48 protein-coding genes (1 of these 48 only partly in view) are annotated in these 56,043 nt (G+C 69.0%); 17 read left to right on the forward strand and 31 right to left on the reverse strand.

Features of this window, described 5'->3' with window-relative positions; all coding sequences use genetic code 11:
* Positions 1–126: 126 nt before the first annotated feature.
* Both AC07Y4_RS15875 and AC07Y4_RS15880 read right to left on the reverse strand, forming a co-directional pair.
* Positions 127–1,200 carry an ABC transporter ATP-binding protein gene (locus AC07Y4_RS15875; RefSeq protein ID WP_070060031.1) on the reverse strand — a complete coding sequence of 358 codons (1,074 nt, stop codon included), beginning with the start codon at positions 1,198–1,200 and terminating at the stop codon, positions 127–129.
* A gap of 22 nt (positions 1,201–1,222) precedes the next feature.
* Positions 1,223–2,257, reverse strand: coding sequence for a putative 2-aminoethylphosphonate ABC transporter substrate-binding protein (locus tag AC07Y4_RS15880; RefSeq protein ID WP_487848023.1), 1,035 nt, complete (start codon positions 2,255–2,257; stop codon positions 1,223–1,225).
* Positions 2,258–2,462: 205 nt separating this feature from the next.
* On the opposite strand from AC07Y4_RS15880, the gene AC07Y4_RS15885 reads away from it, so the two are divergent.
* Positions 2,463–3,023 (forward strand): phosphonate degradation HD-domain oxygenase, encoded by a 561-nt coding sequence (locus AC07Y4_RS15885; protein WP_095948257.1) that lies wholly within the window; start codon positions 2,463–2,465, stop codon positions 3,021–3,023.
* Between the two features lie 113 nt (positions 3,024–3,136).
* Positions 3,137–4,948 (forward strand): ABC transporter ATP-binding protein/permease, encoded by a 1,812-nt coding sequence (locus AC07Y4_RS15890; protein ID WP_487848024.1) that lies wholly within the window; start codon positions 3,137–3,139, stop codon positions 4,946–4,948.
* Here AC07Y4_RS15890 and queC read toward each other — a convergent pair.
* The 3 genes from queC to AC07Y4_RS15905 all read right to left on the reverse strand — a co-directional run bounded on the left by queC (position 4,930) and on the right by AC07Y4_RS15905 (position 8,491).
* Positions 4,930–5,634, reverse strand: coding sequence for a 7-cyano-7-deazaguanine synthase QueC (gene queC / locus AC07Y4_RS15895; protein ID WP_062481313.1), 705 nt, complete (start codon positions 5,632–5,634; stop codon positions 4,930–4,932). The genes AC07Y4_RS15890 and queC overlap by 19 nt on opposite strands.
* Before the next feature lie 86 nt (positions 5,635–5,720).
* Positions 5,721–6,203 carry a cyanophycin metabolism-associated DUF1854 family protein gene (locus AC07Y4_RS15900; protein WP_095743688.1) on the reverse strand — a complete coding sequence of 161 codons (483 nt, stop codon included), beginning with the start codon at positions 6,201–6,203 and terminating at the stop codon, positions 5,721–5,723.
* Complete coding sequence (locus tag AC07Y4_RS15905; protein ID WP_487848025.1) at positions 6,203–8,491, reverse strand: cyanophycin metabolism-associated ABC transporter; 2,289 nt, start codon at positions 8,489–8,491, stop codon at positions 6,203–6,205. The genes AC07Y4_RS15900 and AC07Y4_RS15905 overlap by 1 nt, the downstream gene beginning before the upstream one ends.
* A 139-nt stretch (positions 8,492–8,630) precedes the next feature.
* Here AC07Y4_RS15905 and AC07Y4_RS15910 point away from each other — a divergent pair, with 139 nt between their 5' ends.
* From AC07Y4_RS15910 to AC07Y4_RS15930, 5 genes are all read left to right on the forward strand, one after another.
* Positions 8,631–10,874 carry a cyanophycin synthetase gene (locus AC07Y4_RS15910; RefSeq protein ID WP_235944232.1) on the forward strand — a complete coding sequence of 748 codons (2,244 nt, stop codon included), beginning with the start codon at positions 8,631–8,633 and terminating at the stop codon, positions 10,872–10,874.
* A gap of 87 nt (positions 10,875–10,961) precedes the next feature.
* Positions 10,962–13,529 (forward strand): cyanophycin synthetase, encoded by a 2,568-nt coding sequence (gene cphA / locus AC07Y4_RS15915; protein ID WP_487848026.1) that lies wholly within the window; start codon positions 10,962–10,964, stop codon positions 13,527–13,529.
* Positions 13,530–13,736: 207 nt separating this feature from the next.
* The gene (locus AC07Y4_RS15920) at positions 13,737–14,153 is read left to right on the forward strand and encodes a hypothetical protein (RefSeq protein WP_062481303.1); all 417 of its coding nucleotides are present in this window, start codon (positions 13,737–13,739) and stop codon (positions 14,151–14,153) included.
* Between the two features lie 47 nt (positions 14,154–14,200).
* Positions 14,201–14,692, forward strand: coding sequence for a hypothetical protein (locus AC07Y4_RS15925; RefSeq protein WP_070060037.1), 492 nt, complete (start codon positions 14,201–14,203; stop codon positions 14,690–14,692).
* Between the two features lie 148 nt (positions 14,693–14,840).
* On the forward strand, positions 14,841–15,110 hold the full coding sequence (locus AC07Y4_RS15930; RefSeq protein ID WP_062480564.1) for a hypothetical protein: 270 nt from the start codon (positions 14,841–14,843) through the stop codon (positions 15,108–15,110).
* Positions 15,111–15,158: 48 nt separating this feature from the next.
* Here the strand turns inward: AC07Y4_RS15930 and AC07Y4_RS15935 are convergent, their stop codons facing one another.
* The 10 genes from AC07Y4_RS15935 to AC07Y4_RS15980 are packed head-to-tail and all read right to left on the reverse strand — an operon-like array spanning position 15,159 to position 27,699.
* A complete protein-coding gene (locus AC07Y4_RS15935) occupies positions 15,159–16,076 on the reverse strand; it encodes a dihydrodipicolinate synthase family protein (RefSeq protein WP_487848027.1) in 918 nt (305 codons plus the stop codon).
* 9 nt (positions 16,077–16,085) lie between these two features.
* On the reverse strand, positions 16,086–17,822 hold the full coding sequence (locus AC07Y4_RS15940) for an IlvD/Edd family dehydratase (protein WP_487848028.1): 1,737 nt from the start codon (positions 17,820–17,822) through the stop codon (positions 16,086–16,088).
* Between the two features lie 10 nt (positions 17,823–17,832).
* Positions 17,833–18,855: a galactofuranose ABC transporter, permease protein YjfF gene (gene yjfF / locus AC07Y4_RS15945; protein WP_487848029.1), complete on the reverse strand. Its 1,023-nt coding sequence runs from the start codon at positions 18,853–18,855 to the stop codon at positions 17,833–17,835.
* Complete coding sequence (locus AC07Y4_RS15950; RefSeq protein ID WP_487848030.1) at positions 18,852–19,886, reverse strand: ABC transporter permease; 1,035 nt, start codon at positions 19,884–19,886, stop codon at positions 18,852–18,854. Before AC07Y4_RS15950 ends, yjfF begins: the two co-directional genes overlap by 4 nt.
* On the reverse strand, positions 19,883–21,403 hold the full coding sequence (locus AC07Y4_RS15955; RefSeq protein WP_487848031.1) for a sugar ABC transporter ATP-binding protein: 1,521 nt from the start codon (positions 21,401–21,403) through the stop codon (positions 19,883–19,885). Before AC07Y4_RS15955 ends, AC07Y4_RS15950 begins: the two co-directional genes overlap by 4 nt.
* Before the next feature lie 4 nt (positions 21,404–21,407).
* Positions 21,408–22,613 (reverse strand): multiple monosaccharide ABC transporter permease, encoded by a 1,206-nt coding sequence (gene mmsB / locus AC07Y4_RS15960; protein WP_487848032.1) that lies wholly within the window; start codon positions 22,611–22,613, stop codon positions 21,408–21,410.
* The gene (mmsA, locus tag AC07Y4_RS15965; protein ID WP_487848138.1) at positions 22,600–24,126 is read right to left on the reverse strand and encodes a multiple monosaccharide ABC transporter ATP-binding protein; all 1,527 of its coding nucleotides are present in this window, start codon (positions 24,124–24,126) and stop codon (positions 22,600–22,602) included. Before mmsA ends, mmsB begins: the two co-directional genes overlap by 14 nt.
* A gap of 32 nt (positions 24,127–24,158) precedes the next feature.
* The gene (gene chvE / locus AC07Y4_RS15970) at positions 24,159–25,229 is read right to left on the reverse strand and encodes a multiple monosaccharide ABC transporter substrate-binding protein (protein WP_487848033.1); all 1,071 of its coding nucleotides are present in this window, start codon (positions 25,227–25,229) and stop codon (positions 24,159–24,161) included.
* 12 nt (positions 25,230–25,241) lie between these two features.
* Entirely contained in the window at positions 25,242–26,207 is a 966-nt protein-coding gene (locus tag AC07Y4_RS15975) for an ABC transporter substrate-binding protein (RefSeq protein ID WP_062480580.1), read from the reverse strand.
* Positions 26,208–26,244: 37 nt separating this feature from the next.
* Positions 26,245–27,699 carry an aldehyde dehydrogenase family protein gene (locus tag AC07Y4_RS15980; protein ID WP_062480581.1) on the reverse strand — a complete coding sequence of 485 codons (1,455 nt, stop codon included), beginning with the start codon at positions 27,697–27,699 and terminating at the stop codon, positions 26,245–26,247.
* Positions 27,700–27,846: 147 nt separating this feature from the next.
* Between AC07Y4_RS15980 and AC07Y4_RS15985 the strand changes: the two genes are divergently transcribed.
* Positions 27,847–28,806, forward strand: a complete 960-nt coding sequence (locus AC07Y4_RS15985; RefSeq protein ID WP_062480583.1) for a LysR family transcriptional regulator — start codon at positions 27,847–27,849, stop codon at positions 28,804–28,806.
* Here AC07Y4_RS15985 and AC07Y4_RS15990 read toward each other — a convergent pair whose 3' ends face one another.
* A complete protein-coding gene (locus tag AC07Y4_RS15990; RefSeq protein ID WP_159273930.1) occupies positions 28,807–29,607 on the reverse strand; it encodes an SDR family NAD(P)-dependent oxidoreductase in 801 nt (266 codons plus the stop codon).
* 108 nt (positions 29,608–29,715) lie between these two features.
* Here AC07Y4_RS15990 and AC07Y4_RS15995 point away from each other — a divergent pair, with 108 nt between their 5' ends.
* A complete protein-coding gene (locus AC07Y4_RS15995; protein ID WP_159273929.1) occupies positions 29,716–30,660 on the forward strand; it encodes an SMP-30/gluconolactonase/LRE family protein in 945 nt (314 codons plus the stop codon).
* On the opposite strand, the gene AC07Y4_RS16000 is transcribed toward AC07Y4_RS15995, so the two are convergent.
* Positions 30,657–31,562 carry a LysR family transcriptional regulator gene (locus AC07Y4_RS16000; RefSeq protein ID WP_159273928.1) on the reverse strand — a complete coding sequence of 302 codons (906 nt, stop codon included), beginning with the start codon at positions 31,560–31,562 and terminating at the stop codon, positions 30,657–30,659. The genes AC07Y4_RS15995 and AC07Y4_RS16000 overlap by 4 nt on opposite strands.
* Positions 31,563–31,795: 233 nt before the next feature.
* On the opposite strand from AC07Y4_RS16000, the gene AC07Y4_RS16005 reads away from it, so the two are divergent.
* Entirely contained in the window at positions 31,796–32,041 is a 246-nt protein-coding gene (locus AC07Y4_RS16005; protein WP_487848034.1) for a DUF2798 domain-containing protein, read from the forward strand.
* A gap of 7 nt (positions 32,042–32,048) precedes the next feature.
* On the opposite strand, the gene AC07Y4_RS16010 is transcribed toward AC07Y4_RS16005, so the two are convergent.
* The 4 genes from AC07Y4_RS16010 to AC07Y4_RS16025 all read right to left on the reverse strand — a co-directional run bounded on the left by AC07Y4_RS16010 (position 32,049) and on the right by AC07Y4_RS16025 (position 39,792).
* Positions 32,049–33,101, reverse strand: a complete 1,053-nt coding sequence (locus AC07Y4_RS16010) for an aldose epimerase family protein (protein ID WP_487848035.1) — start codon at positions 33,099–33,101, stop codon at positions 32,049–32,051.
* On the reverse strand, positions 33,098–34,048 hold the full coding sequence (locus tag AC07Y4_RS16015) for an alpha/beta hydrolase family protein (RefSeq protein WP_487848036.1): 951 nt from the start codon (positions 34,046–34,048) through the stop codon (positions 33,098–33,100). The genes AC07Y4_RS16010 and AC07Y4_RS16015 overlap by 4 nt, the downstream gene beginning before the upstream one ends.
* On the reverse strand, positions 34,045–38,832 hold the full coding sequence (locus AC07Y4_RS16020; RefSeq protein WP_487848037.1) for a CapA family protein: 4,788 nt from the start codon (positions 38,830–38,832) through the stop codon (positions 34,045–34,047). The genes AC07Y4_RS16015 and AC07Y4_RS16020 overlap by 4 nt, the downstream gene beginning before the upstream one ends.
* A gap of 81 nt (positions 38,833–38,913) precedes the next feature.
* A complete protein-coding gene (locus AC07Y4_RS16025) occupies positions 38,914–39,792 on the reverse strand; it encodes a LysR family transcriptional regulator (protein WP_487848038.1) in 879 nt (292 codons plus the stop codon).
* A gap of 143 nt (positions 39,793–39,935) precedes the next feature.
* Between AC07Y4_RS16025 and AC07Y4_RS16030 the strand changes: the two genes are divergently transcribed.
* The gene (locus tag AC07Y4_RS16030) at positions 39,936–40,910 is read left to right on the forward strand and encodes a DMT family transporter (RefSeq protein WP_495274823.1); all 975 of its coding nucleotides are present in this window, start codon (positions 39,936–39,938) and stop codon (positions 40,908–40,910) included.
* A 7-nt stretch (positions 40,911–40,917) separates the two neighbouring features.
* Here the strand turns inward: AC07Y4_RS16030 and AC07Y4_RS16035 are convergent, their stop codons facing one another.
* From AC07Y4_RS16035 to AC07Y4_RS16045, 3 genes are read right to left on the reverse strand one after another with little or no spacing between them, the layout of a single operon-like run.
* Positions 40,918–41,301, reverse strand: coding sequence for a PaaI family thioesterase (locus tag AC07Y4_RS16035; RefSeq protein ID WP_307695542.1), 384 nt, complete (start codon positions 41,299–41,301; stop codon positions 40,918–40,920).
* A gap of 46 nt (positions 41,302–41,347) precedes the next feature.
* Complete coding sequence (locus AC07Y4_RS16040) at positions 41,348–41,887, reverse strand: GNAT family N-acetyltransferase (protein ID WP_062482412.1); 540 nt, start codon at positions 41,885–41,887, stop codon at positions 41,348–41,350.
* The gene (locus tag AC07Y4_RS16045) at positions 41,884–42,486 is read right to left on the reverse strand and encodes a helix-turn-helix domain-containing protein (RefSeq protein ID WP_487848040.1); all 603 of its coding nucleotides are present in this window, start codon (positions 42,484–42,486) and stop codon (positions 41,884–41,886) included. The genes AC07Y4_RS16040 and AC07Y4_RS16045 overlap by 4 nt, the downstream gene beginning before the upstream one ends.
* Before the next feature lie 159 nt (positions 42,487–42,645).
* On the opposite strand from AC07Y4_RS16045, the gene putA reads away from it, so the two are divergent.
* Complete coding sequence (gene putA, locus AC07Y4_RS16050; RefSeq protein ID WP_495274824.1) at positions 42,646–46,386, forward strand: trifunctional transcriptional regulator/proline dehydrogenase/L-glutamate gamma-semialdehyde dehydrogenase; 3,741 nt, start codon at positions 42,646–42,648, stop codon at positions 46,384–46,386.
* Between the two features lie 6 nt (positions 46,387–46,392).
* On the opposite strand, the gene AC07Y4_RS16055 is transcribed toward putA, so the two are convergent.
* A complete protein-coding gene (locus AC07Y4_RS16055) occupies positions 46,393–46,785 on the reverse strand; it encodes a carboxymuconolactone decarboxylase family protein (protein WP_062481171.1) in 393 nt (130 codons plus the stop codon).
* A 166-nt stretch (positions 46,786–46,951) separates the two neighbouring features.
* Between AC07Y4_RS16055 and AC07Y4_RS16060 the strand changes: the two genes are divergently transcribed.
* Both AC07Y4_RS16060 and AC07Y4_RS16065 read left to right on the forward strand, forming a co-directional pair.
* On the forward strand, positions 46,952–48,421 hold the full coding sequence (locus AC07Y4_RS16060) for a YadA family autotransporter adhesin (protein ID WP_487848042.1): 1,470 nt from the start codon (positions 46,952–46,954) through the stop codon (positions 48,419–48,421).
* A 53-nt stretch (positions 48,422–48,474) separates the two neighbouring features.
* A complete protein-coding gene (locus AC07Y4_RS16065; RefSeq protein ID WP_487848043.1) occupies positions 48,475–48,882 on the forward strand; it encodes an outer membrane protein assembly factor BamE in 408 nt (135 codons plus the stop codon).
* Here AC07Y4_RS16065 and AC07Y4_RS16070 read toward each other — a convergent pair whose 3' ends face one another.
* Positions 48,883–49,314, reverse strand: coding sequence for a YbaN family protein (locus tag AC07Y4_RS16070; protein ID WP_487848044.1), 432 nt, complete (start codon positions 49,312–49,314; stop codon positions 48,883–48,885).
* A 118-nt stretch (positions 49,315–49,432) separates the two neighbouring features.
* On the opposite strand from AC07Y4_RS16070, the gene AC07Y4_RS16075 reads away from it, so the two are divergent.
* Entirely contained in the window at positions 49,433–49,945 is a 513-nt protein-coding gene (locus tag AC07Y4_RS16075; RefSeq protein WP_447741205.1) for a bacteriohemerythrin, read from the forward strand.
* A 32-nt stretch (positions 49,946–49,977) separates the two neighbouring features.
* Here the strand turns inward: AC07Y4_RS16075 and AC07Y4_RS16080 are convergent, their stop codons facing one another.
* The 5 genes from AC07Y4_RS16080 to AC07Y4_RS16100 form a co-directional block, all read right to left on the reverse strand.
* A complete protein-coding gene (locus AC07Y4_RS16080; protein WP_487848045.1) occupies positions 49,978–51,489 on the reverse strand; it encodes a tripartite tricarboxylate transporter permease in 1,512 nt (503 codons plus the stop codon).
* Between the two features lie 33 nt (positions 51,490–51,522).
* Entirely contained in the window at positions 51,523–52,011 is a 489-nt protein-coding gene (locus AC07Y4_RS16085; RefSeq protein WP_062481184.1) for a tripartite tricarboxylate transporter TctB family protein, read from the reverse strand.
* Between the two features lie 138 nt (positions 52,012–52,149).
* Positions 52,150–53,523, reverse strand: a complete 1,374-nt coding sequence (locus tag AC07Y4_RS16090) for a sensor histidine kinase (protein WP_487848046.1) — start codon at positions 53,521–53,523, stop codon at positions 52,150–52,152.
* On the reverse strand, positions 53,520–54,203 hold the full coding sequence (locus tag AC07Y4_RS16095; protein ID WP_062481198.1) for a response regulator transcription factor: 684 nt from the start codon (positions 54,201–54,203) through the stop codon (positions 53,520–53,522). The genes AC07Y4_RS16090 and AC07Y4_RS16095 overlap by 4 nt, the downstream gene beginning before the upstream one ends.
* A gap of 234 nt (positions 54,204–54,437) precedes the next feature.
* Positions 54,438–54,683, reverse strand: a complete 246-nt coding sequence (locus AC07Y4_RS16100) for a hypothetical protein (protein WP_495274825.1) — start codon at positions 54,681–54,683, stop codon at positions 54,438–54,440.
* Between the two features lie 456 nt (positions 54,684–55,139).
* On the opposite strand from AC07Y4_RS16100, the gene AC07Y4_RS16105 reads away from it, so the two are divergent.
* Both AC07Y4_RS16105 and AC07Y4_RS16110 read left to right on the forward strand, forming a co-directional pair.
* On the forward strand, positions 55,140–55,661 hold the full coding sequence (locus tag AC07Y4_RS16105) for a hypothetical protein (RefSeq protein ID WP_487848048.1): 522 nt from the start codon (positions 55,140–55,142) through the stop codon (positions 55,659–55,661).
* A gap of 3 nt (positions 55,662–55,664) precedes the next feature.
* A protein-coding gene (locus tag AC07Y4_RS16110) for a DUF1266 domain-containing protein (RefSeq protein ID WP_487848049.1) crosses the window boundary here: on the forward strand, positions 55,665–56,043 show its beginning. Its footprint extends 428 nt past the window's final position; only the first 379 of its 807 coding nucleotides appear in the window; the start codon lies at positions 55,665–55,667; its stop codon lies beyond the right edge, outside the window.

The following is a 56,043-nucleotide window of genomic DNA, read 5'->3' on the forward strand; positions in this document are numbered from 1 at the left end:
CGCAGCGAAATCAAGGAGGAGCCCGAAGGGCGGGGGACATTCGCGGAGCAAGGTACCCCGTCGGCGGGAGCGCGCCCCGAAGGACTGCGCACCACGCGACGAGAACCCCGCACACGCGACGTCATTTCATTGCGCCAGAACCGACAGCGCGTTCAAGGGAAGCTGGATGTGCACCATGCTGCTGGGCACCAGCGGCTCTTCGCCGCCGCTGCGCGCATCGGCGGGCAGCTCGGCCTCGATCTCGATGCCCAGCGGCTCGCAGGCCAGGCGGGCCGAGGTGCGGTTGCCGAAGAACTCGGTGTCGAGCAGGCGTGCGGCGAAGCTGTTGGTGCCGAGCTCGGAACCGAAGCGCTTCACCACCACATGCTCGGGGCGGATGCCCACGGTGGCCTGCGAGCCGACGCTGAGACTGCCGGGCGCGCAGAACAGTTCGCTGTCGCGCACGCGCACCTTGCCGTCGGCCAGCACGGTGGCGGGCAGCATGTTCATGCGGCCCACGAAGCCCGCCACGAAGCGGGTGCGCGGCTTGCGGTACAGCTCGTCGGGCGTTCCGGCCTGCTCGATGCGGCCGTTGTGCATCAGCACCACGCGGTCGGCCATCGAGAGGGCTTCTTCCTGGTCGTGCGTGACCATGATGGTGACGATGCCCAGGCGCTTTTGCAGCGCGCGGATTTCGCTGCGCAGCGTGGCGCGCACCTGCGCGTCGAGCGCGGAGAGCGGCTCGTCGAGCAGCAGCAGGCGCGGGTTGGGCGCCAAAGCGCGCGCCAGCGCGATGCGCTGCTGCTGGCCGCCCGAGAGCTGCACGGGGTACTTGTCGGCATGCGCGGTGAGGCCGACGAGGTCGAGCATCTCGCGCGAGCGCTTGGCCATCTCGCGCGCCAAGGCACCCGTGGGGTGCAGGCCGTAGGCGATGTTCTGCGCGGCCGTCAGGTTGGGGAACAGCGCATACGACTGGAACACCACGCCGAAGCCGCGCGCCGCGGGCGGCAGGCCCGCGATGTCCTGGCCGCCGAGCAGGATCTGCCCGCTGTCGGCGCGCTCGATGCCGCACACGATGCGCAGCAGCGTGGTCTTGCCGCAGCCCGAAGGACCGAGCAGGCAGACGAACTCGCCGGGCTCGATGTCCAGGTCGATGCCGTCGAGCACGCGCGTGGCGCCAAAGGACTTGCCGATGCCGCGAAGAGAAAGAAAGCTGGTCATGTGCGGCTACCCGAAACCCAGGTCACATTGGCTTTTTCTCGGCCTTGGCGTCGTAGCGCTTCGACCATTCCGTCAGGATGCGGTCGCGGTTCGCGGCAGCCCAGTTGAAGTCGTTCTTGGCGAGCAGCTTCTCGACGTCGCCCGGCACGAACTCGAGCTTTTCCTGGATGCCCGGCAGCGCGAGCACGGCGAAGTTCTTCGCGTACAGCTCGTTGGCCTGCTTCGTCACGGCCCAGTCGGCCAGGGCCTTGGCGGCGTCCTGCTTCTTGCTGGTCTTCATGATGCCGGTGGCTTCCATGTCCCAGCCCAGGCCTTCCTTGGGCAGCACGATGTCGATGGGGGCGCCGTCGCGCTTGGTCTTGTTGGCGCGGTATTCGAACGACATGCCGAGCGCGAACTCGCCGGCGCCGGCCTGGCGGCAGGGCTTGCTGCCCGACAGGCTGTACACGCCGATGTTCTGGTGCAGCGCGTCCATGTACTTCCAGGCCTTGTCCTCGCCCATCATCTGGATCCAGCCCGACACCATGAGGTAGCCGGTGCCCGAGGCGGCCGGGTTGGGCATGGTGATCTGGCCCTTGTAGACCGGGTTGGTCAGGTCGGCCCAGCTGGTGGGCTTGGGCAGGTTCTTCTTCGTGGCTTCGGCGGTGTTGAAGCAGATGGCCGACGACCACACGTCCATGCCGACCCACTTGGGCGGGTTGGCGGTGTCGCGCATGGTGGGCTTGATGGCGTCCAGGCCCTTGGGGGCGTAGGGCTGGAGCATGCCTTCCTTGTCCAGCAGCATCAGCGAGGTGGCGGCCAGGCCCCACACCACGTCGGCCTGCGGGTTGGCCTTTTCGGCCAGCAGCTTGGCGGTGACGATGCCGGTGGAGTCGCGCACGAACTTCAGCTCGATGTTGGGGTTCTCCTTTTCGAAGGCGGCCTTGTAGGCCTGCACCTGGTCGGCCTCGAGCGCGGTGTAGACCAGCAGCTCGGTGCGGCCCTGGGCCGAGGCGGCGAAGGCCAGCGAGAACAGGGCAGCGGGCAAGACGGCCCAACGGAGATGACGACGCAGCATGGGAGATCCCTCGGTGTAAGAACAGGCGGTGTACGCAAAAAGAAAACACGGCCGGGGCCGTGAACGCAGCGATGCTCGCAGCGCTATGTGACAAAGGTTTGTCACACGGCCGTACCCGCGCCGCGGCGTTTGCACTTTCGTCACACGGCTGTCATCGAGCGACGCGAGCCTGTACAGGCTGTCGCACCCGTTCTTTTGCAATCCCATGACACTCGACCTCGCCGAGATCGCTCGCCTGTTCGCCGAACGTGGCGCGCTGGCGTACGCGGGCGAGCCGGTGTCGCAGCTCGAACACGCGTTGCAATGCGCCTGGCTGGCCGAACAGGCCGGCGCCGGCGACACGCTCGTGACGGCCGCATTGCTGCACGACCTGGGGCACCTGCTGATCGCCGAGCACCAGACGCTGTCGCTCTCGCCCACCGAACTGGGCATTGACGACCGCCACCAGTACATCGCGCTGCCGCTGCTGCGCGGCGCCTTCGACGTGGCGGTGCGCGAGCCGATCCGCCTGCATGTGGACGCCAAGCGCTACCTGTGCGCGACGCGCCCGGGCTACGTGTCGATGCTCTCGCCCGATTCGGTGCGCAGCCTGGCGCTGCAGGGCGGCGTGATGGACGACGAGGCGGCGCAGCGCTTTGCGGGCCTGCCGTGGTCGGGCGACGCGGTGCGGCTGCGGCTGTGGGACGAAGCGGCCAAGGCCGAGGGGCTGCGAACGCCGCCGCTGGCGCATTTCCTGGCGACGGCGGCGCGCGTGATGCTGCGCTGAGGGCTGGCGGGGCGAAGGGACGGCGGGCCGACTTTCAGCCCCGTTTAAGAAACATTTGTCTACGATGGTTTCCTCACGAGGTCCGGCGCCCCTGCGCCTGCGAGGAAATCCGCATGTCATCTGCTCCATCTCCCACCATCGCGGCGCGTGCCGGCGCGTTCGTCCAGGTCCTGCGCCGCGTGCTGCGGCTCGCGGCGCCCTACTTCAGTTCGGACGAAGAAAAATGGCGGGCGCGTCTCATGTTCGCGGGCATCGTGGCGCTGAACCTGGCGTATGTGTACGCGCTGGTGCTCTTCAACCAGTGGTACGGGCGCTTCTATGACGGGCTGCAGAACAAGGACGCGGTGGTCTTCTGGCGCGAGATCCGCGTGTTCGCCTGGCTGGCCTTCTTCAACATCGCGATCCAGGTGGCGAAGTTCTACCTGACGCAGCTGCTGCAGCTGCGCTGGCGCTCCTGGATGACCCGCCACTACCTCGGCCGCTGGATGGCCGACCGCACCTTTTATCACCTGGAGCTGGCGCGCTACGCCCAGGCCGACGGCGTCACGCCCGACAACCCCGACCAGCGCATCCAGGAGGACATGCAGATGTTCACCAATGCCACGATGGTGCTGTCGATGGATTTGCTGAACGCGGTGGTCACGCTGCTGAGCTTCATCGGCATCCTGTGGGGCCTGTCGGGCACCTTCGACCTGTCGCTGGGCGGCAGCACCTACCAGGTCGCCGGCTCGATGGTGTGGCTGGCGCTGGTCTACTGCGTGGTCGGCACGGTCATCACGCATTTCATCGGCCGGCCGCTGATCGGCCTGAACTTCCGCCAGCAGCGCTTCGAGGCCGACTTCCGCCACCACCTGGTGCGCGTGCGCGAGTACAGCGAAGCGATCGCACTCGACCACGGCGAAACAGTGGAGCGTGGCCAGCTCGACACGCGCTTCGGCGCGGTGCTGCGCAACTACCTGCAGCTGATCAAGAAACGGAAGAACCTGGTCACCTTCACCGCGATGTTCGGTCAGGCCTCGCTGATCTTCCCGTTCCTCGTGTCAGCGCCGCGCTTCTTCAGCGGCGCCATTCAGCTGGGTGCCCTCATGCAGATTTCCTCGGCCTTCGACAAGGTGCAGGAATCGCTGAGCTGGTTCGTCGAAAACTACGACAAGGTGGCCGTCTGGCGCGCCACCACCGACCGCCTGATCAGCTTCGACGACGCGATGCGCGCCCACGCCACGCGCGAAGACGCCTTGCAGCGCGAAGAAGGCGCCGCCGCGCTGGGCACCAGCGACCTCACGCTCGCGCTGCCCAACGGCACGCAGCTGCTGGCCGGTGCCGCGCTGGCGGTGCGTCCCGGCGACAGTGTGCTGCTGCAAGGACCCTCGGGCAGCGGAAAGTCGACGCTGTTCCGCGCTTTCGCGGGCATCTGGCCGTTTGCGCGCGGCAAGGTGCAAGCCCCGGCCGACGCGGTCTTCATGCCGCAGCGCCCCTACCTGCCCGACGGCAAGCTGCGCGAGGCGCTGACCTACCCGCACCCGGCCGCCGGCTTCAGCGACGACCAGCTGCGCCAGGCCCTGGCCGATGCGCTGCTGCCCGACCTGGTGAACCGGCTCGACGACAGCGACGCCTGGAGCCAGAAGCTCTCGGGCGGCGAGCAGCAGCGGCTGGCCATCGCGCGGGTGCTGCTGAAGAAGCCGGCGTGGCTCTTCGCCGATGAAGTGACCAGCGCGCTCGATGCACCGGCCGAAGCCGTGCTCTACCGGCGGCTGGCCGACACGGTGCGCGCGGGCGGCGGTGCGATGGTGTCGATTGCGCACCGGCCGGCGGTGGGCGATTTCCATGGCCAGCGGTGGACGCTGGTGCCACAGGACGAAAGCGCAGCCGGCGGCGCGCGCTACCGGCTCGATACCTCTACAGCGGCTCAGGCCGCAGCGACGTAACGCTCCCAGCCCTTCTTGCGCAGATCGCAGGCCGGGCATTCGCCGCAGCCGTAGCCCCAGGCCTGGCGGTGTTCGCGGTCGCCGAGGTAGCAGGTGTGGGTTTCTTCCACGATCAGGTCGACCAGCGGCTGGCCGCCCAGCCGGTGGGCCAGCGCCCAGGTCTCGGCCTTGTCGATCCACATGAGCGGCGTCTCGATCACGAGGCGGCGCTCCAGGCCGAGCGACAGCGCCAGCTGCATGGCCTTCATGGTGTCGTCGCGGCAGTCGGGGTAGCCCGAGAAGTCGGTTTCGCACACGCCGGTGACGATCACCTGCAGCCCGCGCCGGTAGGCCAGCGCGCCCGCGAGCGTGAGGAACAGCAGGTTGCGCCCGGGCACGAAGGTGTTGGGCAGGCCGTCGGCCTGCATGGCGAAGGCGACTTCTTCGGTGAGCGAGGAGCCGCCGAGCTGCGCCAGCGCGGCCAGCGTGAGCACGTGGTCTTCGCCCAGGCGCGGCGCCCATTCGGGGAAGCGCTCGCGGATCTTCGCGAGCACGGTGCCGCGCACGTCGAGCTCGACGCGGTGGCGCTGGCCGTAATCGAAGCCCAGGGTTTCGACCCGCTGGTACTTGGACAGGGCCTCGGCCAGGCAGGTGGCCGAGTCCTGGCCGCCGGAGAAGAGAACGAGGGCGGTGGTGTGCAGGGGCATGTCCGTCAACGGCGGGGCCGTTGTAGTGCAAATGCACGATTTTCGCAGCCGATCGATGCTGCGGGCCGCCCTGTTCTGCGCTGCTTCTAGAGAAAGCGCTCCAGCAGCTTGCGCGACGCGCGATCCAGCGCCTTCGCGTCGGGAATGCGGAACTGCACGCCGTGCGCGCTCGCGATGAGCAGCGCGCCGCCTTCGAGCCGGCGGATGTCCTCCTCGGCCTTGAGCACGAAGCTGGTGTCGCCGCGGTCGGTGCTCACGGTCCAGGTGCTGGGCACGCCGAAGCTGGACACGCCGTGCAGCTTCAGCAAGGTGGGCGCGAAGTCGCGCACGGCGAGTTCTTCGGTCAGCAGCGCCTGGGTGGGCGCGGGCAGCTGGTCGACGCGGTCGACCCACACGAGTTCGCGGCCTTCGCTGCCGACGAGCGACACGCCCTCGTTGGGCGCGCTCAGCGGAAAGGCGCGCACGGGCGTCACGCCCACGTGGTGCTCGCCCTGCGCGTCGGTCAGCACGAGGCGCCCGAAGGTGTCGCGTGCGAGTTCGAAGCTGATGTTGGTATTGGTGCTGCTCATCACACGTCCCCTGCCGGATGGGCGGCGTGGCTCACGGCCAGCGGCGCCTGGGCGTTGGCGCGCTCGTCGGCGGCGCCCTCGCTCACATCGTCTTCGTCGCCCTGGCGCAGCTGCGCCTGGTACAGGCGCCAGTAGGCGCCCTGCTTGGCCATGAGCGCGTCGTGCGGCCCGACCTCGACCACCTCGCCGCGGTCCATGACCACGAGGCGGTCGGCCTTGCGCAGCGTGGACAGGCGGTGGGCGATGGCGATGGTGGTGCGGCCCTGCACGAGGTTGTCGAGCGCCTTCTGGATTTCCTTTTCGGTCTCGGTGTCGACGGCCGAGGTGGCCTCGTCGAGGATCAGGATGCGCGGGTCGATGAGCAGCGCGCGCGCAATGCTGATGCGCTGGCGCTCGCCGCCCGACAGGCCCTGGCCGCGCTCGCCCACCAGCGAGTCGTAGCCGTGCGGCAGGCGCAGGATGAAGTCGTGCGCGTGGGCCGCGCGGGCCGCCGCCACCACCTCTTCGCGCGTGGCGTCGGGCTTGCCGTAGGCGATGTTCTGCGCGATGGTGCCGAAGAACAGGAACGGCTCCTGCAGCACCAGCCCCACGTGGCGGCGGTAGTCGGCCACGGCGAAGCGGCGGATGTCGGTGCCGTCGACCTTGATGGCGCCATCGGTCACGTCGTAGAAGCGGCAGATCAGGTTGACCAGCGTGCTCTTGCCCGAGCCGCTGTGGCCCACGAGGCCGATCATCTCGCCGGGCTCGATGGTCAGATCGAGGTCGTGGATCACGGCGCGCGAGCCGTAGCGAAAACCGAGGCCGCTCATCTCGATGCGGCCCTGCACGCGCTCCACCTTCACCGGGTTGGCCGGCTCGGGCACGTTGCTCACGTGGTCGAGGATGTCGAAGATGCGCTTGGCGCCGGCGGCGGCCTTCTGCGTGACCGAGACGATGCGGCTCATCGAGTCGAGCCGCGTGTAGAAGCGGCCGATGTAGGCGATGAAGGCGGTGAGCACACCCACCGTGATGCTGCCGCGCGCCACCTGCCAGATGCCGAAGGCCCAGACCACGAGCAGGCCGATTTCGGTCAGCAGCGACACGGTCGGCGTGAACAGCGACCAGGTGCGGTTGAGCTTGTCGTTGACCTGCAGGTTGTAGGCGTTGGCGACGCGGAAGCGCTCGGCTTCGCGGCGCTCCTGCGCGAAGGCCTTCACCACGCGGATGCCGGGGATGGTGTCGGCCAGCACGTTGGTCACTTCGGACCAGACGCGGTCGATCTTCTCGAAGCCGGTGCGCAGGCGGTCGCGCACGACGTGGATCATCCAGGCGATGAAGGGCAGCGGCACCAGCGTGACCACGGCCAGCAGCGGGTTGATCGAGATGAGGATGGCCGCCGTCATGACGATCATCAGCACGTCGTTGGCGAAATCGAGCGCGTGCAGCGACAAGAAGACGTTGATGCGGTCGGTTTCCGAGCCGATGCGCGCCATGAGGTCGCCGGTGCGCTTGCCGCCGAAGTAGTCCAGCGGCAGGGTCAGCAGGTGCTCGTAGGTGGTCGTGCGCAGGTCGGCGCCGATGCGCTCGGACACCAGCGCCAGCAGGTAGGTGCGCGCCCAGCCCAGCCCCCAGCCGACCAGCGCCGCGATCAGCAGGCCGCCCAGGTAGAGGCCGACCCGGCCGGAATCGATCTTCTGCCCGTTCTGGAACGGGATCAGGATGTCGTCCATCAGCGGGATGGTCAGGTACGGCGGCACCAGCGTGGCGGCGGTGGAAATCAGGGTCAGGACAAACCCGAGGATCAGCTGCTTGCGGTACGGCCCGGCGAAGCGGCCCAGGCGCAACAGCACCCAGGTCGAGGGCGGGGTCTGGAGCTCGGTGTCGGTGCCGTCGACGTCGAGAAGTTCGGGCACCTCTTCTGTCGCCTTCGCGACAACGGGCGCGGCGCGCTGGCCGAACAGCTTGAGCAGCTTCAGCGCCGCCGGCTGGCCGGCCAGGGTGTAGCGCCAGCGGGCGAGCTGTCCGGCGGGGCCGATGAGGTCGAGGGTTCCGACGCCGGCATGGTCAGAAAGACGCATTTCCAAGGCCTGATCGGTGAGTGGCCACTCACGCCATTCGCCGCCGGGTTCCAGGGCGATGAGCCGCTGGTCGGTCAGGGCGACGAGGCCCGTGGCGAAGCGAAGTTGGTCGTCGAGGTCAACCGCAAGTGTTACCGAAACGTTTTCAGCGCCTGCGAGTCGGCTTTTCAGCACGCCTGAGACCGCCTCCGTTTCGCCCGCCTGGGCGCCGACTGGATCGTGATGTTGCATTGTGTTTATTTGACTCTTGCCCGTCGCGGGCCGCTGGGACCGCGTCATGGCGTCCTTGGTCGGGCGCCGATTCTGACCGATCGCCATGGGTGCGCTTGAAGGCGCCGTGGTGCTCGGCCAAAGCACATCGAACGTTTGCATGACCCGTTTCGACGACATCCAATTGCTGCGCATCAACTATTTGCGCGGTCCCAACCTCTGGACCTACCGTCCGGTGCTCGAAGTCTGGCTCGACCTGGGCCAACTGGAAGACTTCCCCTCCAACAAGATCGACGGTTTCACCGACCGGCTGACCACCCTGCTGCCGGCGCTCATCGAGCACCACTGCGGCGTGGGCGAGCGCGGCGGGTTCATCCAGCGCCTCACCGAAGGCACCTGGTCGGGCCACGTGCTGGAGCACGTCGTGATCGAACTGCTGAACCTGGCCGGCATGCCGACCGGCTTCGGGCAAACCCGCAGCACCTCGGAGCACGGCGTGTACCGCATGGTGTTCCGCGCGCGTGACGAGCAGGTCGCCCGCGTGGCACTCACCGAAGGCCACCGCCTGCTGATGGCGGCCATCAACAACGACCCGTTCACCGCCGCCGACGTGCAGACCGCCGTCGAGGCCGTCAAGGCCAAGGTCGAAGACTGCTACCTCGGCCCGAGCACCGCGGCCATCGTGTCCGCCGCCACCGACCGCGGCATTCCGCACATGCGCCTGAACAGCGGCAACCTGGTGCAGCTGGGCTACGGCGCCAACCAGCAGCGCATCTGGACCGCGGAAACCGACTACACCAGCGCCATCGGCGAATCGATCGCCAGCGACAAGGAACTGACCAAGTCGCTGCTCGCCAGCTGCGGCGTGCCCGTGCCGCACGGCCAGGTGGTCGAGTCGCCCGAAGAAGCCTGGGAAGCCGCCGAGGACATCGGCCTGCCGGTGGTCGTGAAGCCGTCGGACGCCAACCATGGCCGCGGCGTGTCGCTCGAACTGACCACGCGCGAGGAAGTCATGGCCGCCTTCGCGGTCGCCGAGCCCGAGGGCAGCGACGTGATGGTCGAGCGCTTCATCCGCGGCCACGAACACCGCCTGCTGGTGGTGGGCGGCGAGGTGGTGGCGGCCGCGCGCGGTGAGATCATCACCGTGACCGGCGACGGCACCAACACCGTGGCCGGGCTGATCGACAAGCAGCTCAACAGCGACCCGCGCCGCGGCGCCGAAGAAGAATTCCCGCTCGACGTGATCGTGCTGGCCACCGATGCCAAGCTGCAGCTGGAGCTCAAGCGCCAGGAACTGGACGGCAACTCGGTGCCCGCCGCCGGCCGCGTGGTCACGATCCAGCGCAACGGCAACATGGCCTACGACTGCACCGACCTCGTGCACCCCGAGGTGGCGCACGCCGCCGTGCTCGCCGCCCGCGTGGTCGGCCTGGACATCGCGGGCATCGACATGGTCGCGCAAGACATTTCCAAGCCGCTGGGCCCGCAGGGCGGCGCGATCGTCGAAGTCAACGCCGGCCCCGGCCTGCTGATGCACCTGAAGCCGGCCATCGGCTCGCCGCGCCCCGTGGGCCGCGCCATCTGCGACCACCTGTTCCCGAACGACGCGCCCGGCCGCATCCCCGTGGTGGGTGTGGCCGGCTCGCGCGACACCGCCGTGCTCGCGCGGCTGGTGGCCTGGCTCATCAACCTCGGCGGGCGCCACACCGGCCTGGCCTGCCGCGACGGCCTGTTCCTGGAACGCCGCCGCGTCGATGCACGCGACAGCGCCAACTGGGACGCCGGCCACCGCCTGCTCGTGAACCGCGCCGTCGAGGCCGTGGTGATCGAGAACGGCGCCGAGACCATCCTGCGCGACGGCCTGGCCTACGACCGCTGCGAAGTCGGCATCGTGACCGACCTCGAAGGCTGTGAAGCCCTGGCCGACTACGACATCACCGAGAGCGACCAGATGGTCAAGGTGCTGCGCACCCAGGTCGACGTGGTGCTGGGCGAAGGCACGGCCGTGCTCAATGCCGACGAGCCGCGCATCGCCGCGCTGGCGCCGTTGTGCGATGGCGCCGTCATCCTGTATGCGGCCGACCCGCAGGCCGCCGCGCTCGCCGCGCACCAGGCCGAAGGCGGCAAGGCCGTGCTGGTGCGCCAGGACCGCGTGGTGCTGGCCAACGGCACGAGCGAATCGTTCCTGCCCGGCCTGGGCCGACTGACCATCTGGCGCGCGACCCACGTCGGCGTGAGCCTCGAAAGCCTGCTGGCCGCCGTGGCCGCCGCCTGGGCCATGGGCATTCCGCTCAACCTGATCGGCGCCGGCGTCGAGGCCTTCGAAGCCGACCTGCAGGCGGCCCTGGCCTCGCTGCAGCTGTCGCAGGCCTCGCCCCTTTCGCCCCAACTACAACTGGCATGACACGATGCGCCGCCCCGCCACCCGCGGGGCCGGCGCCCTGGTCACACCGCAAGATCACCGCAACCGCGCGCCCCGTGCCGTAGCCCCATGAAAGTCACCCGCATCCGCGCCCTGCGCGGCCCCAATCTCTGGAGCCGCCACACCACCATCGAGGCCGTCGTGGCCTGCGAAGGCGACGAGAACGCCGTCGGCAAGCTCGACGGGTTCGAAGCCCGCCTGCGCGCCCGCTTCCCGACCATCGGCGAGCTGCACCCGATGGTGCTCGGCCAGCCGCTGGCGCTGGCCCACGTGCTCGAGAACGCCGCCGTGGCGCTGCAGGCCCAGGCCGGCTGCGCCGTCAACTTCGGCAACACCGCGCCCACGACCGAAGAAGGCGTGTACCAGGTCACCGTGCAGTACACCGAGGAAGACGTGGGCCGCCGCGCCCTCGCGCTGGCCGAAGAGCTGATCCAGGCCGCGCTGGCCGACACCGCCTTCGACGCCGACGCCGCCATCACCGAGCTGCGCGACCTCGACGAATCGGAGCGCCTGGGCCCGAGCACCGGCTCCATCGTCGACGCCGCCGTGGCGCGCGGCATTCCGTACCGCCGCCTCACCAGCGGCAGCCTGGTGCAGTTCGGCTGGGGCTCCAAGCAGCGCCGCATCCAGGCCGCCGAAATCGACAGCACCAGCGGCGTGGCCGAATCGATCGCGCAGGACAAGGAACTCACCAAGCAGCTGCTCAACGCCGCCGGCGTGCCGGTGCCGCTGGGTCGCCCCGTGAGCAGCGCCGACGACGGCTGGGCCGCCGCGGAAGAAATCGGCCTGCCGGTCGTGGTCAAGCCGCAGGACGGCAACCAGGGCAAGGGCGTGACGGTGAACATCACCACGCGCGAGCAGCTGAATTCGGCCTACGACTCGGCCGCCGTGTACGGCGAGGTGATGGTCGAGAAATTCCTGCCCGGCTTCGACTTCCGCCTGCTGGTGGTCGGCGACCGCCTCGTGGCCGCCGCGCGCCGCGACCCGCCGCAGGTGATTGGCGACGGCAGCTCCACCGTGCGCCAGCTGGTCGACACCGTGAACCTCGACCCGCGCCGCGGCGAAGGCCACGCCACCTCGCTCACCAAGATCCGCCTGGACGACATCGCCATCGGCCGGCTCGAGTCGCAGGGCCTCACGCCCGAGAGCGTGCCCGAGCTGGGCCAGCGCGTGGTGCTGCGCAACAACGCCAACCTCTCGACCGGCGGCACCGCCACCGACGTCACCGACACCGTGCACCCCGAAGTGGCCGCGCGCGCGGTCGATGCGGCGCAGATGGTCGGCCTGCACATCTGCGGCGTCGACATGGTCTGCGAGAACGTGCTGCGCCCGCTCGAAGAACAGCACGGCGGCGTGGTCGAAGTGAACGCCGCGCCCGGCCTGCGCATGCACATCTCGCCCTCGTTCGGCCGCGGCCGCGCAGTCGGCGAGGCGGTGATGGACACGCTCTTCGCCCCCGGCGACGACGGCCGCATTCCCGTGGTGGCCGTCACCGGCACCAACGGCAAGACCACCACCGCGCGCCTGATCAACCACATCATTGCCTCCAGCGGCCTGCGCACCGGCATGACGAACACCGACGGCGTGTACGTCAACGGCCGCCAGACCGACAGCGGCGACTGCAGCGGCCCCAAGAGCGCGCGCAACGTGCTGATGCACCCCGACGTCGACGCGGCCGTGTTCGAAGTGGCCCGCGGCGGCGTGCTGCGCGAAGGCCTGGGCTTCGACCGCTGCGAAGTGGCCGTGGTCACCAACATCGGCAGCGGCGACCACCTGGGCCTGAACTACATCACCACGGTGGAAGACCTGGCGGTGCTCAAGCGCGTGATCGTGCGCAACGTGGCCGCCGACGGCTACGCGGTGCTCAACGCGGCCGACGTGAACGTCGCCGCCATGGCGGCCGGCTGCCCCGGCAACGTGATCTTCTTCACCGCCGACCGCATGCACCCGGTGATGGCCACGCACCGCGCGCAGGGCAAGCGCACCGTGTACGTCGACCAGGACACGCTGGTGGCCGCCGAAGGCTCGTGGCGCGAACGCATCGCGCTGCGCGACGTGCCGATCACGCGCGGCGGCACCATCGGCTTCCAGGTCGACAACGTGATGGCCTCGGTGGCCGCCGCGTGGGCCGTGGGCCTCGATTGGGACACCATCCGCAGCGGCCTGTCGAGCTTCATGAACGACGCGGCCGGTGTGCCCGGGCGCTTCAACGTCATGGACTACCGCGGCGCCACCGTGATCGCCGACTACGGCCACAACACCGACGCCATGAAGGCGCTGGTGTCGGCCGTGGACACCATGCCCGCCAACAAGCGCTCGGTGGTCATCAGCGGCGCGGGCGACCGGCGCGACTCCGACATCCGCGACCAGACCGCGATCCTCGGCCAGGCCTTCGACGACGTGATCCTGTACCAGGACGCGGCGCAGCGCGGCCGGGCCGACGGCGAAGTCATGGCGCTGCTGCGCCAGGGCCTGCAGGGTGCCTCGCGCACGCGCCAGATCGACGAGATCCGCGGCGAGTTCGTCGCCATCGACGCCGCGCTGGCGCGGCTGCAGCCGGGCGACCTGTCGCTGATCCTCGTCGACCAGGTCGAAGAGGCGCTGGCCCACCTCGCGCAGCGCATCGCGCAGGGCTGATCCGCCCGCCCCGCAGCGCAGGAGGCCCGCCCTCCTTGCGCTGACGGACGTGTCCCACACGCAGGGGCGCGTCCGGCCCGCTCCATGGCGTGCGGCTTGTCCCACAGCCCGGCCCGGGCGCCCGGCCCACACTGGGGACCGGTCGCGCCCTGCGTGCTTTTGTCTTCCTCTTGTCCGCTCGCACGGCGCGCCTTTCCAGGAGCCCCGATGACGACCCATTCCCTCCGTTCCACCGTGTCGACCGCCGCCCTCGTGGCGTTCGGCGGCTTCTTCATGGCCTGTGCGCCGCTGGCCTCGGCCCAGGCGCCCGGCAGCGACGCGCGGATGCAAAAGGAACGCGCCACCTGTGACGGCGTGCAACAGGACCGCGCGGCCTGCCTGCGCGAAGCCGGCGCCGCGCGCCAGGAAGCCGGTCGCCACGGCCTGACCACCCCCGGTGCGGAACGCGAAGACGCCAACGCGCTCGCACGCTGCCGCGAACAACCCGTGGCCGACCGTGCCGATTGCGAAGCGCGCATACGCGGCGGCGCGCGCACCTCCACCGAAGGCAGCGTGATGGGCGGCGGCGTGATCCGCGAAACCGTCACCCCGCTGCCGCCGCAGCCCGTGCAGCCGGTGCGCTGATCGAGCGAGACCGGCCTTCACCCCGATACGCCAACAAGGAGCACACCATGCCAAACAATGCGCGTTCGATGATCTTTGCCCTGCTCGCACTCAGCGGGCTGGCCACCACCACCATCGCCACGGCCGCCCGTGGCGACGGCGGCGGCAGCACCTACCAGCAGGAGGTTGCGGTCTGCGGCCACAACCAGCAGGACCGTGCCGCCTGCATCCGCGAAGCCGGCGCCGCGCGCCAGGCCGCGGCACGCGGCGGCCTCACCTCCGCGCCCGACTACCGCGCCAACGCCGTGGCCCGCTGCGGCCTGCAGCCGCCGGCCGAACGTGCCGACTGCGAAGCCCGCGTGCTGGGCAGCGCGGGCAACATCCGCAGCAATGTCGATGGCAGCGTGATGGGTGGCGGGGTGATCCGCGAATCGGTCTCGACCCGCGTGGTGAACATACCGGCCGCCACGCTGCCGCCGCCGATGGCCGCGCCGATGCCGGCCCCGATGCCTGCGGAACCGATGCCGATGCCCATGCCGCGCCCCGTGCCGGTGCAGTGACCCGATGCGCATCGCCCGGAATGCGCCTCGGTGATAACACCGACGACACGTTCGCGGGCGGTGCCCTCGTTTGTCATCAAATCGTCACAAAATACAGGCATGTGCTAGCTATAGTTCCCGGTCCCTGCCAACCGAGGAACACTTTCCCATGAATGCCATCAAGGTCGCTCGCCGATTCATTGAAACGGACCCGGCCAACGAATCGGCCAAGATCCTTGCCCAACTCGTGCTGGCGCTCGAAGCCGAACGCAGCTTCGAGTTGATCACGCTCTACAGCCTCGACTACAAGAGCTTCCAGCTTGCGATGGACATCCTGAAGGAGTGGCGCCTGGACCGCTACTACGCCAGCAAGTCCAAGCTGTTCGATCTCTCGCTGCAAGTCACCGAGCTCGAAGCGGGCAACAGCGCCGCTTCCTGAGCCCGTCCCATGGCGGTCCGGTACCTGGCGTACCCGGGCCCGCCTGTTTCATTTCCCCCAGCGCAACACCAACGGATCGAGCCGCCGCGCGGTCTCGATGAGGCCCGCGCGCGTCTCGGGATGCAGCGCGGGCAGCGGATGCCGCGGCGCTTCGCAGGCGATCACGCCGCCTTCCTTCATCAGCGCCTTGCAGGCCAGCAGGCCCGCCTGGCGGTTCTCGCAGTTGATGAGCGGCAACCACCGCTGGTACAGCGCGAAGGCCTGGTCACGGTCGCCTGAACGGTGCGCCTCGATGATCGGGCGGATGCCGTCGGGATAACCGCCGCCGGTCATCGCACCGGTCGCGCCGGCATCGAGGTCCGACATCAGCGTGATCGCTTCTTCACCGTCCCACGGCCCTTCGATGGCATCGCCACCCAGACGGATCAGCTCGCGCAGCTTCGACGCGGCGCCGGCGGTCTCGATCTTGAAATACGCAACCTGCTCGATCTCTTTCGCCATGCGCGCGAGAAACGGCGCCGACAGCACCGTGCCGCTCGCGGGCGCGTCCTGGATCATGATCGGAATCGTCACCGCATCCGAGAGCCGCGCGTAGAACTCGTAAATCTGCGGCTCGGGCACGCGGAAGGTCGCGCCGTGGTACGGCGGCATCACCATCAGCATCGCCGCCCCCATGTCCTGCGCGCGGCGGCTGCGCGCGGCGCAGACCTGGGTGCTGTAGTGCGTGGTGGTCACGATCACCGGCACGCGGCCCTTCACATGCTCGAGGATGGTGCGCGTGAGCACCTCGCGCTCCTCGTCGGACAGCACGAACTGCTCGGAGAAATTCGCCAGGATGCACAGCCCGTCGGAGCCCGCGTCGATCATGAAATCGACGCAGCGCTTCTGGCTTTCGAGATCGAGCGCGCCCTGTTCGGTGAAGGTGGTCGGCACCACCGGGAAGATGCCGCGGTATCGGGGGGTCATGACGTGTGATCAGTGGGAGTGGCGGGGAACGGCCGAGCCTCTGCAGCCGACCAGGAAATCGAAGTCGCAGCCTTCATCGGCCTGCAGCACGTGGTTGACGTAGAGCTTCTGGTAGCCGCCGCCGCGCGTGCTCATGGGCTGCGCATCGGACGCGGACAACGAGGCCAGGCGCGACGCCAGCTCCTCGTCGCTGATGTCCAGGTGCAGGCGCCCCGCATCGCAATCGAGCTCGATCCAGTCGCCATCGCGCACCGCCGCGAGCGGCCCGCCGTCGGCCGCTTCGGGCGCGACGTGCAGCACCACCGTGCCATACGCCGTGCCGCTCATGCGCGCGTCGGAGATGCGCACCATGTCCTTCACGCCCTGGCGCAGCAGCTTCGGCGGCAGGCCCATGTTGCCGACCTCGGCCATGCCGGGGTAGCCCTTGGGGCCGCAGTTCTTCAGCACCATCACGCAGCTCGCGTCGATGTCGAGGTCTTCATCGACGATGCGTGCCTTGTAGTGCTCCAGGTTCTCGAACACCACGGCGCGGCCGCGGTGCTTGAGCAACTCGGGCGTGGCGGCTGAGGGCTTGAGCACCGCGCCGCGCGGCGACAGGTTGCCGCGCAGGATGCGGATGCCGCCGTCGGCGATCAACGGGTTGTCGAGCGGGCGGATCACCTCGTCGTTGAGGCTCGGCGCCTCGCGCACGTTGTCCCAGAGCGACTGGCCATTGACGGTGAGCGCGCCGGGGTGCGGCAGCAGCCCGTGCTCGCCGAGGCGGCGCAGCACGGCGGGCAGGCCGCCCGCGTAGTAGAACTCTTCCATGAGGAAGCGCCCCGAGGGCATGAGGTCCACGATGGTCGGCGTGTGGCTGCCGATGCGCGTCCAGTCTTCCAGTTCGAGCTCGACGCCGATGCGCCCCGCGATCGCCTTCAGGTGGATCACCGCATTGGTCGATCCGCCGATGGCCGCGTTCACGCGGATCGCATTCTCGAAGGCCTCGCGCGTGAGGATCTTCGACAGCGTGAGCCCGTCCTTGGCCATCTGCACCGCGCGCGCACCCGACATCTGCGCCAGCACGTAGCGCCGCGCATCGACCGCCGGAATCGCCGCGTTGTGCGGCAGCGAGGTGCCCAGCGCCTCGGCCATGCAGGCCATGGTGGAGGCCGTGCCCATCGTGTTGCAGGTGCCCGCCGAGCGCGACATGCCGCCTTCGGCCGAGAGGAACTGGTGCAGGTTGATCTCCCCCGCCTTCAGCGATTCGTGCAGCTGCCACACGGCCGTGCCCGAGCCGATGTCCTTGCCGTCGAGCTTGCCGTTGAGCATCGGCCCGCCCGTGACCACGATGGCCGGGATGTCGCAGCTGGCCGCGCCCATCAGCAGCGCCGGCGTGGTCTTGTCGCAGCCCGTGAGCAGCACCACCGCATCGACCGGGTTGCCGCGAATGGCTTCTTCGACGTCCATGCTCGCGAGGTTGCGCGTGAGCATCGCGGTGGGCCGCAGGTTCGATTCGCCGTTCGAGAACACCGGGAACTCGACCGGGAAGCCGCCCGCCTCCGAGATGCCGCGCTTGACGTGCTCGGCGATCTTGCGGAAGTGCGCGTTGCAGGGCGTGAGTTCCGACCAGGTGTTGCAGATGCCGACGATGGGCCGGCCATCGAACTCGTGGTCCGGGATGCCCTGGTTCTTCATCCAGCTGCGGTACATGAAGCCGTTCTTGTCGGCGGAGCCGAACCATTCGGTCGAGCGCAGTTTCTTTGTCATGGGGAAGTGGTCAGCGGCGCGGGGCGCGCGAGGTGAAGAAACGTTGGAGCAGGCAGAACACGAAGAGCAGCGCGCCGACCACGATGCGCGTCCACCACGAGCTCAGCGTGCCGTCGAAGGAAATCAGCGTCTGGATGATCCCGAGCATCAGCACGCCGAAGAGCGTGCCCGCCACGTAGCCCACGCCGCCCGTGAGCAGCGTGCCGCCGATCACCACCGCCGCGATGGCATCGAGCTCCAGCCCGAGCGCATGCAGGCCGTAGCCCGAGAGCATGTAGAAGGTGAAGATCACGCCGGCCAGCGCCGAGCAGAAACCCGAGAGCGTGTACACGCCCACGAGCGTGCGGCGCACCGGCAGGCCCATCAGCATCGCCGAATGCTCGCTGCCGCCGATGGCATACACCGCGCGACCGAACGGCGTGCAGTGCGCGATGAAGATCGCGGCCAGCAGCACGGCGATGGCAATCACCGCGCTGACCGAGACCGAGGCCTCGCCCCAGATGGGAATGCGGATCTGCGAGACCTCGGAGTAGAAGTCGTTGGTAATGCTGATCGAATCGATGCTGATGAGATAGCAGAGCCCGCGCGCGAGGAACATGCCCGCCAGCGTGACGATGAAGGGCTGCAGCCGGAAGCGCTCGATGAGCAGGCCCATGAACGCGCCGAAGGCCGTGCCCATCGCGAGCACCAGCGGAATCACGATGGCCGGGCTCCACCCGTGCTTCTCGACCAGCGAGGCCGACACCATCGTCGTGAGCGCGATCACCGAGCCCACCGAGAGGTCGATGCCGCCCGAGAGGATCACGAAGGTCATGCCGACCGCGACGACGATGAGGAACGCGTTGTCGATCAGCAGGTTGAGGAACACCTGCGCCGAGAAGAAGCCGTCGTAGAACACCGAGCCCAGCGTCGCCATCAGCACGAACAGCGAGATGGTCGCGGTGAGCGGCAGGTACTTCGGATTGAGCCTTGCCTTGCTCCCGCGCGCGGGAGCGGGTGGAGCGGAAGGCGCCGCCTCGATCACCGCGCTCATGCCCTGCCCCCGTCATGCACCGGCCGCTGCACCAGCGTGCGGACCTCCGCCCGGAACTCCGGCGACTGCATCAGCATCACCACGAACACCACCACCGCCTTCACCACGAGGTTGATCTCCGGCGGCACGCCCAGCGAGTAGATCGCGTAGGTCAGCGTCTGGATGATGAGCGCGCCGATCACGCTGCCCACAAGGCTGAAGCGCCCGCCCGTGAGCGCCGTGCCGCCGAGCGTGACCGCGAGGATCGCGTCCAGCTCCAGCAGCTGGCCGGCGTTGTTGCCGTCCGCGCTCTTCACGTTCGAGCTGATCAGCAGGCCCGCCACGCCCGCACACACGCCGCAGAACGCATACGCACCGACGACCAGCCGCCGCGCCTGGATGCCCGCCACGCGCGCGGCCGTCGGGTTGATGCCCACCGCCTGGATGAACAGCCCGAGCGCCGTGCGCGTGATCGCCAGGTACAGCAGCGCGAACACCGCCGCCACGATGAACAGCGAGAACGGCAGCCCCAGCAGGTAGCCGCTGCCGAGGAAGAAGAAGGGCTTGTAGTAGATCGTGATGATCTGCCCGTCCGCGATGAGCTGCGCGATGCCGCGCCCCGCCACCATGAGGATCAGCGTGGCGATGATCGGCTGCATGCCGACCTTGGCGACCAGCAACCCGTTCCACAGCCCGCACAGCAGCGCGACGGCGAGCGCCGCGAGGATCGCGAGCGGCATCGGGAAGCGACTCACGTCGCTGGACACCGAGCCGCCGATCATCCAGGCCGCGACCGCCGCCGCGATGGCCACCACCGCGCCCACCGAGATGTCGATGCCGCGCGTGGCGATCACCAGCGTCATGCCGAGCGAGACCAGCACGAGCGGCGCCGCGCGGTTCACGATATCGATGAGGCTGCCGTAGAGATGACCCTCGCGCCATTCGAGGTGCAGGAAGCTCGCGTTGAACGCGGTGTTGATCGCGAGCAGCAACAGCAGCGTGATGACGGGCCAGGCGAGCCGATGGCTCATGAGAGACGAGAAGCGGTTCATGCGGCGGCAATCATTTCGTAGACCTCGTCCTCGGTCGAGCCGCCCGGCAGCTCGCCCACCTTCTGCCGGTCGCGCAGCACCACGATGCGGTGCGCCACACGCACCACCTCGCTCATCTCCGACGAGATGAAGATCACCGCCATGCCGGCGCGCGCGAGCCGCAGGATCTCTTCCATGATCTCCTGCTTGGCAGCGACGTCGATGCCGCGCGTGGGTTCGTCCAGGATCAAGAGGCGCGGCTCGGTCGCGAGCCAGCGCGCGATCATGGCTTTCTGCTGGTTGCCGCCCGAGAGCAGGCCGATGGGCGTTTCGACACTGGCCGTCTTGATGCCCAGCGAGGCGACGAAGCGCTCGGCCATTGCGGTCTGCTCGGCGTGGGAGAGAAACTTCCGCGTGCCCAGCCGGGCCTGCAGCGCCAGCGCGATGTTCTCGCGCACCGACAGCTCGGCCACGATGCCATCGGTCTTGCGCTCTTCGGGGCACAGCGCAAGGCCTTCGCGGATTGCATCGGCCGGATTCGAAAAGCTGACGGAGCGGCCGTCGATCTTCAGCACGCCACGGTCGGGCGATTCGAGGCCGAACAGCAGGCGCGCGAGTTCGGTGCGGCCCGCGCCGAGCAGGCCGGCGATGCCGACGACCTCGCCGGCACGCACGCGCAGGTCGGTCGCCTGCAACTGCCCGGCCTGCCCCAGTCCTTCGGATTGCAGCAGCGCGGGCGCTGCTTCATCGAACGCGGGCAGCGCGGCAGGTCGTGCCGACTGCGCAGCCAACTCGCGACCCAGCATCGCCGCGATCAACGCTTGCGGGCCGAGGTCTGCCGCCTTCCACTCGCCCACCCAGTTGCCGTTGCGCAGCACGGTGATGCGGTCGGACACCGCGTACATCTGGTTCAGGAAGTGCGTCACGAAGACGATGGCAAGGCCCTCGCCGCGCAGCCGACGCAGCACCTCGAACAGCTTCTCGACTTCGTCGTCATCGAGGCTCGAGGTCGGCTCGTCGAGGATCAGCACTTTCGACGACACGCCGAGCGCGCGCGCGATCGCCACCATCTGCTGCACCGCGACCGAATAGCTCGACAGCAGCCGCGTCACGTCGATGTCCAGCCCGATGCGCGCCAACAGCTCCGAAGCCCGGCGGTTCACCGCAGCCCAGTCGATGCGAAAACCCTGCATCGCGCCGCAGCGCGGATAGCGCCCCGCGAACACGTTCTCCGCCACCGAGAGGTTCGGGCACAGGTTCACCTCCTGGTAGACCGTGCTGATGCCCAGCTTCTGCGCCTCCAGCGGCGAGCCCGGACGGATGGCCTCGCCGCCCAGGAACATCTCGCCGCCGCTCGAAGGCAGCACGCCCGTGAGCACCTTGATGAGCGTCGACTTTCCCGCGCCGTTCTGCCCCATGAGCGCATGGATCTCGCCCGGGTAGAGCTTGAGCTGCACGCCGTTGAGCACCGGGATGCCGGCGAACTGCTTGTGGATGCCCCGCAACTCCAGCACGGGGGTGACGCCGCTGTCGGTCATGCGTTCACTTGTTCTTGTTGTAGACGTCGATGAACACCGCCGCGAGCAGCACCAGCCCCTTGATGACCTGCTGGTAGTCGATGCCGATACCCAGGATCGACATGCCGTTGTTCATCACGCCCATGATGAAGGCGCCGATCACCGCCCCCATCACCCGGCCCACGCCGCCCGAGGCCGAGGCGCCGCCGATGAAGCAGGCCGCGATCACGTCGAGCTCGAAGCCCAGGCCCGCCTTGGGCGTGGCCGTGTTGAGCCGCGCCGCGAACACGAGGCCCGCGAGCGCCGCCAGCGCGCCCATGTTCACGAAGGTGAGGAACGCGAGCCGCTGCGTCTTCACACCCGACAGACGCGCCGCCTTCTCGTTGCCGCCCAGCGCATAGATGCGCCGGCCGATGGTCGTGCGGTTGGTGACGAAGTCGTACACCACGATCAGCACCGCCATCACCACCAGCACGTTGGGCAGGCCCTTGTAGGTCGAGAGCAGGTAGCTGAAGAACAGAATGATCGCCGCGAAGAACAGGTTCTTCACGAGGAAGAAGGCGTAGGGCTCCTGTTCCATGCCATGCGCCTTGAGCTTGGCGCGCCCGCGCAGCTTGAAGAACACCAGCGCCGCGGCCGCCAGCGCGCCCACGATCAGCGAGGTGGTGCGCAAGGTGTCGCCGCCGAGCGGATCGGGAATGAAGCCCGAACTCAGGCGCTGGAACTCGACCGGAAACGGCCCCACCGACTGTCCCGCGAGCAGCGCCAGCGTGAGCCCCTTGAACACCAGCATGCCCGCGAGCGTGACGATGAACGAGGGGATCTTGCGGAACGCGACGAACCAGCCCTGCGCGGCGCCGATGACGGCACCGGCCGCGATGCTGATGAGCGCCGTCGGCACGAAGTGCCATTCGTACTCCACCATCAGCACCGCCGCGAGCGCGCCGATGAAGCCGCAGACCGAACCCACCGACAGGTCGATGTGCCCCGCCACGATCACCAGCAGCATGCCCAGCGCCATGATGACGACGTAGCTGTTCTGCAGCAGCAGGTTGGTGAGGTTCAGCGGCCGCAAGAGCGTGCCGTCGGTCAGCACCTGGAACAGCACCATGATCGCGACCAGCGAGATCAGCATGCCGTATTCGCGCAGGTTGTTCTTCAGGAAGCCCACATGGAGCTTCGGTGCCACGGTAGCGGCGCCCTGCACCGCGTTGGCTTCAGGCGGCGACATGAACAGAACTCCCTGCGCTCACGATCGCATGCATGATGCGCTCCTGCGACGCCTCGGCCGCCGTGAACTCGGCCACGAAGCGGCCCTCGTTCATCACGTAGATGCGGTCGCACATGCCGAGCAGCTCCGGCAGTTCGGAAGAAATCATGAGAATGCCTTTGCCCTCGCTCGCAAGCTGGTCGATGATGGTGTAGATCTCGTACTTGGCGCCCACGTCGATGCCGCGCGTGGGTTCGTCCAATATCAGCAGCTCGGGCTTCGTGAAGAGCCACTTGCTCAGCACCACCTTCTGCTGGTTGCCGCCCGACAGGTTGACCACCAGCTGCTCGACGCCCGAACAGCGGATGTTCAATGCCTTCTTGTAGTCGTTGGCCACCTTGAACTCGCGGCCGTCGTCGATCACCGCGCGTTCGGAGATCGCATCGAGGTTCGCGAGGCTGATGTTCTTGCGGATGCCTTCCTCCAGCACCAGCCCCAGGCCCTTGCGGTCTTCGGTGACGTAGGCGATGCCGTGGTCGATGGCCTTGCGCACCGTGCTCACGTCCACCGGCTTGCCGTGCATGAGCACCGAGCCGCTGATGCGCTGGCCGTACGACTTGCCGAACACGCTCATCGCCAGCTCGGTGCGCCCCGCGCCCATGAGGCCCGCGATGCCCACGATCTCGCCCTGGCGCACCTGCAGGTTCACGCCCTTGATCTGTTCGCGGTCGGCATGCAGCGCGTGGTGCACGCGCCAGTCGCGCACCTCCAGCACCGTCTCGCCGATCTTCGGCGAGCGCTGCGGGTAGCGGTGTTCCATGTCGCGGCCCACCATGCCGCGAATGATGCGGTCTTCGCTGATCGGCGCGCTGCGGCAGTCCATCGTCTCCACCGTCGCGCCGTCGCGCAGCACGGTGATGGAATCGGCCACCTTGGCGATCTCGTTGAGCTTGTGCGAGATGAGGATCGACGCGATGCCCTGGCGCTTCAGTTCGAGCAGCAGCGCGAGCAGCGCATCGCTGTCGTTCTCGTTCAGGCTCGCGGTGGGCTCGTCGAGGATCAGCAGCTTCACCTCTTTGGCGAGCGCCTTGGCGATTTCCACCAGCTGCTGCTTGCCGACACCGAGGTCGGTCACCAGCGTGGTGGGCAGTTCCTTCAGGCCCACCTTGGCGAGCAGCTCGCGCGTCTTCGCATAGGCGGCGAACCAGTCGATCACGCCGCCGCTCGCGATCTCGTTGCCCAGGAAGATGTTCTCGGCAATCGACAGCAGCGGCACCAGCGCCAGCTCCTGGTGGATGATGATGATGCCCAGCTTCTCGCTGTCGGCGATGCCCTTGAAGCGGCGCAGCTCGCCCTCGAAATGGATCTCGCCGGTGTACGAGTCGCACGGGTAGACGCCGCTCAGCACCTTCATGAGCGTCGACTTGCCCGCGCCGTTCTCGCCGACCACCGCGTGGATCTCCCCCGCGCGCACGGCGAGGTTGACGTTGCTCAGGGCCTTCACGCCCGGGAACGTCTTGGTGATCCCGCGCATCGCGAGGATCGTGCGCGCTTCGCCGGCCTGGCTCACTTGACCTGGCTTTCCTTGTAGTAGCCGCTGTCCACCAGCACCTGCTTCCAGTTGGCGCCGTCCACGCTCACCGGCTTGAGCAGGTACGAGGGCACGACCTTGATGCCGTTGTTGTAGGTCTTGGTGTCGTTCACCTCGGGCGCCTTGCCCGAGAGCATGGCGTCGACCATCGCGACCGTCACCTTGGCCAGCTCGCGCGTGTCCTTGAACACGGTGGAGCTTTGCTCCTTGCGCAGGATCGACTTGACCGACGGAATCTCCGCGTCCTGCCCCGACACCACCGGCATCGGCTGCGAGCCCGAGCCGTAGCCCACGCCCTTGAGCGACGACAGGATGCCGATCGACAGGCCGTCGTACGGCGACAGCACCGCATCCACGCGGTCCTTCGTGTAGTAGGCCGACAGCAGGTTGTCCATGCGCGCCTGCGCCACCGCGCCGTCCCAGCGCAGCGTGCCGACCTTGTCCATGCCCATCTGCTTGCTGCGCACCACGAGCTTGCCGCTCTTGATGTACGGGTCGAGCACCGACATCGCGCCGTTGTAGAAGAAGAAGGCGTTGTTGTCGTCGGGCGAGCCGCCGAACAGCTCGATGTTGAACGGGCCCTTGCCGCTCTTCAGGCCCAGTGCGGTTTCGATGGATTGCGCCTGCAGCACGCCGACCTGGAAGTTGTCGAAGGTGGCGTAGTAGTCGACGTTCTTCGAGCCCTTGATGAGCCGGTCGTAGGCGATGACCTTCACGCCCTTGTCAGCCGCCTTCTGCAGCACGTCGGACAGCGTGGTGCCGTCGATGGCGGCAATGACCAAGACCTTCGAGCCCTTCGTCACCATGTTCTCGATCTGCGCGAGCTGGTTCGGAATGTCGTCGTCCGCGTACTGCAGGTCGGTCTTGTAGCCCTTGTCCTTGAAGTACTTGACCATGTTGGCGCCGTCGGCGATCCAGCGCGCCGACGACTTGGTGGGCATCGAGATGGCGATCAGGCCCTTGTCCTGCGCGTGGGCCAGCGGCGTGAAGCCGACGACGGCGAAGGCGAGACCCGCGAGCGAGGCCTTGAGGAAGTTGCGTTTCATGTCGGTCGGTCCTCAGTACTTGCGGTTGGGAAACTCTTTGGCCGCGACTTCCATGGGGAAGATGCCTTCTTCGGTCACGATGCGCTTGGGCAGCGTCTTGCCGGCCTTGATGTCCTTCACCGCACTCATGAGCTGCGGCCCGAGCAGGGGGCTGCATTCCACCGACACGTTGAGCTTGCCGGCGATCATGGCTTCGAAGGCGCCCTTCACCCCGTCGATGGAGATGATGGTGATGTCCTTCGCGGGCTTCATGCCGGCCTCTTCGATGGCCTGGATCGCGCCGATGGCCATGTCGTCGTTGTGCGCGTAGAGCACGTTGATCTTCTTGCCCTCGGCCTTGAGGAAGGCTTCCATCACCTCCTTGCCCTTGGCGCGCGTGAAGTCGCCGGTCTGCGAACGGGTGATCTTGAACTTCGGGTCGGCCTTGATGATTTCCTCGAAGCCCTTCTTGCGGTCGATGGCGGGGGCCGAGCCCACGGTGCCCTGCAGCTCGACGATGTTCACCTCGCCCTTCTGGTCCTTCATCTTCTCGACCAGCCAGCGGCCGGCCTTGCGGCCTTCCTCGGTGAAGTCGGAGCCCATGAAGGTCACGTAGAGCGAGTCGTCCTTGGTGTTCACGGAGCGGTCGGTCAGCACGACCGGGATCTTCGCGGCCTTGGCTTCGCGCAGCACGGTTTCCCAGCCCGACTCGACCACGGGCGAGAACGCGATCACGTCGACCTTCTGCGCGATGTACGAGCGGATGGCCTTGATCTGGTTCTCCTGCTTCTGCTGCGCGTCGGAGAACTTGAGCTCGATGCCCGCCTCCTTGGCCGAGGACTTGATCGACTCGGTGTTGGCCGTGCGCCATTCGCTTTCGGCGCCCACCTGCGCGAAGCCGAGCACGAGTTTCTTCTGCGCGAGGGCGGACACGGGCAGCATGCTGCCCAGGGCTGCGGCGGCGAGCGCGGTGTTGAGGGTGCGGCGATTCATGGTCATGGTTGTCTCCTTCTTGATGAGTCTGTGATGTGTTCGGTCAGGCCAGCATGTAGCCGGTCTTCACCGTCGTGTAGAACTCCGCGGCGTGGCGCCCTTGTTCGCGCGGCCCGTAGCCCGACCCTTTGCGGCCGCCGAAGGGCACATGAAAGTCCACCCCCGCGGTCGGCAGATTGACCATCGTCATGCCGACCACGGCATGGCGCCTGAAGTGCATCGCGTGCTTGAGCGAATTGGTACAGATGCCCGCGCACAGGCCGAAGGGCGTGTCGTTGCACAGCGCGAGCGCTTCGTCGTAATCGGCGGCGCGCAGCACGCAGGCCAGCGGCCCGAAGATCTCTTCGCGCGCGATGCGGTGTTCGGGTTGGGCCAGGAAGAGCGCGGGACTCATGTAGTGGCCGGCGGTGGCGCGCTGCAGCGCCTCGCCGCCCCACACGTGCTCCGCGCCCTCTTCGCGCGCGATGTCGATCCACGCGAGGTTCTGCGCCAGCCGCTCTTCGTCGGCCACGGGGCCGATGTCGATGCCGCGTTCCAGCGCGTGGCCGATCTTCAGCGTCTTCAGGCGCTGGCGCAGCTGCGCCACGAAGGCGTCATGCACGGCGGCTTCGACGATGAGGCGGCTCGATGCGGTGCAGCGCTGGCCGTTGGAAAAGTAGGCGCCCTGCACCGCGCAGTCGACGGCGCGGTCCAGGTCGGCGTCGGCCAGCACCACCAGCGCGTTCTTGCCGCCCATCTCCAGCTGCACCTTGGCGCGCCGTGCGGCCGCGGCCTGCAGCACGCGTTCGCCGTTGGCGGCCGAGCCGGTGAAGCTCAGCGCATCGACCAGCGGGCTGTCGACCAGCGCCTGGCCCGCTTCGCGGCCGCTGCCCATCACGAGGTTGAACACGCCGGCCGGCAACGTGGCGCGGCCGATGATGTCGGTGAGCGCCCAGCCGCAGGCCGGCACCAGTTCGGCCGGCTTGAAGACCACGCTGTTGCCGTGCGCCAGCGCCGCGGCGATCTTCGAGGCCGGCACCGCGAAGGGCGTGTTCCACGGCGTGATGAGGCCCACCACGCCGACCGGCTCGCGCGTCACGTCGACCTGCACGCCGGCGCGCACCGAGGCCACGTTCTCGCCACCGCCGCCGCGCAGGGCCTCGCCCGCGAAGAACTTGAAGATCTGGCCCGCGCGCGCCACCTCGGCCACGGCCTCGGGCAGGGTCTTGCCGACCTCGCGCGCCAGCAGCAGGCCCAGCTCGTCCTTGCGTGCGAGCAGCTCGGCGCCGATGCGGTCGAGCACGTCGGCGCGCCGCTGCGGCGTGCTGTGGCTCCAGTGCACGAAGGCCTCGCTGGCCGCGCGGATCGCCAGCTCGACCTGGCGCCGGTCGGCACGTGCGTACTCGGCCACCACTTCGCTGGTGTCCGATGGATTGACGCTGACACCGGTGGTCGCGCTGGTTTCCCAGCGGCCGTTGATGTACTGGCGCACGCTCTGCCGAAGCTCGCCGTGGATCACCGTGGCGTTGCCTTGTCTCTGTTGTTATGGGACTGGGGCGGAAGTCTAGGAATGATTTCGATATCGATCCAATCGTTTTTTAGACAAAATGCATATCAATCGGTGGATTCTGGAAAACCCCGTCAGACCTTCGTTCGCACCCTCTTCATGAACACCTACAACCACTGGTTCATCCGCGCCCGCCTCAAGACCCGCCAGCTGCTGTTGCTGGTGGCGCTGGCCGAGGAAGGCAACATCCACCGCGCGGCGCAGGTGCTCAACATGACGCAGCCCGCCGCGTCGAAATTGCTGAAAGACCTGGAAGACGTGCTCGAGGTGCCGCTGTTCGAGCGGCTGCCGCGCGGCATGCGCCCCACCTGGTACGGCGAGACCATGATCCGCCACGCCCGCGTGGCACTGGCCAGCCTGAACCAGGCGCACGACGAGCTCACCGCGCTGAAGGCCGGGCGCCTCGGCCAGGTGAACGTGGGCGCCATCACCGCGCCGGGCCTCACGCTGATGCCGCCGGCCGTGGCGATGGTCAAGCGCGAGCAGCCCGACCTGCGCGTGTCACTGGAGATCGAGACCAGCCCGGTGCTGCTCGAGCGGCTCGAGCAGGGCAAGCTCGACATCCTCGTGGCGCGGCTGTTCGCCGAACACGACAAGTCGCAGCTGCGCTACGAGGCGCTCACCGAGGAGCCCGTGTGCGCGCTGGTGCGCCCCGGCCATCCGCTGCTGGGCGTGAGCGGCCTCACGCTGCGCGACGTGGTGGGCGCCGGCTGGATCGTGCCGCCCGCGGGCAGCGTGCTGCGCCATCGCTTCGAGCTGATGTTCCAGGAGGAAGGCCTGGCGCCGCCGGGCAACATCATCGAGAGCCCGGCGCTGCTGTTCATCACGCGCATGCTGCAGCAAAGCGACATGGTCGCGGTGCTGGCGACCGACGTGGCGCGCTACTACGCGGCGCACGGCATCGTGTCGCTGCTGCCGCTGGACATGCCCTGCCACATGGACGCCTTCGGCATCATCACGCGCACCGACCGGCTGCTGTCGCCGGCCGCGAAGGTGATGATGAAGGCCTTGAAGACGGCGAGCATGAGCGTCTACGGCCGCAAGCTCGAGATGGACTGATCAGGTCCAACCCGCATCGACGGTGAACTCTTGCGCGGTGCACATCTTCGCGTCGTCCGATGCGAGGAACAGCACCATGCGCGCGATGTCTTCCGGCATCAGCTTGTCGGGCAGGCACTGGTTGCGGTGCAGCGCCTTCTCGCCCTCCTCGTCGAGCCACAGCGCCACCTGCCGCTCGGTCATCACCCAGCCGGGCGACACGGTGTTGATGCGGATGCGGTCGCGGCCCAGCTCCACCGCGAGCCCGCGCGTGAGGCCGTTCACCGACGACTTGGCGATCGCGTAGCAGGGGTAGCCCGAGCCCTTGGTCTGCCAGCCCGTGGAGCCGAGGTTGATCACCGAACCGAAGCCCAGGCGCTTCATGCCCGGCACCACCGACTGGATCGCGAACAGCGCAGGCCGCTCGTTGATGGCCATGCGGTTGTCGTAGTAGTCGGGCGTGACCGATGCGAGCGTGTGGCGGTCGTCGCTGGCCACGTTGTTGACCAGCACCGCGAAGTCGCCGAGTTCAACGGCCGCGTCGGCCATGGCCTGCTGCAGCGCGCCGATGTCGCGCACGTCGCAGGCGCGCCACCACGGCGCGGCGTGGCCGGCCCCGGCGATCTGCGCGGCGAGCGCCGCGCTGGCGGCTTCCGCGATGTCGACGAAGGCCACGCGCGCGCCCTGCGCCGCGAAAGCAGCGACGATGGCCGCGCCGATGCCGCTGCCGCCGCCGGTGACGAACACGGTGCGGCCCTTCAGGCTGGGATGGATGGAAAGCTGGGGGGAATTCAAGGACAAGGTCTCCAGGGGGCATCTCATGACATTGCAAAACACATATCAATCAATGCAGTTATTTTCAATTTCTATTATCAATATGCCTTGATACGATCCGCCGCGTCAAGGCGACATGACCGACAGAAAGAACAAATGAACATGCAAGAGACAAGCGCCCCTTCTTCGCCGCTCGCAGCGCCCCGCGTGCTCGGCACGCCCGAATGCCTCTGGCCGGCCGCCGCCGACCTCGGCGAAGGCACGCTGTGGTCGGTGCGCGAGCAGGCGCTGTACTGGATCGACATCCTGCAGCCGCGCCTGTTCCGCTACGACCCGGCCACGGGCGCGCAGCGCACCTGGCACTTTGACGAAGAGATCACCGCGATTTCCGAGCGCGCGTCGGCGCCGGGCCTGTTCCTCACGCTGCGCCGCGGCTTCGCGCTGTTCGACACCACCGCGCCCGGCGACACCGCGAAGCCGCGCTACCTGCACCAGCCCGAGCCCGAGCGCACCGGCAACCGCTTCAACGACGGCAAGTGCGACAGCCGCGGCCGCTTCTGGGCCGGCAGCATGGACTTCGACTGCAAGGCGCCCACCGGCGCGCTCTACCGCTTCGACGCCGACGGCCACTGCACGCGGCACGACGACGGCTTCGAGGTGACCAACGGGCCGACGTGGTCGGGCGACGGCCGCACCATGTACTTCAACAACACGGCGATCAACAAGCTGTACGCCTACGACTTCGACATGGACGCCGGCGCGGTGTCGAACAAGCGCGTGTGGCACCGCTTCCCGAAGGGCGACGGCCTGCCCGACGGCATGACCACCGACGCGGCCGGCCGCCTGTGGATCGCGCACTGGGACGGCGCCTGCGTCACCTGCCACGACCCGGTGAGCGCCGCGGAGCTGTGCCGCATCGCGCTGCCCGCGAGCAACGTGACCGACTGCGCCTTCGGCGGCGCGGATATGCAGACGCTCTACATCACGACAGCGCGCAACGGCCGCACCGAAGATCAACTGAAGAGCGAGCCGCTGGCCGGTGGGCTCTTCTCGGTGCGCATCGACAGCCCGGGCGTGCCGGCGGCGCTGTTCGCCGGCTAGGCGCCCTCGCGCGGCTGCAGCGACGGCAGGTGCGCCGCGGCGAAATCGGCGAACAGCCGGGCCCGCGCGAAGCTGCCACGGGATGAAGGCCACACCGCGTGGACCGGAATCCTCGGCGACTCGAACTCGGTCAGCACCAGCTCGGCCTGCCCGCTGTCGAGCAGGTCGCGGATCTGCCACAGCGGCGTGAAGAACAAGCCCAGCCCGCTCAGCACCGCCGCATAGATCGCGGCCGTGTTGTCGGCCCGGAAGCGCCCCGTCACCTTGACGCGCTGCAGCTTGCCGTCGACCGTGAAGGGCCAGTGCGCATCGCTGCCGTGCGTGGTGCGCACCACGCACTGGTGGTCGGCCAGGTCTTCGGGCCGCTGCGGCCGCCCGTGCCGCGCGAAGTACGCCGGCGAGCCGAACACCACCAGCCGCAGCTCGCCGAGCGGCTTGGCCGCCAGTTCGGAATCGGGCAGCTCGCCGATGCGGATGGCCAGGTCCAGCTCGCCTTCGATCAGGTCCACGAAACGGTCGGAGGCCGTGAGCTCGACCTCCATGTCCGGGTAGCGCTGCATGAACGCGCCGATCAGCGGCACCACGAAAGCCGGCGCGAACTGCACCGGCGCGGCCACGCGCAGCAGGCCCCGCGGCGAGGCGAGCTGGCTGCTGGCCTCGACGGCCGCCGCATCGAACTCCGCCAGCGCGGCCTGCACGCGGCGGTGGTAGGCCAGCCCCACTTCGGTGACCGACGACTGCCGCGTCGTGCGGCGAAGGAGCTGCACGCCCAGGCTGCGCTCGAGCACGCTCAGCGAGCGGCTGATGGACTGCACCGAGCGCCCCAGTTGCCGCGCCGCCGCGCTCTGGCTGCCGTGGTCGACGATGGCCACGAAGGCCCGGATGTCCTGAATCTGGTCCATGGATTCTCTCGGTCTGGATGAAGGTCTATGGCGGCGCGCGTGGATTCCCGATGGCGCCTGCCGTTCGTATCTTCGAGGCCTCGCGGTCGCAGGCCGCATGGCCACAAACGAAGGAATCATTCCATGAAACGACGACACAGACCCACCGTGCCGGTGATCGGCGCCGACGACTCAGAGGGGCTGCAACCCCGTCCGCGCACCTTGAACAACCACATCCAGGAGCTTGCCCCATCATGACCACCCGAAAACTGCCGGCCCGTTATGCGGGCATCGCCATGCCCTTCCTGCTGTCGATCTTCATGTCGTGCATCGTGGCGGGCATCTCCACGCTCAAGAGCGTGGGGCTGGCCTCGGGCCTCTTCCAGATGTGGATGGCCGCATGGGGCGTGTCGTGGCTGGCCGCGTTTCCCTCGCTGCTCGTGGTGCTGCCGGTGGTACGCCGGATCGTCGCGGCGACGGTGCAAAGCCCGACCCGTTGATCCGTGGTCAGCCGATGCCGAAGCGGTGCTCGGTCGTGCTGGCGAACACCTCGCCGGGGCGCAGCACGGTCGACGCAAACGCCGGTCGGTTCGGCGCGTCGGGAAAGTGCTGCGTCTCCAGGCACAGGCCGTCGCCCTGGCGCAGGCTCGCCCCCGCGCTGCCGAGCAGGCTGCCGTCGAGGAAGTTGCCCGAATAGAACTGCACGCCGGGCTCGGTGGTGTGCACGTCCATCACGCGGCCCGAGGCCTCGTGGGCGAGGCGCGCGGCCAGCGCCAGCCCGTTACCGCTGCGATCAAGCACCCAGTTGTGGTCGTAGCCGTGCGCGCGCAGCAGCTGCTCGTGCCCGTCGCGGATGCGCGCGCCGATGCGCGTCGGCGTGCGGAAATCGAAAGGCGTGCCGGCCACCTCGCCCAACCCGAGCGGAATGAGCGTGGCATCCACCGGGCAGTAGCGGCTCGCGGGCAGCGTCAGCACATGGTCCATCACCGAACCGCTGCCCGCGAGGTTGAAGTAGTCGTGGTGGCTCAGGTTGAGCACCGTGGCCTGGTCGGTGGTGGCGCGGTAGTCGATGCGCCAGGTGTTGGCCGTGGCACTCAAGGTGTAGCGCACCGTCAGCTGCACCTCGCCGGGGTAGCCCTCTTCGCCGTCGGCGCTGGTGTAGCGCAGCTCGAGGGCGAGTTCATGAGGCACCGGCACGATCTCCCAGTAGCGCTTGCCGAAGCCGGTGGCGCCGCCGTGCAGCGTGTTCACGCCGTCGTTCAGGCCCAGCTGGTGAGCAGTGCCATCGAGCGTGAAGCGGCCCGCCGCGATGCGGTTCGCGTAGCGGCCGACGATGGTGCTGAAGTGCGGGTGCGGCTTCAGGTAGTCATCGAGCGAGGGCAACCCAAGCACCACGTTGGCGCTGCGCCCCTGCCGATCAGGCACGTGCAGCGCGGTGACGATGCCGCCGAGGTTGATGGCGCTCAGGCGCAGGCCGTGGCCGTTGTCGAGGGTGTATTCGGTGACGGGCCGGCCGTCGGGCATGGCGCCGAAGGGGCGCGAAGTGAGGGCTTCGATCATCGGGCTTGCGACTGCAGCGCCTCGCGCGCGCACTGCGATGCGGTGCGCAGGCCGATGCGGTCCTTGAGGTCGTGGAAGGTCGGTGGCTCGGCGTCGTGCGTCATCACTTCGACGCGGTGGCCTGCCTTGCCCACCGCATCGGCAAAGCGCTGCTGCAGCGCGAACGGCGTGTTGCGGTCGCCGGGATTGCCGATGAGCACGATGCGCCGCTGCGGGTCGCGCGGGATGCCTGCCACATGGTCCAGCGGGTCGTAGACCTGCATGCTGCCCGTGGTGTCCGTGCGCCCATTCTTCGAGCGGCCGAGCAGCCGCGCGCGCTCCAGCAGGTCGAAGGCGCCCGAGGTGAGCACCGCGCAGGCCACGCGCGTGCGTCCGAGCGTGAGCAGCGCAGCGCCGGCCGTGGCGCCACCGCTGTGGCCGAAGAGCACCACGCGCTGCAGCCGGTGGCGCTGCATCAGCGCTTCGAGCGCCGCATCGAGCGCATGGAACTCCACCGCCTCGCGCCGCTGGCGGTGGTCGCCCGACGAGCCGTAGGTGCCGGGGCGCGCCATGAAGACCCACGGCATGCCCGCGCGGTCGCTCGCGGCTTGCGCGTCGAGCGTGCGCAGCGGTTCGGTGTTGCCGGGGATGCGCGTGGGCGACAGGTTCATCACGCTGTCGCGGTCGCCCGAGAACTGCACGATGGCGATGCGCGCGTCGTCGATGTCGCGGCTCGCGAAGTAGCGGATGCACGACGGCCCCTCGACCGCCTGCACCCAGAGAAAGCCCGGGCGGTCGGGGCAGTTGGCGCGCACGGCGGGCTGGTTCCAGTGCAGCAGTGCGCCCTCGGCCGACGCGGAGGCTGCGGGCTCTCGCGGCGCTGCGGCCTTCGGCGCATCGGCACGCTGCGCGCAGGCCGTCTGCACGAGGGCAAGGAGCACACAGGCCAGGCGCGCGCGCGGGGTCATAGCTTCTGCAGCAGTTCGGAGATGAGGCCGAAGTCGGACTGCTGGCGGTCGCCCTTCACCAGCACCAGGTCGCCGTCGCGCAGGAATTCGCCGAGGTAGCCGGTGAGCTGCGCGGCGTCCTCGAAGTGCGGGCCGAGCAGCTCGGCCGGCACCTCCTCGCGCAGCCAGCGCATCTCGGCGCCGTGCGTCACGAGGTGCTGGATGCCCGAGGCCAGCAGCGGCGCGGCGAGGCTGCGGTGCATCGCTTCGGCTTCCTTGTCGAGGTTGATGATGCGTCCGAGCACGCCGATCTTGCGCGTCACCGGCCCGTGCGCCGCATGCTGGCAGGTGCGCACGAACTCCATCGCGTTGCGCATCGACATGACCTCGGCGTTCCAGCTGTCGTCGATGAGCGTGGCCTGCACGCCGCCCTGCGTGCGCAGCGGGCGCAGCTGCATCACCGAGGCCGGCAGGCGCACGAAGGGCATGCGCGCGCACGCGGCCTCGGCATCGAAGCCCAGCGCCAGCAGCGCCGCAAAGGCCAGCGCCGAATTGCGCACCAGCCCGGCGCTCGCGATCGGGAACAGGTACTCGACCGTGCGCCCCGGCAGCGCGATGCGCACGCGGCAACCGCCGTCGGGCTCGGGCCGCGTGTCGACGATGCGGATGTTGGCGTCGGGGCTGCTGCCCACCACCCAGATGGCGCCCGCGGTGCGCGCGGCCGCCCGCACCACCTGCATCAGGCAGGGGATGTGGTCGGGCACGATGGCCACGCCGCCGGGCTCCAGGCCCAGGAAGATGCGCGACTTGAACTCGGCCGTCTGCTCGAGCGTGGCGGTCTGGCGGGTCTGCGACAGGCCGATCTCGGTGAGGATGGCCACGTGCGGGCGCGCCACGAGCGAGATCGGGCCGCGGTCCATCCACAGCGCGCTCTGCGCCATCTCGAGCACGCACACGTCGGCATCGGCCGCGAGGTTGGCCAGCATCGCCGGCACGCCCACGCGCGAGTTGTAGTTGTCGATGGTGGTGTGCACGCGCGCCGCCTCGGGCAGCAGGTCGCGCAGCATGGCGATGGTGGACGACTTGCCGACCGTGCCGGTCACGCCCACCACACGGCCCTGGAAGCGCGCACGCGCGGCCACGCCCAGGTCGATCATGGCGCGGATCGGATCATCCACCTGCAGCAGCGGGAACGACGGGTCGAGCCCGTCCACCGGGTGCGCGACCACGGCGCCCGCGAGCGCGTGCTGCAGCACGGGCACGTCTTCATGGCGGTCGGGGTTGTCGGCGCGCGGCTTGCTGTAGTTCTCGTGCCTGGCGAGCGTGCGGTAGTCGGACGCGATGAACAGCGCCGGCTTCGGCAGCCGCGCCATGTGCGTCGGTCCGCGCACCACCGCGTTCACGAACCAGCCCGAAGGCGGCAGCACCAGCCACTGCCCGCCGGTGACGCGCTGCAGTTCGTCGGCGGTCCACACGGGCGACGGCTGCGCCGGGGCACCGGGGCGCAGCGCGGCGAGCACGGGCGCGGGGCGCTCGGGCAGCGGCGTCGGAAACTTCGGCACGCGCAGGCCGCACCACACGGGCAGCCGGCGCGCGCCCGGCAGGGCGGGCATGCTGCCGCGCACGCGCACCTCGATCTGCAGCACGTCGTTCTCGAGCAGGCCCAGGCGCGGCGCGCGCAGGCCGTAGCGGTCGCGGTAGATGCGTCCCGGCGTCCAGCGGCTGGTGGGCCACATCCAGTCGCAGGGGTCGTGGTCCATGGCCTCGCCCCAGGCCGGCATGGTGGTGCTGCGCATCGGCAGCGCGCGGAACTGCACGCGCAGGTCGGCGCTCACGGGCGCATCGGCGGTCCAGAACGACTCGACCCACAGCAGGCGCCGCCCGATGATCTGCGTCGGCGCGAGGCGGATGCCCACGAGGCGCAGCGGGCCGAACTGCAGCGGGCGAATCCTGGCGTCCTCGGGCACGGCATCGACCGACCACTCGGGCCGGGGCGCGAGCACGGGGCCGACCAGCGCGGGCGGGCGCGACGCCGACAGCGGCGCCAGCGGCGGGCGCCCGGCCGGCGCGGTGCGTTCGGGCGGCGACAGCTGCAACGCGCAACGCCCGTCGGGCCGCGCCGTCATCTCGGTGCCGAGCGCGCGGCACAGTTCAGCGAAGCGCGCGCTGGCGGCTTCGGCCGCCTCACCCGCGAGCTGCTGCGAGAAGCCGAAGCCCACGCCCACCGGCGTGAACACCACCTCTTCCACGCCATGCGGCCCGAGGCGCAGCGAGAACACGCCGGAGTCCGCGAGGTCGTTGCGGATGGCGTCGAACAGCAGGTCGCCCGCGTCGTGCAGGATCGGCCGGCCCTGGTGCACCTCGATGCCCTGCAGCACGTGGGCCGAGGTGCCGAGCACCGCGTCGGCACCGGCTTCGACGATGGCATGGCCGACGGCGATCTCGGCGCGCGAGGGCGCGGTCTCGAGGTTCTCGCCCCAGTGCACGGCCACCAGCACCACGTCGGCTTCATGGCGCGCGGCGGCGATGCGCGGCGCGAGCGTGGCGCGCCATGCCGCCGGGTCGTCGAGCGACAGCCAGGCCGCGCCGGGGCGCTGCGCGGTGGCGGCGAAGCGCGGCTGCGTGGCGTCGAGCGAGAACAGCGCCACGCGCAGCCCACCGGCTTGCCGGAAGGCGGGGCGCAGCGCCGAGTCGAGGTCGGGCCCCGTACCGGCAAAGGCGATGGCAGCGGCGTTCAGCAGCCCGTGCTGCTCCAGCAGCGCCTCGGGGCCGTAGTCGCCGCTGTGGTTGTTGGCCGTGGCGACCATGTCGATGCCGGCCTCGGTCAGCACCGCGAGCATCTCGGGCCGCGCGCGGTAGTAATAAGGGCCGCCCTCGTCCTTCTCGACGCCCTGCTCGCCCGTGGTGGCGACCACGCATTCGAGGTTCACGATGCGCAGGTCGGCCTCGCGCAGCGCGGCGATGTCGCCGAGCATGCGGGCGGGGCCGCCGAGGTCGTGCATGCGGTAGTGCTGACGCCGGCCCAGGTTGACGTCGCCGCCCCACAGCACGATGCCCTCGGCACCGCGCGGCGCGGCCGGTTCGGCCGTGGCCTGCGTGAGTTGCGCGCTCTGCTGCTGCGCCTCGCGCGCCTCGAGCAGGCGGTGGTAGGCCACGTAGCCCGACAGGTAGTGCTCCACGTCGTCGATGCGCACGCGGAAGCTGTGGTGCTTGATGAAGAACGAGCCCGCGATGCGGTCGGGGTGGCGGAAGAACATCGCCAGCTCGGGCCAGAAGTGGCCGTTGGCGAGGTAGCGCGCGCGGTGCTCCAGCGCGCGGTCGAACTTGTGGCGATCCAGCCCCGCGAGCAGCGGACGCAGCGCCGGGTCGGCTTCCAGCCGCAGCACCATCTCGCGCGCGGCCATCATCAGCTCGAGCAGCGTGGGGAAGGTGGTGATGCGCTCCAGCACGAAGTCCAGGTGGCCCGCCATGTTCTGCAGGCCGAACTGGTAGTAGCGCGTCTCGGGCTTGAAGCGCGTGAGTTCGTTGACGCAGTAGCTCAGCCAGTGGTCGTGCGCGCGCCAGTGGCCCGCCGCGATGAAGTGCTCGAAGGCCTTCTCGACCACCGCGAGCCAGCGCGCGTCGCGCGTGAGGCCGTACAGCCGCATCAGCCCGAAGGCCGCCTCGCCGTCGTAGTAAATGATGCGGTAAGGCTCCTTCACGTCGAGCCCCGGGTGGTTGAGCACGTGCACGAAGCGCCCGGTCTCGGGGTCCTGCATGGAGCGGATGCCCAGCGCCAGCTGCTCCATCAGCGGCTGGTACTGCGCATCGCCGGTGAGTTCGGTGTACTTCACCAGCGCCAGCAGGCACACGGCGTTGCCGCCGAGCTTGATCTCGTTGCCGATGTCGACCAGGAACGCGGCCTGCGTGCCGTCGGCCAGCGTGGCGCGGCGGATCAGCCGCTGGCTCAGGAAGGCCAGCGCGCGGTCGATGGCGGCCTTCTGCACGTCGCTGCGCGTGAGCTCCCAGCCTTCGAGCATGGCGTAGGTGGAGCTGGCATGGCGCAGCGTGTTGTAGGTGGGAATCGCGCGGTCGAAGCACGGGAACCAGCCGTAGTGGAACTCGCCCGTGGGCTTGACCTGTTCGGCCAGGTAGTCGCTGGCCGAATCGACCAGCGTGCGCACCTGCGCCGCGTTCCAGTCGGTGAGCGTGCGAAAGCCCGCGGCCTGCCCTTCGGCCGTGAGCGGCCACGCGCCCTCGGCATCGACGTACACGGCGCGCGTGGTGAAGCACCACACGGGCGCAGCGTCGTCGGTGGGAAAGTCGCGCTCGTCGCCGAAGCGGCGCTTGGTGTGCGTGCGCAGGTTGCCGTTGTTGGGCTCCGCGTGGTCGACCGTGCCGTTGTAGAGCACGGCGCTGCCGTGCATCTCCTGCGCGAGCAGCGCGGTCTCGAAGCGCGCGTCGAGCGCGATGCCTTCGTTGAAGTAGTTGCGCTTGGTCTGCGCCAGCCGCGCCTTGAGTTCGCCCCAGGTCATCGGCGTGGCGTGCTCGACGATCTCCGCGCGCAGCCGCTGCGCGGGCCGCTCGGCGCGCTTCGCCTTCACGGCCAGCGCCTCGGCGGCGGCCTGCCACGCAGCTTCGGTGTCGGGGCCGCGGCCCATGACGACGCGGGCGCGGCTTTCGCCCTCGCCCATCGCGAGGAACACCACGCAGCCGGCCTCGTCGGTGGCGGGCGGGGCCGGGGGCAGCGCCCCGTCCGGGGTGGCCAGGGCCTGTCTGGCGCGGTTCAACAGATCGGCGAGGGGGACGGGAGCTTGGTGAGTCATGCGCCGCGAATGATGACAGGCCCCGGCGCGGCCTGCCACTGCGGAAATCCGGGGCGGCGTCAGACCCGGATCAGGCCCGGGTCACGCCCAGGCGTCGAACACCGCGCCGCGCACGGCCTCGACCGCCGCCGAGCGCTGGCCGCCGGCCGGCGCGATCCAGCACAGCCAGGTGTGTGAGCGCCAACCGTTCCAGATCTTTAGTTCGCCCTGGCGCTCGCCCTGCTCGGCCTGGTCCAGCCGCATCAGGCCCGCGCCCATGCCGCTGGCGACCATGCTGCGGATGGCGCTCTCGCCGTCGGCGGTGACGCCCTGGCGGTAGTCGCGCCCGGCCGAGGCGAAGAGCTTCTCGAGGTGCGCGCGCAGGATGCACGAGGGCGGCGTGCCGACCCAGGTCAGGTCGGTGAGCTGCGCGAGCGTGAGCTCGGGGTGCGCCTGCGCCACCGCCAGCGGCAGGCCCACGGCCAGGTCGACCACGCCCAGGCGCCGCAGCTCGAAGCCTTCGAGCCGCTCGGCATCGCTGAGCACATAGGCGCAGTCGAGTTCGCCGCGCTGCACGGCGGCCAGGGTTTCGTACGACAGCCCCTGCTTGAGTTGCAGCGTGACCTGCGGATGCCGCTGCGCCAGCGTGACCAGCACGCTGCCCAGGCGCAGCGCCACCGGATCGACCACCGTGCCGAAGCGCACCACGCCCTGCGCCGCGCCGCGCAGCTGGTCGGCGGCCGACTGCATGCGCATCGCCGAGGCCAGGGTGCGCTCGGCCTCTTCGAGCAGGCGCTGGCCGGCCGCGGTGGGCGACATGCCGCGCGGCGTGCGCTCGAACAGGCGCACGCCGAGTTCGTCTTCGAGCGCCTTGAGCTGCGCGCTGGCGGCCGGGGCGCTGGTGAACACGCGTTCGGCGGCGCGGGTCAGGTTGCCCTCCTTCGCGATGGCAACGAAGGTCTTCAGTTGGTACAGCTCCATGACCGCGGATTGTGAGCGCGTGCGACGCGGTCGTCCGTTCGCTTTTTCGGAAGCCCCTGTCCAAAGAAACGAATGGCCTTCGCGGCGGGCCGTCCCCATCCTTCAGGCCACGCGCTCCCTCTTTTTTCTTGAAAGGCCTTCCCGTGTCCTCCCCTTCCTCACGCCTGCCGGGCATTGCGGCCCTGCTCTTCGCCACCGCCAGCTGGGGCAGCCTGTTCCTCGTCGGCAAGGGCGTGCTGCAGCACGTGACGCCGGTGTGGCTCACGCTCATCCGCTACACCCTGTCGGCGCTGGTGTTTGCCGCGCTGCTGGGCCTGCGCGGCAGCGGCGGCTGGCACAAGCTGCGGCAGCACGCGGTGCCGCTGGCGCTGCACGGCTTTGCGGGCTTCGGCGTGTTCAGCATCCTGCTGTTCGTCGGGCTCTCGCACTCGGTGCCCTCGCACGGCGCGGTGCTGATCGCCACCACGCCGATCACCACGCAGCTGCTGCGCTGGTGGCTCGACGGCGTGCGCCCGACGCGCACGACGCTGCTGACCGCCGCGCTGGCGCTGGCCGGTGTGGCGACGGTGGCCGGGCTGCTGTCGCCCGGCGGCGCAGGCCTGTCGCACGACACGCTGCTCGGCGACGCCATCGCCTTCGTCGGCACGCTGGGCTGGGTCGTCTACACGCGCGGCGCGGCACGCTTCCCGACGCTCGACACGGTGGACTACACCGCGCTCACGGTGCTGGCTTCGTGGCCGCTGCTGCTGGCCGTGGCGGTGGGCATGACCGCGCTGGGCGCCTCGCCCGCGCCCGACGCGCAGGGGCTGCGCCTGTCGTGGCAGGTGCTGCTGTACGTGGGGCTGATGCCGTCGGCGCTCGCGGTGCTGGCCTTCAACCACGGCGTGCGCGCGCTCGGCGCGGTCACGGGCACGGCCTTCCTGAACTTCGTGCCGGTGTCGGCGTTGCTGATGGGCGTGGCGCTGGGCAAGCCGCCCGCCACCCGCGAGATCGTCGGCGTGGCGATGGTGGTGGTGGCGCTGCTGCTGCATGTGGCGGCCGCGAAGCGGGCGGCGACGCCGGTGGCGCCAGTTCGCGTGCCGTCGCCAGGTCAGCGCACCTGCGGCGTCACGCCATGAACAGCGCTCAGCCCTCGGCGCGGCTGCGCCGGAAGATCGCGTAGTTCCCGTTCGCCATCCCCACGAGCACCTCGCCCACGTACAGCCGCGATTCCAGGTTGGCGACGGTGCGCCCGCGGTTGAGCAGCGTGGTCCTGCAGACGACCTGGCCCTCGAACACGGGCTTGAAGTAGTTCATCTTGATCTCGATGGTGGCGCAGATCTCGCCCGCCTCGAGCGTGGGGTACAGCGCCGTGCCCATGCCCGTGTCGGCCAGCGCATACAGCACGGCGCCGTGCACCACCTCGTGCGGGTTCAGGTGCTGCGGCGCGACGACCAGCGTCATGGTGCTGGCGCCGGCGGAGGCTTGCTCGCAGTGCAGGTCGATCAGTTCGGCGAAGGGGTGTTTCATGACGACGGGAAATGAAAGGACCGGCCGACTGTAGACCGCACGGCCGTCAGTCGCCGAGCGCGCGATAGAAGTAGGTGGTGCCGCACGGCGTGCCGTCGGGCAGCAGCGCGTAGCCGGGGATGGTGCCCACGCGCTGCCAGCCGCAGCGGGTGTACAGCCGCTCGGCCTCGGGGCTGGAAGTGTCGAGCACCAGCAGGGTCTTGCCGTGGTCGCGCGCACGCTGTTCGGCACCCTTCATCAGCAGCGCGCCGAGGCCGTGGCGGCGCGCGCGGCGGTGCACCAGCATCTTCGCGACCTCGCCGCGGTGCGGCTGGTTCTCGGGCTGCGCCAGCACCAGCTGCACGGTGCCGACGATGCCCGCGTCGTCCTCGGCCACGAGCAGCTCGCGCTCGCCGCGCGCCACGCCGTCGGCCACGTGGCGCCAGAAGGCCCGCGCGCGCTCGGGCGTGAGCGGCTGCATGAAGCTCACCGAGGCGCCGCCTTCGACGCAGTCGATGAGCACGTCGGCCAGCGCGTTCAGCTCGGCCTCGGTCACGGAAGAAAGGGCGCGCAGGCGCGGGGTGGTGGTGGCAGCAGTCATGGTCATTTCCGGTTGGCGTGAGAAGGCGCGCTGGTGATGACGACCGCGTAGCGCGCCGTCTCGCGGGTGGGGTTGAAGTAGCTCGTCGGCCGGTCGAGCACGAGCGCCAGGCAGTCGCCGGCCTCGAGCCGGTGTTGCTGGTCGCCGACCGCGAGTTCGATGCAGCCTTCGAGCACCCACACCTGCTGGTGTATGCGCGGCTCGCGCGCGCCGGTTTCGTAGGCCACGCGCGCGCCGGGCGGAAACAGCACCTCGACGATCTGGATCGGCGAGGCGTCGCCGCCGGCCGAGACGTTGCGGCGCAGGTAGCCCGAATGCGGATCGCGCCATTCGAGCTGGTCGGCGCGGCGCGACACCGGGCTGGCGGTGGGCGCGTCGGACTCGAACAGCGAGGCCAGCGGCACACCCAGGCCGGTCGCGAGTTTTTCGAGCAGCACGGCCGTCGGACTGCTCTCGCCGCGCTCGATCAGAGAGATCATGGAGCGGCTGACGCCGCAGTGCGTGGCCAGGGCGTCGAGCGAGAGATCGCGCGCGGCGCGCAGGGCGCGCACACGCTGGGCGATGCGGTCGTTGAGGCTGGGGGGTGACGCTGATTCTTCTTTCATATTGGATTAAATATCCAATGAAATAGAAATTTCGTCAACCCCGGGGCGAAAGCCGGTCGTCCAGTCCGCAGAGACTTGCTCGTCGAAGTGACTGTTCTTTGGAGAAATATTCATGCCTATCGCTGAAATCATCCAACACATCACCACCACCGACGCACCATGAGCGCCAACGACCCCCCCCCCCTGCCCTCGACCTTCGTCACCTTCGCCGACGGCCCCGCCGCGCCGTCCGCGCTGCGCGCCCGCATCACGGCCGCCTGCCGGCCGCCCGAATCGGAGGCACTGCAGCCGCTGCTCGCGCAGGCGCGGCTGCCGGCCGACCAGGCCGCCGAAGCCCACGCCCTCGCCCATCGCATCGCCCACCAGCTGCGCCAGCGCAAAAACGGCGGCGGCCGCTCGGGCCTGGTGCAGGGCCTGCTGCAGGAGTACGCGCTGTCGTCGCAGGAAGGCGTGGCGCTGATGTGCCTGGCCGAGGCGCTGCTGCGCATTCCCGACGCCGACACGCGCGACGCGCTCATCCGCGACAAGATCGCGCAGGGTCAGTGGCAGGCGCACGCGGGGCACAGCCCGTCGGTGTTCGTCAACGCCGCCACGTGGGGCCTGCTGCTCACGGGCAGGCTGGTGGCCACGCACAGCGAGACGGGCCTGTCGGCCACGCTCACGCGGCTGATCGGCAAGGGCGGCGAGCCGCTGATCCGCAAGGGCGTGGACATGGCGATGCGCATGATGGGCGAGCAGTTCGTCACCGGCGAAACCATCGCCCAGGCGCTGGCGCATGCGCGCACGCTCGAGGCGCAGGGCTTTCGCTATTCGTACGACATGCTCGGCGAAGCCGCGCTCACGGCCGACGACGCGCGCCGCTACCGCGCGGCCTACGAAGACGCCATCCACGCCATCGGCCGCGCCTCGAACGGGCGCGGCGTGTACGGCGGGCCGGGCATCTCGATCAAGCTGTCGGCGCTGCACCCGCGCTACAGCCGCGCGCAGTACACGCGCGTGATGGCCGAGCTGTACCCGGTGCTGCGCGACCTGGCGTTGCTGGCGCTGCACTACGACATCGGCCTGAACATCGACGCCGAAGAAGCCGACCGGCTCGAGCTCTCGCTCGACCTGCTGGAGCGCCTGTGCTTCGAGCCCGCGCTGGCGGGCTGGCAAGGCATCGGCTTCGTGGTGCAGGGCTACCAGAAGCGCTGCCCCTTCGTGATCGACTGGGTGATCGACCTCGCGCGCCGCAGCGGCCACCGGCTCATGGTGCGCCTGGTGAAGGGCGCCTACTGGGACAGCGAGATCAAGCGCGCGCAGCTCGACGGTCTCGCGGGCTACCCGGTCTACACGCGCAAGGCCTACACCGATGTGTCGTACCTCGCGTGCGCGCGCCGCCTGCTCGATGCGCCCGACGCGGTGTACCCGCAGTTCGCCACGCACAACGCCCACACGCTGGCCGCGATCTACACGATGGCCGACCCGTCGCGCTACACGCCGGGCCAGTACGAGTTCCAGTGCCTGCACGGCATGGGCGAGCCGCTGTACGAGCAGGTGGTGGGCCCGCTCGGGCGGCCCTGCCGCATCTACGCGCCGGTGGGCACGCACGAGACGCTGCTGGCCTACCTGGTGCGGCGGCTGCTGGAGAACGGCGCCAACACCTCGTTCGTGAACCGCATCGCCGATGCGTCGATTCCGCTCGACACGCTGGTGGAAGACCCGGTCGCGACCGTCGAGCGCATGGCCGCGCAGGAAGGCGCGATGGGCCTGCCGCACGCGGCCATTCCGCTGCCGGCCGCGCTCTACGGCACGCAGCGCGCCAACTCGCAGGGCCTGGACCTCGCGAGCGAAGCCACGCTGCATGCGCTCGCCGCCACGCTGCAGGCCAGCGCGAGCGAGCCTTGGCGCGCCACGCCGATGCTCGCCGCGCCACGCGCCGAAGACGAAGCCAGTCGCAGCTGGACCGAGGTGCGCAACCCCGCCGACCGCCGCGACCTCGTCGGCCAGGTGCAGGATGCGGTGCCGGGCGACGTGGCCTCGGCCATTGCGCAGGCCGAAGCCGTCGCCACCGCGTGGGCCGCCACGCCGCCCGCCGAGCGCGCCGCCGCCCTCGACCGTGCCGCCGCATCGCTCGAAGCGCAGCAGCCGCGCCTGCTCGGCCTGTTGATGCGCGAGGCCGGCAAGAGCGGCGCCAACGCCATCGCCGAGGTGCGCGAGGCGGTCGACTTCCTGCGCTACTACGCGGCGCAGGCTCGCACCGATTTCGCCAACGCCACGCACCGCCCGCTCGGGCCGGTGGTGTGCATCAGCCCGTGGAACTTTCCGCTCGCGATCTTCACCGGCCAGGTGGCCGCCGCGCTCGCGGCCGGCAACCCCGTGCTGGCCAAGCCGGCCGAGCAGACGCCGCTGGTCGCGGCCGAGGCGGTGCGTGTGCTGTGGGAGGCCGGCGTGCCGCGCGCGGCGGTGCAGCTGCTGCCGGGGCGCGGCGAGACCGTCGGCGCCGCGCTGGTCGGCGACGCGCGCGTGCAGGGCGTGATGTTCACGGGCTCGACCGAGGTCGCGCGCCTGCTGCAGAAGACGTTGTCGACGCGGCTCGGCGCGCACGGCGCACCGGTGCCGCTGATCGCCGAGACCGGTGGGCAGAACGCGATGATCGTGGACTCGTCCGCGCTGGTGGAGCAGGTGGTGGCCGACGTGATGGCCTCGGCCTTCGACAGCGCCGGCCAGCGCTGCTCGGCGCTGCGCGTGCTGTGCGTGCAGGAAGAAGCGGCAGACCGCCTCGTGGCGATGCTGCAGGGCGCGATGGCCGAGAGCTGCATCGGCAACCCCGCGCGGCTCGCGGTGGACGTGGGCCCCGTCATCGACGACGAGGCGCGCGACGGCATCGAGCGCCACATCGCCGGCATGCGCGGGCGCGGCCGGCGCGTGTTCCGCCAGGGCCGCGAGTTCGGCCACGACACGCGCCACGGCACCTTCGTGCTGCCCACGCTGGTCGATCTGGAGCACCTGGGCGAGCTGCAGCGCGAGGTGTTCGGCCCCGTGCTGCACCTGCTGCGCTACCGCCGCCGCGACCTGGGCGCGCTCATCGGCCAGATCAACGGCAGCGGCTACGGCCTCACGCTGGGCGTGCACACGCGCATCGACGAGACCATTGCGCAGGTGGTGGCGCAGGCACAGGCCGGCAATGTCTACGTGAACCGCAACATGGTCGGCGCCGTGGTGGGCGTGCAGCCCTTCGGCGGCGAAGGACTGTCGGGCACCGGGCCGAAGGCCGGCGGGCCGCTGTACATGGCGCGCCTGCTGTCGGCGCGGCCCGACGACGTGCTGGCGCGCGCCGTGGCGGACGACGTCCCCGTCTCACCATCGGCCGGCCTCGCGGCGCTCGAAGGCTGGGCGCGCGACACGGGCCGCGACGCGCTGGCCGCGCAGTGCCGCCGCTTCGCAGGGCTGGCGCACGTCGGCCGCGCACGCACGCTGGCCGGCCCGACCGGTGAGCGCAACGTCTACACGCTGCAGCCGCGCGAGGCCGTGCTGTGCCTCGCCGATGCGCAGGCCGACCGGCTCGTGCAGCTGGCGGCCGTGCTGTCTGTCGGCAGCACCGCCATCTGGCCCGCCGACGCGCCCGGCGCGCACGCGCTGCTGGCCGCGCTGCCCGACGAGGCGCGCCACGCGGTCGTGCTCGCCAACGACTGGCGCGCGCCTACCGTGGTCTTCGATGCCGTGCTGCACCACGGCGACGCCAGCCACCTTGCCGGCGTGCTGCAGCAGGTGGCGGCGCGGCCCGGCCCCATCGTCGGCGTGCGCGGCTTCGCGCCCGGCGACACCGGCATTCCGCTCGAAAGCCTGGTGCTGGAGCGCGCGCTGAGCGTCAACACGGCCGCGGCCGGCGGCAATGCGAGCCTGATGACGATCGGGTGAACGGGCTTATTTGTCGAACGCCGGGTCGATCGGCACGCGGTAGCCGTTCACCAGCCGGTTCGTCTCGTTCGCCATGCCCACCACGGCCATCAGCTCGGCGAACATGGCCGGCGTCATGCCGGCCTTTTCCGCGCCCGCGTGGTGGCTCGCGATGCAGTAGCCGCAGTTGTTGGTGACGCTCACCGCGAGGTAGATCATTTCCTTGACCACCGGGTCGAGCGCGCCCGGCGCCATCACCTCCTTGAGGCTGGCCCAGGTGCGCTTGAGCGTGGCCGGGTCGTTGGCCAGGTACTTCCAGAAATTGTTGACGTCGGGCACGTTGCGCGAGGCCTTGATGTCGTCGAACACCGCGCGGACCTCGTCGGAAGCGGCGGCGTGCTCGATGGGCTGGGGTTTCATGCGATCTCCTGAAGTGTGAATGCGCGATGGAAAGCAACATTTGCTTTCGGTACCTTCACATTTATTGTGAATTAGGTCCTAGGTTCACGCGCCCTGCGGTTCATACAGTCGAAGCGTCACACATCAAGCGCGCCATCAGGCGCCATCTCAGGGAGAAGAGAGAACCATGGAACACGTCACACAGCACGTGGGGGGCGGTGCGCGCGCCGCATTCGTCTGCAAGAAGAAAACCCGAGGCATCGCGGGCGCCGTGCTCGCACTGGCCGCCGGCCTCGCAGGCCCGTCGGCCTGGGCCGATGTGAGCCTGGGCGGCACCAGCTACACCACCGGCTCGGGCGCGGTCTGCAGCTCGGGCGGCGCCGGTCCCACGTGGGCCTGCCAGGTGCCCAACGCCAGCGGCGGCTTCGCGCTCATCACCGGCGTGCCGACCGACCCCGTGAACGGCGGCCCCGATGCCGCGGCCTTGCAAGGCATGGTGAGCGGCAACCTCGGCGGCGACGCGCTGCTGCTCGGCGGCACGGCTGCCAAGGCCACCGGCTTCGGCAGCGTGGCGGCGGGCTCCGACGCACGCGCCACCGAAACCTACGCCACCGCCATCGGCTCCACCACCGTGGCCGCGGGCGTCAGCAGCACGGCCGTGGGCAACGTGGCCCAGGCCTTCGGCACCAACGCCACCGCCATCGGCGCCAACAGCACGGCCGTGGCCACCAGCAGCGTCGCAGTGGGCGACCGCGCCACCGCGAGCGACATCAATTCGACCGCGCTCGGCGCCAACACGCAGGCACGCAAGAAGAGCAGCCTCGCCGCCGGCGACAAGGCAATCGCCGACGGCATCAACGCCGCCGCGCTGGGCGCGAACACGCAGGCGCTGGCCGACAGCGCGGTGGCCGTGGGCGACCGCGCCACCGCGGGCGCCGAATCGGCCGTGGCCGTGGGCCGCCAGAGCACGGCCTCGGCCGCCTCCGCCGTGGCCATCGGCACGGGCGCGACGGCGAGCGCCGTCAACGGCGTGGCACTCGGCGCCGGCGCCGTCGCCGACCGCGCGGGCATGGGCGGCCAGCAAGAGCGCTTCTCGAACATCGCCGTGGGCTCCACGCAGGGCGCGGTCTCGATCGGCAGCGCGGGCGGCGAACGGCAGATCACCAATGTGGCGGGCGGCACGCAGGCCACCGACGCGGTCAACGTGCGCCAGCTGCAGGCCGTGCAGGCCGGCGCGGTCAACTACGTGACCAACGTGGACGGCAGCGTGAACCACAACCAGATCGTGCTGGGCAACGGACAGGCGCCCAACGGCACCACCGTGTCCAACGTGGCGCCCGGCGTGGCCGGCACCGACGCCGTGAACGTGAACCAGCTGAACGCACAGAGTGCGCAGTGGCGCGACGCCATCCGCGTGAACCAGCGCGACGCCAACGCCGGCACCGCCGGTGCGATGGCCATGGCCGGCATGCCGCAGGCCTACATGCCGGGCAAGAACATGATCGCGGCCGGCATCGCCGGCTACGAGGGCCAGAGCGCGCTCGCGGTCGGCTTCTCGAGCATCTCGGACAACGGCAAGTGGGTGATGAAGTTCACCGGCTCGGCCAACTCGCGCGGCAACGTCGGCGTCTCGGCCGGTGCGGGCTTCCAGTGGTGAGCCGCATGAACCACAGCACCGCCACCGCTCCAGGCCCCACGCATTCTTCCTTCATGACACGCACCTTTTTTCTGCCCACCGCCGCGCTGCTGGCCTTGCTCACGCTCGCCGGCTGCACCTCGTACGTGAGCCGCGGTATCGACGGCGACGGCAAGGCCGCCGAACTCGTCTGGCCCGGCGCCGACCAGCAGCAAACGTGGCAGACCGAAGGCAGCTTTCCGAACCGCGAGAACCTGCGCGCCATCGGCCCCGGTGCCACCAAGGACCAGCTGTACGCGCTCATCGGCCGCCCGCACTTCGACGAAGGCATGGCGGCCGTGCGCGAGTGGGACTACGTCTTTCACTTCCGCTCGGGCGGCGGCGCCACGAGCTGCCGCTACAAGGTGATCTTCGACACGGCCTACAAGGCGCGCAGCTTCCACTGGAACCCGGCGATCTGCGCCGAGCTGGCCAAGGGCTGATCAGCCGCCCTGCGGCGGCTCCGGCCGCCGCCACAGCCACGTCAGCACGACCGCCATCGAGCCGATGGCGACGCCCGCGAGCCACGGCTTGTGCGCCGTCAATACGATGACGACCGCGCAGAACGCCATCGCCGCGGTGGCGCTCCACTTGGCGCGCCGGCTCACCGTGCGGCCGTTTTCCCAGTTGCGCAGCAGCGGGCCGAAGAGCCGGTGGTTCAGCAACCAGCGGTGCAGCCGCGGCGAACTGCGCGCCGCGGCCCAGGCGGCCATCAGCACGAAGACCGTGGTCGGCATGCCCGGTGCCACCACGCCGATGGCGGCCAGCACCAGGCACAGCGCGGCAAAGACCATCAGCAGCCAGCGCACGACCAGCGGCAACGGCCGGGGCTCCACGGCAGAGGGCGGGTTCTGGGGGTCTTCGGCGGGCGTCACGGGCCGATTGTCTTTCTTTCTCTTTCACCGCACCGACGCGCTTGATTCAGATCAACCGCGCGCCGCTTTCGGCTGCCGATACTGGACTTTTACATCCACCTGCAAAGTTCTGAAGACCATGGCCCACCTTGTATGGAAGACCGAGCTCAATACGGGGATCCATGAGATCGACACGCAGCACCAGCGCATCGTGCAGTACATCAATGCGCTGGACGACGCCCGCCGCACGAACGACCGCAAGGTCGTCGGCCGGATCATCGAAGAGACCATCGACTACACCGCCTCGCACTTCGCGTTCGAGGAGGCCATGATCGAGGACGCGGGCTACCCCTTCACGGGTCCGCACCGGAAGGTGCACGAGATCTTCGTGCGCCGCGTCACCGAGTTCCGCGCGCGCTTCGAGCACGGCGAAGAGGTGCTGGCCGAGCTGCACGACATGCTCTCGCGCTGGCTGTTCAACCACATCCGCCATGAAGACGGCGCGTACGTGCCGACCGTGAAGGCGCACCTGCACACCACGGATTCATCTGCGGAAGTGCTGGTGCATGCGCAGGTGCGCAAGGCGGTGCAGCAAGGCGGCGCGGCGGGGCAGGTCAAGATGGGATGGATGCGGCGCCTGTTCGGCGGGTGACGCGGCCCTGACGACGCCGCGCCACCGCCGCGTCACTCCTCGATGAAGGCTTCTTCGCGCTTGGCCTTCACCGAAGGCAGCAGCACCACGATGAGCAGCAGCGCCGCCGCGGCCAGCAGCCCCGCCGACAGCGGACGCATGACGAACACGCTCCAGTCGCCGCGCGACAGCAGCAGCGCGCGGCGCAGGTTCTCTTCCATCATCGGCCCGAGGATGAAGCCCAGCAGCAGCGGCGCGGGCTCGCACTTGAGCTTGAGGAACAGGTAGCCCACGATGCCGAAGATCGCGACCATCCACACGTCGAAGGTGTTGTTGTTCTCGGAGTACACGCCCACCGCGCAGAACAGCACGATCGACGGAAAGAGCCACTTGTAGGGAATGGTCAGCAGCTTGATCCAGATGCCGATCATCGGCAGGTTCAGCACGATGAGCATCAGGTTGCCGATCCACATCGAGGCGATCAGGCCCCAGAAGAGTTCGGGGTTGCTGGTCATCACCTGCGGACCCGGCTGGATGTTGTGGATGGTCATCGCACCGACCATCAGCGCCATCACGGCGTTGGGCGGAATGCCCAGCGTCAGCAGCGGAATGAACGACGTTTGCGCACCGGCGTTGTTGGCCGACTCCGGCCCCGCCACGCCGCGGATGTTGCCCTTGCCGAAGGGCACCTCGCCCTGCTTGAGCTTGATGCGCTTCTCGATGGTGTAGGCCGCGAAGGCCGACAGCAGCGCGCCGCCGCCCGGCAGGATGCCCAGTGCGGAACCGAGTGCCGTGCCGCGCAGCACGGCGGGCGTCATGCGCCGGAAGTCTTCCTTGGTGGGCCACAGGCCCTTGACCTTGGCGGTGAACACCTCGCGCTCGTGCTCGGGCACGGCCAGGTTGGCGATGATCTCGCCGTAGCCGAACACGCCCATCGCGATCGCGATGAAGCCGATGCCGTCGGTGAGCTCGGGAATGTCGAAGCTGTAGCGCGCCACGCCCGAGTTGACGTCGGTGCCCACGAGCCCCAGCGCCAGCCCGAGCAGGATCATCGTGATGGCCTTGAGCAGCGAACCCGAGGCCAGCACCACGGCGCCGATCAGGCCCAGGATCATCAGCGAGAAGTATTCGGCCGGGCCGAACTTGAAGGCCAGCTCGGTCAGCGGCGGTGCGAAGGCGGCCAGGATGAGCGTGCCGACGCAGCCCGCGAAGAACGAGCCCAGGCCCGCCGCGGCGAGCGCCGGCCCGGCCCTCCCCTTGCGCGCCATCTGGTAGCCGTCGATCACGGTCACCACCGACGACGATTCACCTGGCAGGTTGACCAGAATGGCGGTGGTCGAACCGCCGTACTGCGCGCCGTAGTAGATGCCGGCCAGCATGATCAGCGCCGACACGGGTGGCAGCGCGTAGGTGGCGGGCAGCAGCATCGCGATCGTCGCGACGGGGCCGATGCCCGGCAGCACGCCGATCAGCGTGCCCAGCAGGCAGCCGACGAAGGCATAGACAAGGTTCTGCGCGGTGAAGGCCACGCCGAAGCCGATCGAGAGGTTGGTAATCAGGTCCATTGTTCTCTTGGATTTCTTGTTGTTCTGCGCGGGTCAGCCGGCGATGAAGGTGGGCCACACCTGGAACTGCAGCTTCAGCGCCACCACGAAGGCCAGGTAGCTGCCGAGCGCGAGCACGGTCGCCAGAAGGGTCACGCCCTTCCAGCCGAAGCTGTCGCCCGCCAGGCTCGCGATGAAGGTCAGCGCATAGATCGCGACGATGAGCCCCATCGACGGCAGGCCGATGCTCGGCAGCCCGCCGAGCAGCACGCCGAACACCAGGTTGGCGCCGATGATGAACAGCAGCGGCTTCCATGCGATGCGGCCCACCGGTTCGCCGTCGGCGGTCTCGACCGTGAGGGCCTTGAACGTGATCAGCACGCCCATGCAGGCGATGAGGATGCCCACGATGAGCGGGAAGTAGCCGGGGCCCATGCGGGCGCCGGTGCCCACGTTGTAGGTCGTGGCGCCCCATGCGAAGGCCACGCCGAAGGCGCTGAAAAGCACGCCCGAGCAGAAGTCTCTCTGACTCTTGATTCTCACCGTTGATGTCTCCTGGAACTGCGTTGATCGGCACAGGATGTGCGTCAGCGATCCTAGGAATTCAGCGCTGCGGTGTGTATGAACAAAGCATTGCCATTCGGCAATGTTCGAGGCGCGAGGAGACGAAGAAGGCGCCGCTCAGGCGTCCGCCGTCGGCAGGTCGATGCACGCGCGCAGGCCCGGGCGGGCATCGCCGAACTGCAGGCGACCGCCGTGCAGCGCCACCACCGCCTGCACGCTCGCGAGCCCCAGGCCGTGGCCCGGCGTGCTGTGGTCCAGCCGATGGAAGCGCACGCCCAGTCGCTCGTACTCGGCGCTCGGAATGCCGGGGCCGTCGTCCTGCACGAACAGCTGCGCACGCCCGTCGACCGTGTGCGTGCCGATGCGCACGGTGGCGCCGGCCCCGCCGTACTTCAGCGCGTTGTCGAGCAGGTTGGCCGCCGCGCCCGCGAGCAGGTCGCGGTCACCGAGCGCGACGGCGCGGTCGGCCGGCTCGCGCAGCAGCGCGATGCCCTGCACCTCGGCCACCGCCTCGTACAGCTCCGCCACGTCGTCGGCAATGACATGCAGCGCCACCGGCGCGAACTGCTGGCGCCGCGCGCCGGCCTCGACCTCGGCGATCTGCAGCAGCTTCTCGAACATCACCGCCAGCTCCTCCAGCTCGCGGATGGCGGTGGCCACGGGCTCGCGCTGCGGATGGTCGGCCTCACCGAGCCCCGCCTCCACCGCACGCAGACGCACCAGCACGCGCGTGAGCGGCGTGCGCAGGTCGTGCGCGATGGTGTTGGACACATGGCGCACGCCGTCCATCAGCGACTGGATGCGGTCGAGCATCGCGTTGATGTCGCCCTCCAGCAGCGCGAACTCGTCCTCCTGGCCCGAAGGCGCCACGCGCTCCTGCAGCTCTCCCGCCGCGATGCGCGCGGCCGTGCGCCGCACCGCGCCCACGCTGCGCTCCAGCTCCTGGCGGAAGACGAAGGTGCCGCCGATGAGCAACAGCACCGCCACGATGCCCGCCGCAGCGCTGGCGCTGGCCACCAGCGATTCGATCGACTCCTGGTCGCGCAGGTCGTGCCCCACCACGAGCATGCCGCCGTCGGGCAACGGGCGCATCACGAGATAGGCGATAACGGTCTGCCCCGTGCGCACCACGCGGCGGTGCACGCCGTCGCCCGCGTCGGGCGCCAGCGAGGGCATCTGGTCGAGGTTGCCCGCGCGCTTGTTTCCGTTGCGGTCGGTGAGCAGGTAGATCTCGTTGTCGGAGTTGCGGCCGTCGGAAAGCGCATGGGCGATCTCGCCCGCCACGCCCTCGGCGCCGCGCGCTTCGTAGCGCACCACCAGCTGCTGCACGCTGGCAGCCACCTGCCGCACCATGCGTTGCTGCAGCACGCCCACGGTCTGCATGTAGACGATGGCCAGCGCGGCCAGCATCGTGATGGCCACGAGCAGCCCGTAGTAGAAGGCGAGCCGGAAGCCGACCGAGCGCCACAGCTGGCGCAGGGCCCGGGTCATTGCGGCGCGGCCAGCGTGTAGCCCACGCCGCGCACGGTGTGGATCAGCGTCGGCGCGCCGCCCGCATCGAGCTTGCCGCGCAGGCGGCTCACCTGCACGTCGATCACGTTGGTCTGCGGGTCGAACTGGTAGTCCCACACGGCTTCGAGCAGCATGGTGCGCGTGACCACCTGCCCCGGATGCATCATGAGATAGGCCAGCAGCCTGAACTCGCGCGGCTGCAGCGCGATGGGCCGGCCGCCGCGCTCCACATGGCGGCGCGCCAGGTCGAGCGTGAGGTCGGCCAGCTGCAGCGTGCGGATCTCGGGCCCGGTGCGCGAGCGGCGCACCAGCGCCTCGGCGCGCGCCGCGAGTTCGGAAAAGGCAAAGGGCTTGGCCAGGTAGTCGTCGCCGCCGGCCTTGAGCCCGCGCACGCGCTCGTCGAGCGCGCTCAATGCGCTGAGCACCAGCACCGGCGTCTTCTTGCCGAGCGCGCGCATCGTGGTGAGGATCGACAGGCCGTCCACGTCGTTGGGCAGCATGCGGTCGAGGATGACCAGGTCCCACGTCTCGCCCGTGGCACGCGCGAACGCATCCGCGCCGTCGCGGCTGATCACCGCCACATGGCCGAGCGAACGGAAGCCTTCGGCGATGTAGCGCGCGTTGTCGGCATCGTCCTCGACGATGAGGCAGTTCCAGATGACGGTGGGGCCGAGCACGTCAGTCGGTGCGGCCACGGCAAGAAATACCCATGGATGGCGGTGCGGTTGTGCTCACATTGCGCCCCCTGGGATGCGGAGGCCTGCAACGCAAATGCTAGCCCAGGTGGGAGCGGGAAAGGCCTGCGCTTCATTACCGTTTGTCCATGAAGCGGCGTGGTCGCGTAGTCGCGTGTGCGAGGAGCTGACCTGGCCCCATCAAGTCGAAGACCACGCTCACTCTCCGTTCACCAGAGACACCCCGTCCACCGGCTTGCGCATCCATTTCGCAACGTCCACGCCCAACCCCTGAATCACTGCATCCATGGCGCTGCATTCGGTCGTCTCCGCCGTGATATCAGCGTAGGGGGTGTGCACCTGGCGCAGGGCTTTGAATTGCGCAGGGGGCAGTCCCGGTCGTTCAAGCACCGCATGGATGACCACGATCGTGGCGCCACCGGCGCTGACGGTCACGATGTCCATGATGTCGATCCTCAGCAAAAGGGCGGCCTCCCTGCCGGGACCCGGCACAGGGCGCACAACCTCATACCGCGCCTTCAACTGATCTTGCACGGCCTGACGCAGCGGGTCCGGCACGCCGCACGCGTCATCGGATTCAGACATCCGGCGGCCCTGGCCATGCCCGTACAGGACGGGCGGCAGCACCACCGTGGTGGAGGCAGCAGGCGCGGGTCGCGTTCGCTCGGGCGGCTGGGAATCGTGTGAACCGCAAGCAGCCAGAAGTGCGCTTACCGCCATCGCGATGCACGTGTTGCGCACGAAGGCAGGCGAAGCCTCTGCAGGCGCATTGGAGGTACAGCAGGCCGGCGGCGCCAAGACGCGATTTGTTACATTAGTCCGAGGGTTGGAGGAATTTTGCAGGACCGACTACCTACCGGGCGATCGCCCGGCCAAATCAACTATAAGGAAAAATGCTACATGCACACCATCAATTACAAGATGGAGTACTCGATTCTCGAGTACGTTTTCGGCCTGATTGGCCCGGCAATTATCATTGCCGCCATTTTTTATCCGATTGCCGATCTGAAAATAGGAACCCTTCGGCTTCACCTGCCGACCGGCGTGGCCAATGGCGTTCTCATGTTGATCGGGGCTTACGTCACGTATCTTACGATCGGAACACTTTTCAAGAAGCGCGCAGCCAACAGCCAGGGCGCCAGCATTGTTCTTGATGAAAAGGGCATGTCTTTCACGACCGTCAAGAAATTCTCGGGCGTACTGACCACCGTGGGCTATGACGCCATCAATCAAGTCACCATCACGGACATCCCGGAAACCTCCACATCGAGTGCGGAGAAGACAATAGAAATCAGCACGCCGTCGATGGCACCCAAGAAGCATGAGTTCGATGCCATTCACATGGTGAAGGATTCAGACTTTGAAGTTCTTGTGAATGCGCTCAAGCATCGCGCCGTCAATGCCACCTTCAAGCAAATCTGACCCATGGGTTTCTTGAAGAAGTTGTTCCAGATAGTTTCTGGCAAAAAATACAGAAACTGCCCCGATGGGGCCGCAGCGGATCCAGCGGCGCAGCGCGCACTTCAAGCGGGGCTCATCAACTCCGAACAGATCATGGCGTATTGCGACAGCTACGCAACGGGGCTGTCTGACGATGCGCTCGCCGAGGGACTTGGCTCGCACTGGGGCATACGCTCGCCCCAGGAGGCTACTGAAACCCTGGCGTCACTCGGTCGCCATGGCCATCGTTTTTTTTACGACATTGTTTTTCGTATTTACAGCGATGGTGCTTCGGGAGAGGAGCGCCAGGAGGTTCTCGAGGCCTTGATAGCCAGCGGTCGATACGGCTCCCCGGAAACGGTGC

The organism is Variovorax sp. GW460-12-1-14-LB1, assembly GCF_059423605.1.

What these genes read in the sequence shown, in the direction of transcription:
- AC07Y4_RS15995 (WP_159273929.1), top strand. Translation starts at nt 29,716, where the DNA reads ATGAACATGCAAGAGACAAGCGCCCCTTCTTCGCCGCTCGCAGCGCCC.
- AC07Y4_RS15975 (WP_062480580.1), bottom strand. Translation starts at nt 26,207, where the DNA reads ATGACCATGAATCGCCGCACCCTCAACACCGCGCTCGCCGCCGCAGCC.
- AC07Y4_RS16045 (WP_487848040.1), bottom strand. Translation starts at nt 42,486, where the DNA reads ATGAAAGAAGAATCAGCGTCACCCCCCAGCCTCAACGACCGCATCGCC.
- AC07Y4_RS16105 (WP_487848048.1), top strand. Translation starts at nt 55,140, where the DNA reads ATGCACACCATCAATTACAAGATGGAGTACTCGATTCTCGAGTACGTT.
- AC07Y4_RS15930 (WP_062480564.1), top strand. Translation starts at nt 14,841, where the DNA reads ATGAATGCCATCAAGGTCGCTCGCCGATTCATTGAAACGGACCCGGCC.
- AC07Y4_RS16020 (WP_487848037.1), bottom strand. Translation starts at nt 38,832, where the DNA reads ATGACTCACCAAGCTCCCGTCCCCCTCGCCGATCTGTTGAACCGCGCC.
- AC07Y4_RS15935 (WP_487848027.1), bottom strand. Translation starts at nt 16,076, where the DNA reads ATGACCCCCCGATACCGCGGCATCTTCCCGGTGGTGCCGACCACCTTC.
- putA (WP_495274824.1), top strand. Translation starts at nt 42,646, where the DNA reads ATGAGCGCCAACGACCCCCCCCCCCTGCCCTCGACCTTCGTCACCTTC.
- AC07Y4_RS15875 (WP_070060031.1), bottom strand. Translation starts at nt 1,200, where the DNA reads ATGACCAGCTTTCTTTCTCTTCGCGGCATCGGCAAGTCCTTTGGCGCC.
- AC07Y4_RS15905 (WP_487848025.1), bottom strand. Translation starts at nt 8,491, where the DNA reads ATGCAACATCACGATCCAGTCGGCGCCCAGGCGGGCGAAACGGAGGCG.
- AC07Y4_RS16100 (WP_495274825.1), bottom strand. Translation starts at nt 54,683, where the DNA reads ATGGACATCGTGACCGTCAGCGCCGGTGGCGCCACGATCGTGGTCATC.
- AC07Y4_RS16065 (WP_487848043.1), top strand. Translation starts at nt 48,475, where the DNA reads ATGACACGCACCTTTTTTCTGCCCACCGCCGCGCTGCTGGCCTTGCTC.
- AC07Y4_RS16040 (WP_062482412.1), bottom strand. Translation starts at nt 41,887, where the DNA reads ATGACCATGACTGCTGCCACCACCACCCCGCGCCTGCGCGCCCTTTCT.
- AC07Y4_RS16010 (WP_487848035.1), bottom strand. Translation starts at nt 33,101, where the DNA reads ATGATCGAAGCCCTCACTTCGCGCCCCTTCGGCGCCATGCCCGACGGC.
- AC07Y4_RS15985 (WP_062480583.1), top strand. Translation starts at nt 27,847, where the DNA reads ATGAACACCTACAACCACTGGTTCATCCGCGCCCGCCTCAAGACCCGC.
- mmsB (WP_487848032.1), bottom strand. Translation starts at nt 22,613, where the DNA reads ATGTCGCCGCCTGAAGCCAACGCGGTGCAGGGCGCCGCTACCGTGGCA.
- AC07Y4_RS16025 (WP_487848038.1), bottom strand. Translation starts at nt 39,792, where the DNA reads ATGGAGCTGTACCAACTGAAGACCTTCGTTGCCATCGCGAAGGAGGGC.
- AC07Y4_RS15955 (WP_487848031.1), bottom strand. Translation starts at nt 21,403, where the DNA reads ATGACCGACAGCGGCGTCACCCCCGTGCTGGAGTTGCGGGGCATCCAC.
- AC07Y4_RS16005 (WP_487848034.1), top strand. Translation starts at nt 31,796, where the DNA reads ATGACCACCCGAAAACTGCCGGCCCGTTATGCGGGCATCGCCATGCCC.
- AC07Y4_RS16000 (WP_159273928.1), bottom strand. Translation starts at nt 31,562, where the DNA reads ATGGACCAGATTCAGGACATCCGGGCCTTCGTGGCCATCGTCGACCAC.
- AC07Y4_RS15925 (WP_070060037.1), top strand. Translation starts at nt 14,201, where the DNA reads ATGCCAAACAATGCGCGTTCGATGATCTTTGCCCTGCTCGCACTCAGC.
- AC07Y4_RS16055 (WP_062481171.1), bottom strand. Translation starts at nt 46,785, where the DNA reads ATGAAACCCCAGCCCATCGAGCACGCCGCCGCTTCCGACGAGGTCCGC.
- AC07Y4_RS15910 (WP_235944232.1), top strand. Translation starts at nt 8,631, where the DNA reads ATGACCCGTTTCGACGACATCCAATTGCTGCGCATCAACTATTTGCGC.
- AC07Y4_RS16080 (WP_487848045.1), bottom strand. Translation starts at nt 51,489, where the DNA reads ATGGACCTGATTACCAACCTCTCGATCGGCTTCGGCGTGGCCTTCACC.
- cphA (WP_487848026.1), top strand. Translation starts at nt 10,962, where the DNA reads ATGAAAGTCACCCGCATCCGCGCCCTGCGCGGCCCCAATCTCTGGAGC.
- AC07Y4_RS16015 (WP_487848036.1), bottom strand. Translation starts at nt 34,048, where the DNA reads ATGACCCCGCGCGCGCGCCTGGCCTGTGTGCTCCTTGCCCTCGTGCAG.
- AC07Y4_RS15920 (WP_062481303.1), top strand. Translation starts at nt 13,737, where the DNA reads ATGACGACCCATTCCCTCCGTTCCACCGTGTCGACCGCCGCCCTCGTG.
- chvE (WP_487848033.1), bottom strand. Translation starts at nt 25,229, where the DNA reads ATGAAACGCAACTTCCTCAAGGCCTCGCTCGCGGGTCTCGCCTTCGCC.
- AC07Y4_RS15940 (WP_487848028.1), bottom strand. Translation starts at nt 17,822, where the DNA reads ATGACAAAGAAACTGCGCTCGACCGAATGGTTCGGCTCCGCCGACAAG.
- AC07Y4_RS15950 (WP_487848030.1), bottom strand. Translation starts at nt 19,886, where the DNA reads ATGAACCGCTTCTCGTCTCTCATGAGCCATCGGCTCGCCTGGCCCGTC.
- AC07Y4_RS16075 (WP_447741205.1), top strand. Translation starts at nt 49,433, where the DNA reads ATGGCCCACCTTGTATGGAAGACCGAGCTCAATACGGGGATCCATGAG.
- mmsA (WP_487848138.1), bottom strand. Translation starts at nt 24,126, where the DNA reads ATGCGCGGGATCACCAAGACGTTCCCGGGCGTGAAGGCCCTGAGCAAC.
- AC07Y4_RS16060 (WP_487848042.1), top strand. Translation starts at nt 46,952, where the DNA reads ATGGAACACGTCACACAGCACGTGGGGGGCGGTGCGCGCGCCGCATTC.
- AC07Y4_RS16035 (WP_307695542.1), bottom strand. Translation starts at nt 41,301, where the DNA reads ATGAAACACCCCTTCGCCGAACTGATCGACCTGCACTGCGAGCAAGCC.
- AC07Y4_RS15880 (WP_487848023.1), bottom strand. Translation starts at nt 2,257, where the DNA reads ATGCTGCGTCGTCATCTCCGTTGGGCCGTCTTGCCCGCTGCCCTGTTC.
- AC07Y4_RS15885 (WP_095948257.1), top strand. Translation starts at nt 2,463, where the DNA reads ATGACACTCGACCTCGCCGAGATCGCTCGCCTGTTCGCCGAACGTGGC.
- queC (WP_062481313.1), bottom strand. Translation starts at nt 5,634, where the DNA reads ATGCCCCTGCACACCACCGCCCTCGTTCTCTTCTCCGGCGGCCAGGAC.
- AC07Y4_RS15990 (WP_159273930.1), bottom strand. Translation starts at nt 29,607, where the DNA reads ATGAGATGCCCCCTGGAGACCTTGTCCTTGAATTCCCCCCAGCTTTCC.
- AC07Y4_RS15900 (WP_095743688.1), bottom strand. Translation starts at nt 6,203, where the DNA reads ATGAGCAGCACCAATACCAACATCAGCTTCGAACTCGCACGCGACACC.
- AC07Y4_RS16090 (WP_487848046.1), bottom strand. Translation starts at nt 53,523, where the DNA reads ATGACCCGGGCCCTGCGCCAGCTGTGGCGCTCGGTCGGCTTCCGGCTC.
- yjfF (WP_487848029.1), bottom strand. Translation starts at nt 18,855, where the DNA reads ATGAGCGCGGTGATCGAGGCGGCGCCTTCCGCTCCACCCGCTCCCGCG.
- AC07Y4_RS15890 (WP_487848024.1), top strand. Translation starts at nt 3,137, where the DNA reads ATGTCATCTGCTCCATCTCCCACCATCGCGGCGCGTGCCGGCGCGTTC.